The 55,310-nt window shown below is 68.5% G+C and carries 54 protein-coding genes (2 of these 54 cut by a window edge); 32 read left to right on the forward strand and 22 right to left on the reverse strand.

Annotation, left to right across the window (positions count from 1 at the left end; translation table 11 throughout):
- The 6 genes from ybiB to QTI51_RS32825 form a co-directional block, all read left to right on the forward strand.
- A protein-coding gene (ybiB, locus tag QTI51_RS32800; protein ID WP_116913054.1) for a DNA-binding protein YbiB crosses the window boundary here: on the forward strand, positions 1-401 show its 3' end. 505 nt of this gene lie to the left of the window's left edge; 401 of the gene's 906 nt are visible here — the last part of the coding sequence; its start codon lies beyond the left edge, outside the window; it ends in the stop codon at positions 399-401.
- A complete protein-coding gene (gene cobA / locus QTI51_RS32805) occupies positions 398-1,216 on the forward strand; it encodes a uroporphyrinogen-III C-methyltransferase (RefSeq protein WP_116913053.1) in 819 nt (272 codons plus the stop codon). The genes ybiB and cobA overlap by 4 nt, the downstream gene beginning before the upstream one ends.
- Positions 1,217-1,372: 156 nt before the next feature.
- Positions 1,373-2,491, forward strand: a complete 1,119-nt coding sequence (locus QTI51_RS32810) for an ABC transporter ATP-binding protein (RefSeq protein ID WP_116913052.1) — start codon at positions 1,373-1,375, stop codon at positions 2,489-2,491.
- Between the two features lie 74 nt (positions 2,492-2,565).
- Positions 2,566-3,834 carry an ABC transporter substrate-binding protein gene (locus QTI51_RS32815; protein ID WP_116913051.1) on the forward strand — a complete coding sequence of 423 codons (1,269 nt, stop codon included), beginning with the start codon at positions 2,566-2,568 and terminating at the stop codon, positions 3,832-3,834.
- 28 nt (positions 3,835-3,862) lie between these two features.
- A complete protein-coding gene (locus QTI51_RS32820; RefSeq protein ID WP_116913050.1) occupies positions 3,863-4,780 on the forward strand; it encodes an ABC transporter permease in 918 nt (305 codons plus the stop codon).
- A gap of 2 nt (positions 4,781-4,782) precedes the next feature.
- On the forward strand, positions 4,783-5,673 hold the full coding sequence (locus QTI51_RS32825) for an ABC transporter permease (protein WP_116913049.1): 891 nt from the start codon (positions 4,783-4,785) through the stop codon (positions 5,671-5,673).
- On the opposite strand, the gene QTI51_RS32830 is transcribed toward QTI51_RS32825, so the two are convergent.
- The 4 genes from QTI51_RS32830 to QTI51_RS32845 all read right to left on the reverse strand — a co-directional run bounded on the left by QTI51_RS32830 (position 5,670) and on the right by QTI51_RS32845 (position 8,848).
- Positions 5,670-6,350, reverse strand: a complete 681-nt coding sequence (locus QTI51_RS32830) for an aspartate/glutamate racemase family protein (RefSeq protein WP_116913099.1) — start codon at positions 6,348-6,350, stop codon at positions 5,670-5,672. The two genes, QTI51_RS32825 and QTI51_RS32830, sit on opposite strands and share 4 nt — an antisense overlap.
- Before the next feature lie 67 nt (positions 6,351-6,417).
- A complete protein-coding gene (locus tag QTI51_RS32835; RefSeq protein WP_116913048.1) occupies positions 6,418-7,191 on the reverse strand; it encodes an amino acid ABC transporter ATP-binding protein in 774 nt (257 codons plus the stop codon).
- Position 7,192: 1 nt separating this feature from the next.
- Positions 7,193-7,990 carry an amino acid ABC transporter permease gene (locus tag QTI51_RS32840; RefSeq protein WP_116913047.1) on the reverse strand — a complete coding sequence of 266 codons (798 nt, stop codon included), beginning with the start codon at positions 7,988-7,990 and terminating at the stop codon, positions 7,193-7,195.
- Between the two features lie 9 nt (positions 7,991-7,999).
- On the reverse strand, positions 8,000-8,848 hold the full coding sequence (locus tag QTI51_RS32845; RefSeq protein WP_116913098.1) for a transporter substrate-binding domain-containing protein: 849 nt from the start codon (positions 8,846-8,848) through the stop codon (positions 8,000-8,002).
- 175 nt (positions 8,849-9,023) lie between these two features.
- Between QTI51_RS32845 and QTI51_RS32850 the strand changes: the two genes are divergently transcribed.
- The 6 genes from QTI51_RS32850 (at position 9,024) to QTI51_RS32875 (ending at position 13,593) form a co-directional block, all read left to right on the forward strand.
- Positions 9,024-10,154: a sterol desaturase family protein gene (locus tag QTI51_RS32850; RefSeq protein ID WP_116913046.1), complete on the forward strand. Its 1,131-nt coding sequence runs from the start codon at positions 9,024-9,026 to the stop codon at positions 10,152-10,154.
- Complete coding sequence (locus tag QTI51_RS32855; RefSeq protein WP_116913045.1) at positions 10,154-10,942, forward strand: YaeF family permuted papain-like enzyme; 789 nt, start codon at positions 10,154-10,156, stop codon at positions 10,940-10,942. The genes QTI51_RS32850 and QTI51_RS32855 overlap by 1 nt, the downstream gene beginning before the upstream one ends.
- 77 nt (positions 10,943-11,019) lie before the next feature.
- Positions 11,020-12,228 carry a BaiN/RdsA family NAD(P)/FAD-dependent oxidoreductase gene (locus QTI51_RS32860; RefSeq protein WP_116913097.1) on the forward strand — a complete coding sequence of 403 codons (1,209 nt, stop codon included), beginning with the start codon at positions 11,020-11,022 and terminating at the stop codon, positions 12,226-12,228.
- A 110-nt stretch (positions 12,229-12,338) separates the two neighbouring features.
- Entirely contained in the window at positions 12,339-12,551 is a 213-nt protein-coding gene (rpsU, locus tag QTI51_RS32865; RefSeq protein WP_007833691.1) for a 30S ribosomal protein S21, read from the forward strand.
- 110 nt (positions 12,552-12,661) lie between these two features.
- A complete protein-coding gene (locus tag QTI51_RS32870; RefSeq protein ID WP_116913044.1) occupies positions 12,662-13,111 on the forward strand; it encodes a GatB/YqeY domain-containing protein in 450 nt (149 codons plus the stop codon).
- Between the two features lie 2 nt (positions 13,112-13,113).
- Positions 13,114-13,593, forward strand: coding sequence for an NUDIX domain-containing protein (locus tag QTI51_RS32875; RefSeq protein WP_116913043.1), 480 nt, complete (start codon positions 13,114-13,116; stop codon positions 13,591-13,593).
- 22 nt (positions 13,594-13,615) lie between these two features.
- Here QTI51_RS32875 and QTI51_RS32880 read toward each other — a convergent pair whose 3' ends face one another.
- Positions 13,616-14,371: a sulfite exporter TauE/SafE family protein gene (locus QTI51_RS32880; protein WP_286517418.1), complete on the reverse strand. Its 756-nt coding sequence runs from the start codon at positions 14,369-14,371 to the stop codon at positions 13,616-13,618.
- A gap of 111 nt (positions 14,372-14,482) precedes the next feature.
- Between QTI51_RS32880 and QTI51_RS32885 the strand changes: the two genes are divergently transcribed.
- Positions 14,483-15,388: a LysR substrate-binding domain-containing protein gene (locus tag QTI51_RS32885; protein WP_116913041.1), complete on the forward strand. Its 906-nt coding sequence runs from the start codon at positions 14,483-14,485 to the stop codon at positions 15,386-15,388.
- Between the two features lie 258 nt (positions 15,389-15,646).
- Positions 15,647-17,401 (forward strand): M4 family metallopeptidase, encoded by a 1,755-nt coding sequence (locus tag QTI51_RS32890; RefSeq protein ID WP_116913040.1) that lies wholly within the window; start codon positions 15,647-15,649, stop codon positions 17,399-17,401.
- 82 nt (positions 17,402-17,483) lie between these two features.
- Here QTI51_RS32890 and pmbA read toward each other — a convergent pair whose 3' ends face one another.
- Positions 17,484-18,854, reverse strand: coding sequence for a metalloprotease PmbA (gene pmbA / locus QTI51_RS32895; protein WP_116913039.1), 1,371 nt, complete (start codon positions 18,852-18,854; stop codon positions 17,484-17,486).
- 116 nt (positions 18,855-18,970) lie between these two features.
- Between pmbA and yjgA the strand changes: the two genes are divergently transcribed.
- From yjgA to QTI51_RS32910, 3 genes are all read left to right on the forward strand, one after another.
- A complete protein-coding gene (yjgA, locus tag QTI51_RS32900) occupies positions 18,971-19,627 on the forward strand; it encodes a ribosome biogenesis factor YjgA (RefSeq protein ID WP_116913038.1) in 657 nt (218 codons plus the stop codon).
- 186 nt (positions 19,628-19,813) lie between these two features.
- Positions 19,814-20,404, forward strand: coding sequence for a molybdopterin adenylyltransferase (gene mog / locus QTI51_RS32905; protein ID WP_116913037.1), 591 nt, complete (start codon positions 19,814-19,816; stop codon positions 20,402-20,404).
- A gap of 14 nt (positions 20,405-20,418) precedes the next feature.
- On the forward strand, positions 20,419-21,561 hold the full coding sequence (locus tag QTI51_RS32910; protein WP_116913036.1) for a hypothetical protein: 1,143 nt from the start codon (positions 20,419-20,421) through the stop codon (positions 21,559-21,561).
- Positions 21,562-21,617: 56 nt separating this feature from the next.
- Here the strand turns inward: QTI51_RS32910 and QTI51_RS32915 are convergent, their stop codons facing one another.
- The 4 genes from QTI51_RS32915 to czcI form a co-directional block, all read right to left on the reverse strand.
- The gene (locus QTI51_RS32915) at positions 21,618-24,839 is read right to left on the reverse strand and encodes an efflux RND transporter permease subunit (protein WP_132749024.1); all 3,222 of its coding nucleotides are present in this window, start codon (positions 24,837-24,839) and stop codon (positions 21,618-21,620) included.
- Between the two features lie 9 nt (positions 24,840-24,848).
- Positions 24,849-26,276: an efflux RND transporter periplasmic adaptor subunit gene (locus QTI51_RS32920; protein WP_286517419.1), complete on the reverse strand. Its 1,428-nt coding sequence runs from the start codon at positions 26,274-26,276 to the stop codon at positions 24,849-24,851.
- A 20-nt stretch (positions 26,277-26,296) separates the two neighbouring features.
- Positions 26,297-27,721 carry a TolC family protein gene (locus QTI51_RS32925; protein ID WP_116913034.1) on the reverse strand — a complete coding sequence of 475 codons (1,425 nt, stop codon included), beginning with the start codon at positions 27,719-27,721 and terminating at the stop codon, positions 26,297-26,299.
- A gap of 98 nt (positions 27,722-27,819) precedes the next feature.
- Positions 27,820-28,194, reverse strand: coding sequence for a cation efflux protein, CzcI family (czcI, locus tag QTI51_RS32930; protein ID WP_116913033.1), 375 nt, complete (start codon positions 28,192-28,194; stop codon positions 27,820-27,822).
- Positions 28,195-28,356: 162 nt separating this feature from the next.
- Here czcI and QTI51_RS32935 point away from each other — a divergent pair, with 162 nt between their 5' ends.
- Positions 28,357-29,034, forward strand: a complete 678-nt coding sequence (locus QTI51_RS32935) for a heavy metal response regulator transcription factor (protein ID WP_116913032.1) — start codon at positions 28,357-28,359, stop codon at positions 29,032-29,034.
- Positions 29,031-30,422 (forward strand): heavy metal sensor histidine kinase, encoded by a 1,392-nt coding sequence (locus tag QTI51_RS32940; protein WP_286517420.1) that lies wholly within the window; start codon positions 29,031-29,033, stop codon positions 30,420-30,422. Before QTI51_RS32935 ends, QTI51_RS32940 begins: the two co-directional genes overlap by 4 nt.
- A 60-nt stretch (positions 30,423-30,482) precedes the next feature.
- On the opposite strand, the gene QTI51_RS32945 is transcribed toward QTI51_RS32940, so the two are convergent.
- Both QTI51_RS32945 and QTI51_RS32950 read right to left on the reverse strand, forming a co-directional pair.
- On the reverse strand, positions 30,483-31,748 hold the full coding sequence (locus QTI51_RS32945) for a cation:proton antiporter (protein WP_116913030.1): 1,266 nt from the start codon (positions 31,746-31,748) through the stop codon (positions 30,483-30,485).
- Between the two features lie 83 nt (positions 31,749-31,831).
- Positions 31,832-34,186: a heavy metal translocating P-type ATPase gene (locus QTI51_RS32950; RefSeq protein ID WP_116913029.1), complete on the reverse strand. Its 2,355-nt coding sequence runs from the start codon at positions 34,184-34,186 to the stop codon at positions 31,832-31,834.
- Between the two features lie 70 nt (positions 34,187-34,256).
- Between QTI51_RS32950 and cadR the strand changes: the two genes are divergently transcribed.
- Entirely contained in the window at positions 34,257-34,730 is a 474-nt protein-coding gene (gene cadR, locus QTI51_RS32955; protein ID WP_116913028.1) for a Cd(II)/Pb(II)-responsive transcriptional regulator, read from the forward strand.
- A gap of 48 nt (positions 34,731-34,778) precedes the next feature.
- Here cadR and cysE read toward each other — a convergent pair whose 3' ends face one another.
- Both cysE and QTI51_RS32965 read right to left on the reverse strand, forming a co-directional pair.
- Positions 34,779-35,558: a serine O-acetyltransferase gene (cysE, locus tag QTI51_RS32960; RefSeq protein WP_116913027.1), complete on the reverse strand. Its 780-nt coding sequence runs from the start codon at positions 35,556-35,558 to the stop codon at positions 34,779-34,781.
- A 79-nt stretch (positions 35,559-35,637) separates the two neighbouring features.
- Positions 35,638-36,426, reverse strand: a complete 789-nt coding sequence (locus QTI51_RS32965) for an RNA methyltransferase (RefSeq protein ID WP_116913026.1) — start codon at positions 36,424-36,426, stop codon at positions 35,638-35,640.
- Between the two features lie 131 nt (positions 36,427-36,557).
- On the opposite strand from QTI51_RS32965, the gene QTI51_RS32970 reads away from it, so the two are divergent.
- Genes QTI51_RS32970 through QTI51_RS32985 form a run of 4 tightly spaced genes read left to right on the forward strand, consistent with a single transcriptional unit; the run spans position 36,558 to position 41,410 of the window.
- Positions 36,558-37,613: an inositol monophosphatase family protein gene (locus QTI51_RS32970; RefSeq protein WP_116913025.1), complete on the forward strand. Its 1,056-nt coding sequence runs from the start codon at positions 36,558-36,560 to the stop codon at positions 37,611-37,613.
- A complete protein-coding gene (locus tag QTI51_RS32975; protein WP_116913024.1) occupies positions 37,613-39,874 on the forward strand; it encodes an FUSC family protein in 2,262 nt (753 codons plus the stop codon). Before QTI51_RS32970 ends, QTI51_RS32975 begins: the two co-directional genes overlap by 1 nt.
- Positions 39,874-40,965 carry a mechanosensitive ion channel family protein gene (locus tag QTI51_RS32980; RefSeq protein ID WP_116913023.1) on the forward strand — a complete coding sequence of 364 codons (1,092 nt, stop codon included), beginning with the start codon at positions 39,874-39,876 and terminating at the stop codon, positions 40,963-40,965. Before QTI51_RS32975 ends, QTI51_RS32980 begins: the two co-directional genes overlap by 1 nt.
- Before the next feature lie 34 nt (positions 40,966-40,999).
- Positions 41,000-41,410 (forward strand): YbaN family protein, encoded by a 411-nt coding sequence (locus tag QTI51_RS32985; RefSeq protein WP_116913022.1) that lies wholly within the window; start codon positions 41,000-41,002, stop codon positions 41,408-41,410.
- Positions 41,411-41,474: 64 nt separating this feature from the next.
- Here the strand turns inward: QTI51_RS32985 and QTI51_RS32990 are convergent, their stop codons facing one another.
- Positions 41,475-42,758, reverse strand: a complete 1,284-nt coding sequence (locus QTI51_RS32990) for a DUF418 domain-containing protein (protein WP_116913021.1) — start codon at positions 42,756-42,758, stop codon at positions 41,475-41,477.
- Positions 42,759-42,978: 220 nt separating this feature from the next.
- Between QTI51_RS32990 and QTI51_RS32995 the strand changes: the two genes are divergently transcribed.
- On the forward strand, positions 42,979-43,743 hold the full coding sequence (locus QTI51_RS32995; RefSeq protein ID WP_207786818.1) for a hypothetical protein: 765 nt from the start codon (positions 42,979-42,981) through the stop codon (positions 43,741-43,743).
- 30 nt (positions 43,744-43,773) lie between these two features.
- Here QTI51_RS32995 and QTI51_RS33000 read toward each other — a convergent pair whose 3' ends face one another.
- Positions 43,774-44,730 carry a LysR substrate-binding domain-containing protein gene (locus QTI51_RS33000; RefSeq protein ID WP_116913020.1) on the reverse strand — a complete coding sequence of 319 codons (957 nt, stop codon included), beginning with the start codon at positions 44,728-44,730 and terminating at the stop codon, positions 43,774-43,776.
- A 148-nt stretch (positions 44,731-44,878) separates the two neighbouring features.
- Here QTI51_RS33000 and QTI51_RS33005 point away from each other — a divergent pair, with 148 nt between their 5' ends.
- The 3 genes from QTI51_RS33005 to QTI51_RS33015 all read left to right on the forward strand — a co-directional run bounded on the left by QTI51_RS33005 (position 44,879) and on the right by QTI51_RS33015 (position 48,407).
- Positions 44,879-45,898 carry a tripartite tricarboxylate transporter substrate binding protein gene (locus QTI51_RS33005; RefSeq protein ID WP_116913019.1) on the forward strand — a complete coding sequence of 340 codons (1,020 nt, stop codon included), beginning with the start codon at positions 44,879-44,881 and terminating at the stop codon, positions 45,896-45,898.
- Positions 45,899-46,081: 183 nt separating this feature from the next.
- A complete protein-coding gene (locus QTI51_RS33010; protein ID WP_116913018.1) occupies positions 46,082-47,050 on the forward strand; it encodes a Bug family tripartite tricarboxylate transporter substrate binding protein in 969 nt (322 codons plus the stop codon).
- Between the two features lie 25 nt (positions 47,051-47,075).
- Complete coding sequence (locus tag QTI51_RS33015; RefSeq protein ID WP_116913017.1) at positions 47,076-48,407, forward strand: sulfatase family protein; 1,332 nt, start codon at positions 47,076-47,078, stop codon at positions 48,405-48,407.
- 31 nt (positions 48,408-48,438) lie between these two features.
- Here the strand turns inward: QTI51_RS33015 and QTI51_RS33020 are convergent, their stop codons facing one another.
- Positions 48,439-49,335: an NAD(P)-dependent oxidoreductase gene (locus QTI51_RS33020; RefSeq protein ID WP_116913016.1), complete on the reverse strand. Its 897-nt coding sequence runs from the start codon at positions 49,333-49,335 to the stop codon at positions 48,439-48,441.
- A gap of 105 nt (positions 49,336-49,440) precedes the next feature.
- On the opposite strand from QTI51_RS33020, the gene QTI51_RS33025 reads away from it, so the two are divergent.
- Positions 49,441-50,298 carry a LysR family transcriptional regulator gene (locus tag QTI51_RS33025; RefSeq protein ID WP_116913015.1) on the forward strand — a complete coding sequence of 286 codons (858 nt, stop codon included), beginning with the start codon at positions 49,441-49,443 and terminating at the stop codon, positions 50,296-50,298.
- Between the two features lie 29 nt (positions 50,299-50,327).
- Here the strand turns inward: QTI51_RS33025 and QTI51_RS33030 are convergent, their stop codons facing one another.
- From QTI51_RS33030 to QTI51_RS33045, 4 genes are all read right to left on the reverse strand, one after another.
- Entirely contained in the window at positions 50,328-51,245 is a 918-nt protein-coding gene (locus QTI51_RS33030; RefSeq protein ID WP_116913014.1) for a protein NO VEIN domain-containing protein, read from the reverse strand.
- Between the two features lie 51 nt (positions 51,246-51,296).
- On the reverse strand, positions 51,297-52,040 hold the full coding sequence (locus QTI51_RS33035) for a hypothetical protein (protein WP_116913013.1): 744 nt from the start codon (positions 52,038-52,040) through the stop codon (positions 51,297-51,299).
- Positions 52,041-52,112: 72 nt separating this feature from the next.
- A complete protein-coding gene (locus tag QTI51_RS33040) occupies positions 52,113-52,634 on the reverse strand; it encodes an RICIN domain-containing protein (protein WP_165840483.1) in 522 nt (173 codons plus the stop codon).
- Positions 52,635-52,700: 66 nt separating this feature from the next.
- The gene (locus QTI51_RS33045; protein ID WP_116913011.1) at positions 52,701-53,720 is read right to left on the reverse strand and encodes a patatin-like phospholipase family protein; all 1,020 of its coding nucleotides are present in this window, start codon (positions 53,718-53,720) and stop codon (positions 52,701-52,703) included.
- Between the two features lie 179 nt (positions 53,721-53,899).
- Here QTI51_RS33045 and QTI51_RS33050 point away from each other — a divergent pair, with 179 nt between their 5' ends.
- Genes QTI51_RS33050 through QTI51_RS33060 form a run of 3 tightly spaced genes read left to right on the forward strand, consistent with a single transcriptional unit; the run spans position 53,900 to position 55,122 of the window.
- On the forward strand, positions 53,900-54,331 hold the full coding sequence (locus QTI51_RS33050; RefSeq protein WP_165840482.1) for a ribonuclease E inhibitor RraB: 432 nt from the start codon (positions 53,900-53,902) through the stop codon (positions 54,329-54,331).
- A gap of 42 nt (positions 54,332-54,373) precedes the next feature.
- Positions 54,374-54,775 carry an ester cyclase gene (locus QTI51_RS33055; RefSeq protein ID WP_116913096.1) on the forward strand — a complete coding sequence of 134 codons (402 nt, stop codon included), beginning with the start codon at positions 54,374-54,376 and terminating at the stop codon, positions 54,773-54,775.
- Complete coding sequence (locus QTI51_RS33060; RefSeq protein ID WP_132749022.1) at positions 54,772-55,122, forward strand: hypothetical protein; 351 nt, start codon at positions 54,772-54,774, stop codon at positions 55,120-55,122. The genes QTI51_RS33055 and QTI51_RS33060 overlap by 4 nt, the downstream gene beginning before the upstream one ends.
- Positions 55,123-55,128: 6 nt before the next feature.
- On the opposite strand, the gene QTI51_RS33065 is transcribed toward QTI51_RS33060, so the two are convergent.
- A protein-coding gene (locus tag QTI51_RS33065) for a Rid family hydrolase (protein ID WP_116913008.1) crosses the window boundary here: on the reverse strand, positions 55,129-55,310 show its end. The gene runs 223 nt beyond the window's last position; the window shows 182 of its 405 coding nt (coding positions 224-405); its start codon lies off the right edge, out of view; the stop codon is at positions 55,129-55,131.

Here is a 55,310-nt window from a genome sequence, read left to right on the forward strand (position 1 = left end):
TCGGCCTGCGCAACCCGGGCCACAGCGTGGTCAAGCTCATGCAGCCCGGCGCCGGCGCCTGCGTGGTGGTCGCGAGCTACACGCACCCCGAATACGCCCGCACCATGGGCGAGACCTTCGAGCTCACGGGGCAGACCGCCCTGCTCTCGCGCGGCCTCGAAGGCGAAGTGGTGTCCGACCCGCGCCGCACCGCGCAGATCGACGGCTTCGTGCGCGGCGCGCGCACCGAGCTGCAGGCCCAGCAGCCCGGCACCACCAGCGAGGTGCCGGGGCTCCCGAAGGAAATCGACGTGGCCACCACGGCCGACTACACGCGCCGCGTGCTGGCCGGCGAGCTTCCGGTGCCCGAGGCCATCGCGACGCAGGTCAGGCACATCACGCAACTGGCATCCCACGCATGAACCACGACGACCACCACAACCCCTCCGCCCCCCTCGTCACCGGCCGCTGCACCCTGGTCGGCGCCGGCCCGGGCGACCCGGAGCTACTGACGGTCAAGGCCGTGAAGGCGATCCAGGCCGCCACGGTGCTGCTGGTGGACGACCTGGTGAACGACGAGATCCTGGCCTACGCCCGGCCCGGCGCGCGCATCGTGCACGTGGGCAAGCGCGGCGGCTGCAAGAGCACGCCGCAGGCCTTCATCGAGCGGCTGATGATCACCGCGGTGCGCGAAGGCGAGACCGTGGTGCGGCTGAAGGGCGGCGACCCGTTCATCTTCGGGCGCGGCGGCGAAGAGGTGGCGCACCTGCGCGAGGCCGGCATCGAGTGCGCGGTGGTCAACGGCATCACCGCCGGGCTGGCGGCCGTCACCTCGCTGGGCGTGCCGCTCACGCACCGCGACCATGCGCAGGGCGTGGTGTTCGTCACCGGCCATGCCAAGACCGGCGCCGGCGCGGCCGAAGACCCGACCGACTGGCGCGCGCTGGCCGCCATGGCCTGCAACGCGCGCCTCACGCTGGTGATCTACATGGGCGTGGCGGGCGCCGGGCACATCGAGCGCGAGCTGCTGCACGGCCTGCCGGGCGACACGCCAGTGGCCGTCATCCAGCATGCGAGCCTGCCGCAGCAGCGGCACATCGCGACCACGCTCGACAAGCTGCACAGCGGCATCGCCGAGGCCGGCCTCGCCAGCCCGGCGGTGATCGTGGTGGGCGACGTGCTGCGCGGACTGGCCGCGGCGCAGCTGCCGGTGGACGCGGGCAAGTTCGGCACCTGATCGCGCGGCGGTAGCGCCCCAAGGCTGGGCCACCGCGCAGCCCGTCTTACCGCGACCGGCACGCGCCGGTCTGTACGCCTTTCGGCCCCCCGCCCTCCCCCCGGTCCGCACCCCGCTTTGGTGCGGCGTGGCATGGATCCTGCTGAGCTTTCGGCAATGAATGCCGTCGCCACGCCAGTTCCCGCCGCCGTCGAGATCGTCGCGCTCACCAAGCGCTACGCCCCCGGCACGCCGGCCGCCGTCGACCAGATCGACCTGCGCATCGCCAGCGGCAGCTACTGCTGCCTGCTGGGCCCCTCGGGCTGCGGCAAGAGCACCACGCTGCGCATGGTCGCGGGGCACGAATCGGTCACCAGCGGCGACATCCTGCTGGACAACCGCAACATCACCAACCTGCCCGCCGCCGCGCGCGGCACGGCCATGATGTTCCAGAGCTTCGCGCTGTTCCCGCACCTCTCGGCCACCGACAACGTGGCCTTCAGCCTGAAGATGAAGGGCGTGGGCAAGGCCGAGCGCCAGAAGCGCGCGCACGACCTGCTCGACCGCGTGGCCATGGGCCACCTGGCCGAGCGCAAGCCCGGCGAACTTTCCGGCGGCCAGCAGCAGCGCGTGGCGCTGGCGCGGGCGCTCATCACCGAGCCGCGCGTGCTGCTGCTCGACGAGCCGCTGTCGGCGCTCGACCCGTTCCTGCGCATCCAGATGCGCGCCGAGCTGCGGCGCTGGCAGAAGGAACTGGGCCTGACCTTCGTGCACGTCACGCACTCGCAGGAAGAAGCCATGGCGCTGGCCGACACCATGGTGGTCATGAACCACGGCGTGATCGAGCAGGTCGGTGCGCCGCACGCCATCTACAACCACCCGGCCAGCGAGTTCGTGGCGCGCTTCATGGGCGGGCACAACGTGTTCGACACGCCCGCCGGCCCCATCGCCGTGCGCAACGACCACATGCGCATCGCCGCGGTGGACGGTGCCGCCACGCATGGCCTGGCCGCCAAGGTGACCGACGTCGAGTACCAGGGCACCTACGTGCTGCTGGGCCTGGCGCTGGACGCCGCCGCGCCGGGCCGCCAGAGCGTGTCGGTGCTGCTCGGCGAGGCCGCCTTTCTTGCCAGCCCCTACAGCCCGGGTGACAGCGTGCGCCTGTCGTGGGCCGAGGCCGACGCCCGCACCCTGGGCCCCGGCGTGAAGCCGCCGGGCCAGCGCTCGGCCGCCACCGCCACCACCCCCGCCGGCGCGCTGCGCGACGACACCGCCGCGATCGCCATGACGCTTTGAGCGCGCGGCGCCTTCCGTTTTTTGTGCCCCTTCCCCTCCCGCTTTCCAGCGACTTTTTCCACGGAGACTTTGCAATGACCGAACCCATCGACTCGTCCACCGGCGTCAAGCGCCGCACGCTGCTGCAAGGCACCGCCGGTATCCTGGCCACGGGCATCGCGCCCTTCGTGCATGCGCAGGAAAAGATCGTGCTGCGCTACCTGGGCACCGCCGTGAACCAGGACAAGGCCATCGCCGAGAAGTTCAAGGCCGACACCGGCATCGAGATCCAGTACGTGGCCGTCACCACCGACGACGTGACCAAGCGCGCCGTGACCGCGCCCAACAGCTTCGACCTGATCGACACCGAGTTCTTCTCGCTGAAGAAGATCGTGCCCACCGGCAACCTGAAGGGCATCGACACCAAGCGCGTGAAGAACGCCGACAAGATCACCTCGCTGTTCACCAAGGGCGAAGTCGCCGGCAAGAAGGTGGGCGACCAGGGTACGGCGCCGGTGAAGGTGATCTACCTCGAGGGCGAGAAGAGCAAGGTCTTCGCCAAGTCGGCCACGCAGTTCATGTCGCTCATTCCGACCACCTACAACGCCGACACGCTGGGCATTCGCCCCGACCTCATCAAGCGCCCCATTACCTCGTGGGCCGAGCTGCTGAACCCCGAGTTCAAGGGCAAGGCCGCGATCCTGAACATTCCGTCGATCGGCATCATGGACGCCGCGATGGTGGTGGAGGCCAAGGGCATCCACAAGTACGCCGACAAGGGCAACATGACCAAGGCCGAGATCGACCTGACGATCAAGGCGCTCATCGAGGCCAAGAAGGCCGGCCAGTTCCGCGCGCTGTGGAAGGACTTCAACGAGTCGGTCAACCTCATGGCCTCGGGCGAAGTGGTGATCCAGTCGATGTGGTCGCCGGCCGTGACGGCCGTGCGCGGCAAGGGCATCGACTGCACCTTCCAGCCGCTGAAGGAAGGCTATCGCGCCTGGGCCTCGGGCTTCGGGCTGCCGGCCACGCTGTCGGGCAAGAAGCTCGACGGCGCGTACGAGTTCATCAACTGGTTCCTCGACGGCTGGGCCGGCGCGTACCTCAACCGCCAGGGCTACTACAGCGCCGTGCTGGACACCGCCAAGACCAAGATGGAAGGCTACGAGTGGGCCTACTGGATGGAAGGCAAGCCCGCCGCGCAGGACATCAAGAGCCCGCAGGGCGACGTGATCGCCAAGGCCGGTTCGGTGCGCGACGGCGGCAGCTACGAGCAGCGCATGGGCGGCATCGCCTGCTGGAACGCGGTGATGGACGAGAACGAATACATGGTTCGCAAGTGGAACGAATTCGTCGCGGCCTGAGCGCGCGACCCCGCAGGACACCATCGACATGAGCGCACCCGCCGCGTCCGGCCACGCCGCCACCATGCCCACGCACACCGTGAAAGCCTGGTGGCAGGCGGCGCCGTTCGCGCTGGTGTTCCTGCTGTTCTTCCTGATTCCGCTGGCGCTGGTCGCGATGGTCAGCCTGTGGAACTTCAACGAGTACGAGCTGATCCCGGCCGTCACGCTGCGCAACTACCTGAGCCTGTTCGACGGGTGCTCGCGCCTCACGGACAACGGCGACCTGTGCGTCACGCTGAACACCTACCTCAGCACCTTCAAGTTCTGCCTGCTGGTGTGGGGCATCACGCTGCTCATCGGGTTTTCGGTGGCCTACTTCCTGGCGTTCCATGTGCGCTCGTCGACCATGCAGACAGTGCTGTTCGTGCTGTGCACGGTGCCGTTCTGGACGTCGAACGTGATCCGCATGATTTCGTGGGTACCTCTCCTGGGGCGCAACGGGCTGGTCAACCAGGCGTTGATGGGCACGGGCCTGGTGAACCAGCCGGTCGAGTGGCTGCTGTTCTCCGACTTCTCGGTGGTGCTGGCCTTCGTGCACCTGTACACGATGTTCATGATTGTGCCCATCTTCAACAGCATGATGCGCATCGACCGTTCGCTGCTCGAGGCGGCGAGCGACGCGGGCGCCTCGGGCTGGCAGACGCTGTGGAACGTGGTGGTGCCGCTGTCGCGCACGGGCATCCTGATCGGCTCGATCTTCGTGATCACCATCGTCATGGGCGACTTCGTGACCATCGGCGTGATGGGTGGCCAGCAGATCGCCTCCATCGGCAAGATCATCCAGGTGCAGACCTCGTACCTGCAGTTTCCCCTGGCCGCGGCCAACGCGATGATTCTTCTGGCGGTGGTGCTGATGATCATCTGGGGCCTGACGCGGCTGGTCGACATTCGCAAGGAGCTCTGAGCATGCAGACGCCCATCAGCGCGCAGCGCGCCCCCGGCTTCTGGCCCCTCGCCACGGTCTTCGCCCTCTTCGTGCTGTTTCTCTACGGCCCGATGATCACGATCTTCGTGCTGAGCTTCCAGGGCCCCGAAGGCGGCCTGACCTTTCCGTTGCGCGGCGTTTCGCTGCACTGGTTCTACAAGCTGGCCGAAGGGCTGGGCACGGTCGACATCGGCGCGGCGTTCAGGCGCTCGCTGGCGCTGGGCGCGGTGGTGATGGCCTTCACCGTGGTGCTGTCGGTGCTCGCGGGCCTGGCCTTTCGCAAGAAGCTCAAAGGCAGCAACGCGCTGTTCTTCGTGACGGTGGCCAGCCTGATCATGCCGTCGATCATCATTTCGCTGGGCATCGGGCTGCAGTTCCGGCTGCTGGACACGGGCATCAAGGGCCTGCTGACGGCCGTGGACGCGACCTCGCTGCTCGAAGGCTATGGCACGGCGCTGGGCCTGTTCAGCTCCGCGCTCGGGGCGCACCTGACGTGGACGCTGCCCTTCGGCCTGCTCATCATGTTCGCGGTGTTCAACCGCTTCAACCCGGCCTACGAAGAAGCCGCGCGCGACCTGGGTGCCACGCCCTGGCAAACCTTCCGCTTCGTGGTGCTGCCGCTGATCGGCCCGTCGATCGTGGGCATCGGCATGTTCGGCTTCACGCTGTCGTGGGACGAAATTGCGCGCACCTCGCAAGCCATCGGCGACGTCAACACGCTGCCGCTGGAACTGCAGGGGCTGACCTCGACGGTGACCACGCCTTCGATCTATGCACTGGGCACGGTGACCACCGTGGTGTCGCTGCTGGTCATGGCCGTGGCGCTGGGCTCGGCCGCGCTGCTGCGCAGGCGCGCGACCCGCAAGCGCTAGCCAGCAACAGCAGCCGCTGCAGCGCGCCAGCGGGCGACGAGCAGCGTCTCGATGTCGTGCACGCGCCGGCCCGTGGCGCGCGCGACAGCCTCCCGGTAAGGCGGCATGTTGGTGCACTCCAGCACGATGTCTTCCACCGCAGGGTGAAGCGCCACCAGCCGGCGCGCGGCATCGACCACGTTGCGCTCGGCTTCCGCCAGATCGAGCTGTGCCTCGTTGTTCAAGATGCGCCGATGGAACTCGCAGCCCGGCTGCACGCCCTGCACCGGCGTGCCGGCCGGCACATCGGCAGCGTCGAGGATGGGCTGGCGCATCGACGCCGCGTCGAAGGTCAAGATGCCGGGCCGCGCGAACTCGCGGCATTGCAGCAGGCTCGAGGTGAGCACGGGCACGTTGACCGCATGGGACAGCACCTGCTGGTACGCCGCGAGAAAGCCGCAGCTGGTGGTGAGCACGGCAGCGCCCTCTTCAACGAGCCGCAGCGCGCCGTCGACGAAGGGCTGCAGCAGCGAAGCGTCGGCCTCCTTCACGATGCGCTCGGGCGACGCGCCCTCGATGGTGAGCAGGCGCACCGCGATGCCGTGACGCTCGAAGGTCTTGGGGTTGCCCACGTCGCCGGGCGGCCGCGGAAAGCGGGTGTCGAGCATCAGCACGCCCAAGAACGGTTTGGAGGGCATGGAGGGCGTAGAGGGCATGGCGGGCGTGGCGCTGCGCCTCAAGCCAGGCACGACCGCGGACACCACGTCACTGCGCCGCCACGCCCTTGAAGCGGCCCAGGAAAGCCTGCGTCGACGCCTCCTGCGGGTTGTCGATCACGCTCTCCGGCGGGCCGCTTTCCGCCACCACGCCGTCGCGCATGAAGACGACCTGGTCGGCCACCTCGCGCGCGAAGCCGATCTCGTGCGTGACCAGGATCATGGTCATGCCGTCCTTGGCCAGGCCCTTGATGACGCCGAGCACTTCGCCCACCAGCTCCGGGTCGAGCGCGGAGGTGGCCTCGTCGAACAGCATCACGGTCGGCTTCATGGCCAGCGCGCGCGCAATGGCCACGCGCTGCTTCTGGCCACCGGAGAGCTTGTCGGGAAAGTAGTCGGCGCGCTCCAGCAGGCCCACCTTGGCGAGCAGCGCGCGCGCCTCGGCCTCGGCCTGCGCCTTGGGCGTCTTCAGCACGGTGACGGGCCCTTCCATCACGTTGCGCAGCACCGTCATGTGCGGGAACAGGTTGAAGTGCTGGAACACCATGCCCGTCGATGCGCGAAAGCGCGCCAGCGCGCGCTCGTTGGGCAGCGTGGTATGCACGCCGTTGAACTCGATGGTCTGCTCGCCCACGGTGATGCGTCCGCCCTGGGGCACCGACAGCAGGTTGATGCAGCGCAGCAGCGTCGACTTGCCCGAGCCCGAGGGCCCGATGATGGCGACCACCTGGCCGCGCTCGACCTGCAGCGAAATGTCCTTCAGCACCACGTTCTGCCCGAAGGCCTTCTTGAGCTTGCTGATGTCGATCAGGGGTGCGGCCATTTCAGCTTTCTTCCTTCGGCCCGGCGCCGAATTCCATGCGCTTGGCCCAGACGGTGACGGGCAGCAGCACCGCGAAGTACGCGACCGCGATGAAGGTGTAGAGCTCCAGCGGGCGGTAGGTTTCGTGCGCGATCACCTGGCCCTGGTAGAGCAGGTCGGGCACGGCCAGCACCGACAGCAGCGAGGTGTTCTTCAGCTGCATGATCGACTGGCTCATCAGCGGCGGCACCATGCGTTTGAAGGCCTGCGGCAGCACCACCCGGCGCATGAGCTGCAGGCGGGTCATGCCGAGCGCGCGGCCGGCCTCGACCTGGCCGTTGTCGATGGAAATGATGCCGCCGCGCACGATCTCCGAATAGAACGCGCCGCCGTACAGCGACAGGCACAGCGTGGCCGCGACCACGGCCGATATCTCCAGCCCGGTGAGCACCGGCAGCGCGTAATAGAACCACACCAGCTGCACCAGCACCGGCGTGCAGCGGAACACCTCGATGTAGGCACGGATCGGCCCCGACACCCAGGGGTTGCGCGACAGCCGCCCCAGCCCGGTCGCCAGGCCGACGAGCAGCCCCAGCACCACGCACACGACGGTGAAGACCAACGTGTAGGCCAGGCCGATGAGCAGCAGCCGGCGGTAGCTCCAGAGCACGCTGAAGTCCCAGTCGTAGGCCGTGCCCGAGGCGCCGCCCGAGAAGTGGCGCACAGCGGCCCACACGCCGGCCAGCCCGCATGCGAGCAGCAAGGCCGTGCCGAGCCGTGAGCGGCCGGTGGGCCCGCTCGCGGGATCGTGGAGGTCCATGGCGCCCCCTTAGAACTTGATTTCGGGCGGGAAGGCGCTGGCCGGCACGCCGGCGAGCTTTTCCATGTTCTTCAGGATGACGCTGCGCACTTCGCCGTTGGTGCGCTCCTGCGCGAGCCAGGCGTTGACGGCCTTCTGCAGGCCGGGGTCGGTGTCCTTGCGCAGGCCGATGCTCACGGGCGCGGTGTAGACCGGCTGCGGGATGTACATGGTGCCCAGGCCCGGGCGCTTGGCCAGCAGCGGCTCGGCCAGCAGGATCACCAGCACCTGGCAGTCGGCGCGGCCGGCCTGCAGCTGCATGGTGGCGGCGCCGGAGTTTTCCAGCCGGGTCACTTCGGCCTTGGGCAGCACGCGCTGGGCCAGCTGGTCGTGGCTGGAGCCGATGTCCACCACGATCTTGGTGTCGGGCGTGTTCAGCTGCTCCCAGCTCTTTTGCGGCACGCCCTTCTTGCAGACCACTGTGTAGGTGTTCTCGAACAGGGTGTCGGCAAAGTTGACCATGGCCGCGCGCTGCGGCGACGGGGCCAGGCCGAACATGGCGTCGATCTTGTTGGACTGCAGGTCGAGCACCGCGTTGCCCCAGGTGGTCTCGACGTATTCGACCTTGGCGCCCAGGCTCTTGGCCAGGCTCTCGCCGAAGTCGGGGCCGAAGCCTTCCCACTTGCCGGTGCCCGGGTCCTTGGCGAAGTACGGAATGGCGCCGGCAATGGCCCCCACGCGCAGCACATGGGTGCGCTGCACGCGAGCGAGCGAGCTTTCCTGGGCTTGCGCCTGGGCAAAGGCCGGCACGAGGGTGCAGGCGGCCACGGCAGCTGCGGCAGCCACGAGGGCGCGAATGAAATTTCGTTTGATGGTCACGGCCACTCCAAGCAATTAGTTTGCCAATATACAAAGGTGGACGATTGTGTTCCAAGGCCTGCATTTCGCCTGTTGCGCCCGTGACGACGCCCGAAGCGGCGCAAGGCGCCCGAAAAGGGCCGCGCGACCTAAAATCCGCCGCACAACAACCACAACGCAACCCCGAGGGGGCTCCATGCTCGACATCGACAAACTGAACGATTTCACCCAGAACCACGGCGAACTGCGCCGCGGCCAGGGCCTGGTCACCGGCACCATCGCACTGAGCCTGGCCATCCTGTGCTTCCTGGGCGTGCTGGCGTTCCACTTTCCGCAGTACCTCACCACGCCCGAGCTGCGCAAGAGCTACAACGTCGACGTGATGCGCTTCATCTTGCTGGCGGCCCTGGTCATCTCGGGCGGGCTGTCGCTGGTGAACATCATCTTCAACCGCTCGCGCTGGCTGTCGTCGGCCGCGTTCCTGTTGGTGGCCGCCTCGGCGCTGCTGGGCGGGCACAAGGTGCCGGTGCACGACTTCGCGGACAACACGCCGTACATCGGGCTGGACTGGTTCATCCTCGACCTGCTGGGCTCGTCGCTGATCTTCATCTTCATCGAGAAGCTGTTCGCGCTGCGCAAGGACCAGCCGGTGTTCCGCGAAGAGTGGCAAACCGACTTCCACCACTTCGTGGTGAACCACATGATCGTGGGCTTCGTGCTGCTGGCCACCAACCTGATGGTGCACAAGCTCTTCGGCTGGGCGGCCAACGACGGCATTCGCGGCTGGGTGGGCAACCTGCCGTTCTGGGCGGGCATCCTGCTGATCATCCTGGTGGCCGACCTGGTGCAGTACTGGACCCACCGCGCGTACCACGAGGTGCCCGTGCTGTGGCGCCTGCACGCGGTGCACCACAGCGTGAAGAGCATGGACTGGATGGCGGGCTCGCGCCAGCACATCCTCGAGCTGCTGATCACGCGCACGCTGGTGCTGGCCCCCATCTACGTGCTGGGCTTCAGCAAGGAAGTGATCGACGCGTACATCGTGGTGGTCGGCTTCCAGGCGGTGTTCAACCACTGCAACGTGAGCGTGCGGCTGGGGCCGCTGCGCTACATCATCGTGACGCCCAACTTCCACCACTGGCACCACAGCCAGGACATCGAGGCGCTCGACAAGAACTACGCGGCCCACTACGCCTTTCTCGACTACCTCTTCGGCACGGCCGTGAAGAGCACCAAGCTCTGGCCCGAAAAGTACGGCGTGCTGGGCGACTACGTGCCCAACGGCTTCTTCAAGCAGCTGAAGTTTCCGTTCGTCTGGAAGGGCTGATGCGCTCCCACCTCAAGACCTTCGCGGCCCTGGCTGCCGCGGGCGCCGCCCTGCTGCTCGGCGCCTGCGCCACCCGGCTCGATATGCCCTCCAAGGACAACGGCCTGCGCCTGCGGGTGCAAAGCTCGGTCATCGCGCCGGGCAACGGCGGCGAGCTCATCGCGGCCGACGCGCTGGAGCCCGGCGACATCCTGCTGACCTCCATTGCCACGGTGAACTCCTTCGGCATCCGCCTGGGCACCTTCGCGCCGGTGAGCCACGCGGTGCTGTACCTGGGCGACGGGCAGATCGCCGAGGCCGTGGGCACCGGCGTGCGCGCCCGGCCGCTGGCCGAAGTGGTCGACGAGGAACAGATGGTGGTGGCGTTTCGCGTGCCGGGCGTGGACGAAGCCGGCGCCGGGCGCATGCGCGCCTGGGCGCTGTCGAAGGTGGGCGTGCAATACAACACCGTGGGCGTGCTGCTGAACGCGCCCTTCGTGCTCAACCGCCGCCTGTGCGAGCTGCCGCTGGTGCCCAGCGCCGTCAGCAGCTACTGCATGAGCGGCATGGCGATGGTGCAGCTGGGCGCGAGCCGCAATGACCAGTTCTTCTGCTCGCAGTTCGTGCTGGAGGCCTACAAGCAGGCCGGCCTGCCGATCACCAGCGCCGACCCGCGCTGGGTGAGCCCGGCCGACCTGCTGCACATGCGCGAGGGCGACGTGCCCTCCATTGCCGCCACGCAGCCGCTGCGCTACGTGGGCCACCTGAAGTACAACCCGCCGCCGCTGCTGGCGGCCGACGGCCCTTGACTGCCGGATCGAACGCCGAATTGACCGCCGAATCGAACGCGGGATCGAGCTCGCCAGACGTGTCCCACCGCTTCGACGTGGTCGTGATCGGCGCCGGCGCCGCTGGCCTGTTCTGCGCCGGCGTGGCCGGCCAGCGCGGGCTGAAAGTGCTGGTGGTGGACCACAGCGAGAAGGTGGGCGAGAAGATCCGCATCTCCGGCGGCGGGCGCGCCAACTTCACCAACCGCGACCTCGACGTGCGCGCGCCGCAGCGCCACTTCATCGGCGACAACCCGAACTTCTGCCGCTCGGCGCTGTCGCGCTACGCGCCGCAGCAGTTCGTCGAGTTGGTGCAGAAGCACGGCATCGCCTTTCACGAAAAGCACAAGGGGCAGCTGTTTTGCGACGGCTCCTCGCAACAGATCGTCGACATGCTGCTGGCGGAATGCGCGGCGGGTGGGGTCGCGCGCTGGCAGCCGTGCAAGGTGGGGAAGATCACGTCTTTTGCCGAATCTGCTGATGGCGTCGACGTTTCTCGCTACCAAATCGAGAGCAGCCGCGGCGTCATCGAGACGGCGAAGATTGTGGTCGCGACCGGCGGGCTGTCGATTCCGCAGATCGGCGCGAGCGACTTCGGCTACCGCATCGCCGAGCAGTTCGGCCTGCGCCTGGTCTCGCCACGCCCGGCGCTGGTGCCGCTGACCTTCGGCGGCGATGCCTGGGCGCCCTATGCCGAACTGGCCGGGCTGGCGCTGCCGGTGCGCATCGAAACGGGAGCGAAAAAAGACAAGATGGCCTTCCTCGAAGACCTGCTGTTCACCCACCGCGGCCTGTCGGGCCCGGCGGTGCTGCAGATTTCGAGCTACTGGAAGCCCGGCACCCCGCTCACGCTGGACTTCGCGCCCGGCGTGGACGTGGCCGCGTCGCTGGGCGAAGCCAAGCTGCGCTCCAAGAAGCGCATTGCCAACGAGCTGGCCACGCTGGTGCCCTCCCGCCTGGCGGACGCCTGGGTCGGGCAGGACCCGGGCCTGCAGCGGCCGGTGAACGAGGCCGCCGACAAGGCGCTGGCGGCGCTGTCGGAGCGCATCGCCCGCTGGCAGATCACGCCCAGCGGCACCGAGGGCTACAAGAAGGCCGAGGTCACAGCGGGTGGGGTCGACACGCGCGATTTGTCTTCGCAGACCATGGAATCGAAGCAGCCGGGCCTGTATTTCATCGGCGAAGTGGTCGATGTGACCGGTTGGTTGGGTGGATACAACTTCCAATGGGCGTGGGCGAGCGCCCATGCGTGCGCAACCGCGCTATAATCGCGGGCTAACTCTGGCCTCCCCTCAACGGCCGCAAAAAGTTTTCAGTTGAGGAACCCCGGCTTTGGGCCTCGATCTCCCCGAGCCAACTTCATTTCAACGATTCATCAATGACCACCATCCGCGTTAAAGAAAACGAGCCCTTCGACGTCGCCCTGCGCCGCTTCAAGCGCACCATCGAAAAGCTCGGCCTGCTGACCGACCTGCGCGCCCGCGAGTTCTACGAAAAGCCGACCGCCGAGCGCAAGCGCAAGAAGGCCGCTGCAGTCAAGCGCCACTACAAGCGCGTGCGCAGCATGCAGCTCCCCAAGAAGCTGTACTAAGCAACGCCCAGGGCAGCTGGCGCTCGACGAAAGTCTCCGCCAGCACCCCGTTGCCCAAGCCGCGCCAGGGAAACCTGCCGCGGCTTTTGTTTTTTGCCAAAGGTTCCCGAATGACACTCAAAGAACAGATCACCGAAGACATGAAGACGGCCATGCGCGCCAAGGACTCCGAGCGCCTGGGCACCATCCGCCTGCTGCTCGCAGCCCTGAAGCAGAAGGAAGTCGACGAGCGCGTGGAGCTCGACGACGCCATGGTGGTGGCCATCGTCGACAAGATGGTCAAGCAGCGCAAGGACTCGATCGCCGCGTTCACCACCGGCGGCCGCGCCGACCTGGCCGACAAGGAAGCCGCCGAGATCAAGGTGCTGGAGGTGTACCTGCCCCAGCGCATGAGCGCCGAAGAAACCACCGCCGCCGTGAAAGCCATCGTGGCCGAGCTGGGCGCCAGCGGCCCCGGCGACATGGGCAAGGTCATGGGCGTGGTCAAGACCCGCCTGGCCGGCAAGGCCGACATGGGCCAGGTCAGCGCCGCGGTCAAGGCCGCGTTGACGGGCGCCTGAAGATGAACGCCGGCAGCCCCTGCGCGCCCGACGCCCCGGTCCTCAAGGCCTGCGCCTGCCTGGTCGACGCGCGGGACCGGCTGCTGGTGTTCCGCCACCCCGCGGACGGCAACATGCAGCTCCCCAAGGGCACCATCGAGCCTGGGGAGTCGCCTGAAATCGCCGTGCGGCGCGAGCTGCTCGAAGAATCGGGCATCGATTACGCCGGCGCGCTGCAATCTCTGGGCACGCTGGACCGCGAATGCGAAGCCGGCGTCGAAGGCAACACGCACCGCCATCCGCAGCTGTGGCACCTGTTCCTGATGCGCGCCGAGGGCACGCTGCCCGAGAGCTTCCCGCACACGGCGACCGGCAGCCCCGAAGAAGAAGGCCTGGTGTTCGTGTTCAGCTGGCTCGAAGCCGGCGACAGCATCGACGACTTCGCCCTGCCCTACCGCCAGACCATCGAGCGCGTGCGCGCGGCCCTGCTGCTGTCGGCCTGAACCGCCCGAACAGGATTCGCGCTCACGCCACGGCCCGCGTGGCCATGTACAGGCCCAGCAGCGCCAGCCCGATCAGAAAACAGCGCCTGAACACCGCCACCGGCAGCCGCTTGCGCAGCCAGGTGCCCAGCACCATGCCGCCGACGGCCGGCACCAGCATCGCGAGCGATGCGCCCATCGCCGACATCGGATAACCCCCGTTCCCCGCCAGCCCGATGGCCAGCACCACGGTGGACGTGGTGAACGAAATGCCCATCGCCTGGATCAGCGAATCGCGCTGGAAACCCAGCGCCTGCAGGTACGGCACGGCCGGCACCGCGAACACGCCAGTTACCGCCGTCACCAGCCCCGTGACGATGCCCACCAGCGGCCCCAGCCAGCGCGAGCGCGCGTCGCTCACATGCGGCTGGCGACCGGTCAGGCTCCAGCCCGCGTAGACGATCAGCGCCACGCCCAGCGCCACCGAGGCCCACGCCCCCGCCGGCACCCCCAGCCACAGCGCCCCGCCCAGCGTGCCGACGACCACGCCCACCTGCATGCCACCGATGCGCCGCAGCACCGGCATGAAGCTGGCGCGCGGCCCGGTCTGCCAGATGTTGGTGACCAGCGACGGCACGATCAGCAGCGCCGCCGCCTGCACCGGCGGCATCCACAGCGCCAGCACCGCCATCGACACCGTGGGCAGGCCCAGGCCGATCACGCCCTTGATCACCCCGGCCAGCAGGAACACGGCCGTGGCTGCGGCCCAGAAACTCGCCGTGTCGTTCGCATGTGTCATCGCGGCGGAGTCTGCCGGGCAACGCCGTGGCTGGAAATGCGGGGTTCGCAGAGCCGGCCTCAGGCTGCGGCTGAGGCCCGTGGCGCTTCCTGATGCACACTGCGCCGAACCATGCGATTCGACCTCACCGACCTGCGGCTCTTCCTGAACGTCGTCGAAGCCGGCAGCCTCACCGGCGGCGCCGCGCGCTCGCACATGACCCTGGCCTCCGCGAGCCAGCGCGTGCGCGGCATGGAGGACGCGCTGGGCTCCGCGCTGCTCACGCGCCATGCGCAGGGCGTGCGCCCCACCGAGGCCGGCCGCACGCTGCTGCATCACGCGCGTGTCGTGCTGCAGCAGATGGAGCGGCTGCGCGGCGAGCTCGGCGAGTACGGCCAGGGCCTGAAGGGCCATGTGCGTTTTCTGTGCGGCACCGCGGCGCTGACCGAGCACCTGCCCGAGGTGCTGGCGCGCTTCCTGGCGCAGCACCCGCGCGTGTCCATCGACCTCGAGGAACGCGCGAGCCCCGACACCGTCGAGGCCCTGCGCGCGGGCCTGTGCGACATCGGCATCGTCTCGGACGCCATCGACACGCAGGGCCTCGAATGCCACCCCTTCCGGCGCGACGACCTCGTGCTGGTGATGCCGCGCGGCCATGCGCTGGCCACGCGTCGGCGCGTGATGCTGTCCGACGTGGTCGACGACGAATTCGTCGGCCTGCCCGCGGACAGCGCGCTGCAGCAGCTGGTGACCTCGCATGCGCGCACGCTGGCGCGGCACTTGTCCTACCGTGTGCGTGTGCGCAACTTCGAGGCCGTGTGCCGCCTGGTCGAGCAGGGCATCGGCGTGGCCATCGTGCCGCAGACCGCGGCGGCGCGTTGCGCCCGCACGATGAAGATTGCGCGCGCCTCGCTGGGGGACGCGTGGGCCGAGCGCACGTTGATGGCATGCGTGCGAACCTCGGAAGAGCTGCCGCTCAATGCGCGGCGGATGCTCGAGTTCCTGATCGCGCCCCAGCAGGACGTTGCGAAGAAGTGACCTAGCGTCCGGGCAACCGCATAGGGTTTGTCCGGTGCGTCTTCCGTTCATCGCGCCTGTACCTCCTTCGTGTCGATAACGACACGAAGGTGTGTAGGCCGTGCGCATTCACGCTGAAAACCTGCGGTATCGACTACTTCCAGCGTATCGACGCTCCATGGCATCCCGGCTGTAATGCACCCGCCCAATGAGCGCTGCCACAAGCGGCGGTCGGGTCGGTATGTGTCTACCCCTTACATCACCTTTTGTGGAACGCGTATGAAAACCAGGCTCAGAATTCTCGTGGTCGCAGTGCTGACCGTGGCGGGGCATTCAGCCTTCGCCGCCGAGGCGGACCGACAGGCGGCGATCGACCGCGCACTGGCGTTGATCCAGACCAACCCGTCGAACTTCAACGTTGCGCCGCCCCCTGCCGCCTCACCCTCCCCTTCCCCCTCACACTCGCCTGCACCCTCGGGCCGGTCGATGGCATCCAGCGCCGCCGCCCCGCCGGCACTGCCCGGCAGCGGCGATCAGTTCAAGGCGCGCGACGTGATCGTGGACAAGGACGGCACCGAGCACGTGCGCTTCGACCGCTATCACGACGGCCTGCGCGTGATCGGCGGCGACGTGGTCGTGCATTCGAGCCAGGGCCGGCTGCTGCCGCCCGACCTGACGCAAAAGAGCGCCATCCGCCTGCCCGAAACGCTGGGCAAGGTCGGCGGGCGCACCGTGATCCAGAACGCGCCCGACATCGGCGCCGAGCGCGCGAAAAGCATTGCCGCGCAGAGCTTCGCCAGCGCGGTGCTGCGTTACGGCACGCCCGAGCTCGTCGTGTTCGCGCGCGACGAGACACCGGTGCTCGCCTATGCGGTGCGCGTGTACGGCAGGGCCACCGCGGCGCACGGAAGCGCCGTCGTGTACTACGTGGATGCGCGCGACGGCAAGCTGCTGGACGCCGAAGACCTGGTGCACACCGCGGCCACCACGGGCACCGGCAAGTCGCTGTACTACGGCGACCTGCAGATCGCCACCGACCAGACCGGCAACAACGCCTATCGCATGGTCGACCCGACGCGCGGCGGCGGCGAGGTGATCGACGGGCGCGACTCGGTGGCCAGCGACCTTGGAGACTCGCCCGACCTGGTGCCGTTCACCAGTCCCGACAACAAGTGGGGCAACGGCGCCACCACGGACCGCAAGACCGTCGCGGTCGACATCAACTACGGCCTGGCCAAGACCTGGGACTACTACAAGGACACGCACGGCCGCAACGGCATCTTCAACGACGGCAAGGGCGTGCAGAGCTACGCGCACGTGCAGTTCCTCAACCCGGACGGTTCCACCACGGGCGCGAATGCCGCATGGCTGAGCGAAGGCCGCATGATGGCTTACGGCGACGGCGAGGCGGGCACCTCGCTGCCGAAGCCGGTGGTCTCCATCGACGTCGCCGGGCACGAGATGAGCCACGGCGTGAACCAGGCCACCGCGAACCTGGCCTACTCGCGCGACGCCGGCGGCCTGAACGAGGCGAACTCCGACATCTTCGGCACCCTCGTCAAGTTCTATGCGAACAACGTGAACGATCCCGGCAACTACGTCATCGGCGCAAGGATCCTGCCCGGCGGCCTGCGCAAGATGTACAAGCAGGACGTCGACGGGCGCTCGTCCGTCTGCTATCCGCAGGGCGGCTTCAAGAGCACGCAGACGAATCCCCGGCACGACCCGCACCTCTCGTCCGGCGTGGGCAACCGCTTCTTCTACCTGCTGGCCGAAGGCGCGGTGGTGCCCGCGGGCGAAAGCAGGCTGACGAAGAGCGACCTGGTGTGCAACGGCGACACCGGCCTTGCAGGCATCGGCCGCGACAAGGCCGGCAGGATCTGGTACCGCACGTTGACCGTGTACCTGAACTCCAGCTCGACGTACCCGAATGCCCGCGCGGCATCGATCCGTGCGGCCACCGACCTGTACGGCGCCAACTCGGCGGAACAGGCGGCGGTTACCCGCGCCTGGAGCGCGGTGTCGGTGCAATGACCTGTTGATGTGATGCGGTGAGGCAGAAGACGGCGCGGCGCCGTCTTCTGCCTCAAGCGTATTTCCATGCGACGCTGCAGCCTCAGCTGCCCGCGACCTTCATCCGGTTCACCAGGATCGACCCCGTCGTCTTGGCGCCGAAGGTATAGGCATCCGCGCCGATGGCCTGGATGCCCATCAGCATGTCCTTCAGGTTGCCGGCGATGGTGATTTCTTCCACCGGGAAGGCGATGCGGCCCTTCTCGACCCAGAAGCCGCTGGCGCCGCGCGAGTAGTCGCCGGTCACGTAGTTCACGCCCTGGCCCATCAGCTCGATGACGAACAGGCCGGTGCCCAGCTTGGCGAGCATGGCGTCCAGGTCGTCGCTGTGCTTCGTCAGGCGCGAGCTCAGCGTCAGGTTGTGCGAGCCGCCGGCGTTGCCGGTGGTCTTCATGCCCAGCTTGCGGGCCGAATACGTCGAGAGAAAGTAGCCTTCGAGGCGGCCGGCATCGACCACCTTGCGCGCCCGGGTGATCACGCCTTCGTCGTCGAAGGGCGAGCTGCCCTTGCCGCGCATCACGTGCGGGTCTTCGGCAATGTCGATGTGCTTGGGCAGCACGGGCTTGCCCAGCGAGTCGAGCAGGAAGGTGCTCTTGCGGTACAGCGCACCGCCGCTCACGGCCTGCACCAGCCCGCCGAGCAGGCCCACGGCCAGCGGCGATTCGAACAGCACCGGGCATTCGGTGGTCTTGATCTTGCGCGACTTCAACCGGCTGAGCGCGCGCTCGGCAGCGTAGCGGCCCACGGCCTGCGGGCTGGCCAGTTCGTCGGCCGCGCGCATGGAGCTGTACCAAGCGTCGCGCTGCATGTTGTCGCCCTTGCCGGCGATGGGCGCCACCGAAATCGAGTGCCGCGAGCTGGCATAGCCGCCGCGAAAGCCGTGTGTGTGGGCGCTGAAGAAGTGGCTCTGCTGGGCCGAGACGCCCGCGCCTTCGCTGTTGGTGATGCGCTTGTCGGTCGACAGCGCCGCCTCTTCGCACTCCAGGGCCAGCTTGGCGGCCTGCTCGCTCGTCACGTCCCAGGGGTGGAACAGGTCGAGCTCGGGGTGTTCCTTGGCGATGTCGGCCTCGTCGGGCAGGCCGCTCACCGGGTCTTCGGCCGTGAAGCGGGCAATGTCGTAGGCCGCCTGCACGGTCTGGGCGATGGCTGCTTCGGAGAAGTCGGAGGTGCTGGCGTTGCCTCGGCGGTGGCCCACGTACACCGTGACACCCAGCGACTTGTCGCGGTTGCGTTCGACGTTTTCCAGCTCGCCCTTGCGCACCGAGACGCTCAGGCCGCAGCCCTCGGAGGCCTCGGCCCCGGCGTCGGTGGCACCGAGCTTCTTGGCGTGCGCCAAGGCCGTGTCGACCAGGTTTTCGAAGAAGGAGCGGCTGTAGGCGAAGCCGGAATCGGCGCGCGAGGAGGATGTCGTCATGTGGTGGCTATGATACTTGCGCCCCCTGTTTCACGTTTACCCCCCCAGCTTCCCACTGCACATTGCACGCATTGCATGCGTTGCAACACCGCACGGTGCGGCCCAGAATCCATTCCATGTCCCGCAAACCCAAAAAAGGCTATTTCGTCCGTGGCCAGTTCGTCGCCGAAGGCAGCGAGCTCGACCTGGAGCTCAAGCGCGAGCTCAAGGGCACCGACGACGCCAGCCGCACCGACCTCAAGCGCGAAAGCGACGAGCTGCAAAAGCTGGGCACCGAGCTGCTCGGCCTGCGCGCCGCCCTGTTCGACGCCCTGCCCCTGGGCGAGAAGCTGGTCGACGCCGTCGCCGAGGCCAAGCGCATCACCAATTTCGAGGGCAAGCGCCGCCAGATGCAGTTCATCGGCAAGCTGATGCGCAAGCTCGACGAACCCACGCTGGAGGCCGTGAAGCTCGCCCTCACCGAGCAGAACACCGTGCCGGCCGCCGAGGCCGCCGCCCTGCACGAAGCCGAACGCTGGCGCGACCGGCTGATTGCCGACGACGACGCCCTGGGCGGCTGGATAGAAACCCACCCCGCCACCGACTCCCAGCAACTGCGAGCCCTGGTGCGCCAGGCCCGCAAGGACATGAAGACCGGCCCGGCCGGCGAGGCGCCGCGCCAGGGCAAGGCGTACCGCGAGATCTTCCAGCTGGTGCGCGCGCAGCTGGCGGTGCATGGCGGCGACGACCATGCGGCGGCGGCGGCGGCGCAGGATCGCGAAGAGGACGCGTGACGGCTTGCCCGGACTTACCCCCCTCTCCCGCCTGCGGGAGTACCCCCCTCTCTCGCCTGCGGGAGAGGGTCGGGGTGAGGGCCGAGGGCCTGTCCACCCACGCGCCTTTTCCATCGCCCGCAACCCTCACCCCAGCCCTCTCCCGCAAGCGGGAGAGGGAGCAAGAGCCACGAGGCCAATGACGCAATGAGCACCTTCGACCCCGTCCGCATCGGCATCGTCTCCATCAGCGACCGCGCCTCCAGCGGCACCTACGAAGACAAGGGCCTGCCCTCCCTCAAGGAATGGCTCGGCCGGGCGCTGAAGAACCCGCTCGAGTTCGAGCCCCGCCTCATCCCCGACGAGGCCGAGCGCATCAGCGCCACGCTCATCGAGCTGGTCGACGCCGGCTGCTCGCTGGTGCTGACCACCGGCGGCACCGGCCCCGCCCTGCGCGACGTGACGCCCGAAGCCACCCTGGCCGTCGCCGACAAGGAAATGCCCGGCTTCGGCGAGCAGATGCGCCAGATCAGCCTGCGCTTCGTGCCCACCGCGATCCTCTCGCGCCAGGTGGCGGTGATTCGCGCGCAGAGCCTGATCATCAACCTGCCCGGCCAGCCCAAGTCCATCGCGGAGACGCTCGAAGGCCTGAAGGATGCCGACGGCGCACAGGTGGTGCCCGGCATCTTCGCGGCCGTGCCCTATTGCATCGACCTGATCGGCGGCCCGTATCTCGAGACCGACGACGCGGTCTGCAAGGCCTTCCGGCCCAAGTCGGCCATTCGCCCGGCGCGCTGAAGGCCGGCAGAACGATGCTGGCGCGCCCCTTCAGCACCTACGCCGATAGCGCCAACGCCGCTCGCCTGCTGGCCGACTGCACCGCGCAGGCCGCGACGTGGCGCTGGGCCACCGAATCGATGGGCGAGCCGACGCCCTTCATGCAGGAGCACTACGGCGGCCCCAAGCCCCGGTGGCTGGCCGACGACAAGGCCGACCCCGAGCGCCACATGCACCACGGCTTCGACGCCGAAGGCCGCCTGGTGCTGCAGCGCCAGAGCCGCGGCCGCGCCACGGCCTGGCTCCACGAGGCCGATGGCCGCACCGGCGTGGACCTGCAGGTGTACGAGGGCGAGCCCTCCGTCAGCACCGTCACCCGGTACCGCCATGCGGACGGCCTGCTGGTGGCGCAGCACATCAGCCACGGCCACAAGGGCCTCGACACGCGCTACGAATGGCAAGACGGCCAGCTGCAGCGCGCCGTCACCTCCAACTGGGCCGACGACCGGAAGACCTGGGGGTGCCAGGACGTCTACCGCTACGACGAGGCCGGCCGGCTGGACACCATCACGCTCGAATACCTCGACGACGACGGCACGCCCAGCGGCGAGACCCGCCTGAGCTACCGCCGCCCGCGAAAGGGCGAGACGCTGGCGAGCGTGGCCGCCAGGGTCGAGGCCCTGCTCGTCGATGCGATCACGCACGCGCTCGCACAGGTTCCCCGCGACGAGAAGATCTACGCCCTGTTCATCTGCTACACGCAGGAAGACTTCGGCGCCGCGTGGCCGCCCTTTCTGGTGTGGGGCCGCGAGCCCTACCGCCGCGCGATCGTGGAAGCCGGCGAAGAAGTGCGCTATTACCTCTGGGCGCCCGACGAAATTCGCGCGGTGCAGGGCGATGCGCACGAACGCTGGTTCGACGACGCGGCGCTGAAGGAGGCCTGCCTGCTGCACGCGCAGTTCATGGACCTCGCGCAAAGCACGGCCTCGGCGATGCGGGTGCTGAAAAACCTGGCGGCGCATTTCAACGCGCCCGCGTCGCAAGCCGTGCTGAACACGACCGACGACTTCGTCGTCGCCCACGCGGACAACACGGGCGAGATCGACCCGCTGAAGGCCATGAAGGCCGCGCTCGCGCCCGAGCGCTGGGCCTTGCTGAAGGCGCGCGGCCTGGTCTGAGCGCGCTTTGCTTTCCCCTGCCAGCGCCATGCGAATGGCCACAGGCAAGGGATCGGTCAGGCGCCGGTCGACCCTTGCGTTGCAGGCACCAGCGGCGCACCGTGCTGGCTGTCGCCGTTCGCCTGCGCCACTTCGTCCTCGTCGCGCCGGTGCGCGATGCGGTACAGCAGCGGCAGCACCAGCAAGGTCAGCGCCGTCGACGACAGGATGCCGCCGATCACCACCGTCGCCAGCGGCCGCTGCACCTCGGCCCCGGTGCCGGTCGCGATGGCCATCGGCACGAAGCCCAATGACGCGACCAGCGCCGTCATCAGCACCGGCCGCAGCCGCGTGAGCGCGCCTTCGCGGATGGCCGCGTCCAGCGGCACGCCGTTCTCGCGCAGGTTGCGAATGAACGAGATCATCACCAGCCCGTTGAGCACCGCCACGCCCGACAGCGCAATGAAGCCCACGGCCGCCGAGATGGACAGCGGAATGTCGCGCAGCCACAGCGCCACGATGCCGCCGGTGAGCGCGAAGGGAATGCCGGTGAACACCAGCAGCCCGTCCTTCAAATTGCCGAACATGGCGAACAGCAGCACGAACACCAGCGCCAGCGACACCGGCACCACCACCTGCAGCCGCTCGGTGGCCGAGGCCAGGTTCTCGTACTGGCCGCCCCACACGGTCCAGTAGCCGGCGGGAATCTTCACGCCGCGCAGGGCCTCTTCGGCCTCGGCCACGAAGGAGCCGAGGTCGCGCCCGCGCACGTTGGCGCTCACCACGATGCGGCGCTTGCCGTCTTCGCGGCTCACCTGGTTGGGGCCCGGCGCAATGTCGAGCGTGGCCACCTCGCCCAGCGGAATGAAGCTGGTGCGCGCGCCATCGGCCCCCGCGCCCTTGGGCAAGGCCACGGGCAACCGCTTGATGGCCTCCAGGTCGGTGCGCAGGTGCTCGGGCAGCCGCACGATGATGTCGAAGCGCCGGTCGCCGTCGAACAGCGTGCCCGCCTCGCGCCCGCCCACGGCGATGGAAATCGTGTCCTGCACGTCGCCCACGTTCAGGCCGTAGCGCGCGGTCTTCTGGCGATCGATGTTCACCGTGAGCATCGGCAGGCCGGTGGTCTGCTCGACCTTCACCTCGGCCGCGCCGGGGATCTTGCCCAGCGCCTGCGACACCTCGGCCGCGGTCTTGTCCAGCACAGCCATGTCGTCGCCGAAGATCTTCACCGCCACGTCGCTGCGCACGCCCGAGATCAGTTCGTTGAAGCGCAGCTGGATGGGCTGCGAGAACTCGTAGTTGTTGCCCGGCAGCTTCTCCACCTCTTCCTGCACGGCCGCCAGCAGCTCGGCGCGCGTGCGCCGCGCGCCGCCCTCGGCCACGGGCCATTCGCGCTCGGGCTTGAGCATGATGTAGCCGTCGGAGATGTTCGGCGGCATCGGGTCGGACGCGATCTCGGCCGTGCCGGTGCGCGCGAACACGCGCTCTATTTCCGGAAACTTCGCCGTCAGCGTGCGCTCGAGCTGCTTCTGCATGTCCACCGACTGCGTGAGGCTGGTGCCCGGAATGCGCAGCGCCTGGATGGCGAAGTCGCCCTCGCTCAGGCTGGGCACGAACTCCGTGCCCAGCCGCGTGGCCAGCAGGCCCGACAGCAGCACCGCCACCACCGCGGTGGTGATGACCAGCGGCTTGGCGTTCATCACGCGCGCCAGCAGCGGCGAGTAGCCGCGCTTGGCCCACAGCATGAGGCGGTTCTCCTTCTCGCCGACCTTGTTGCCGATGAACAGCGCCACGGCCGCGGGAATGAAGGTGATCGACAAGATCATCGCGCCCAGCAGCGCGATCACCACCGTGAACGCCATCGGGTGGAACAGCTTGCCCTCCACGCCCGTGAGCGCAAAGATCGGCAGGTACACGATCATGATGATCAGCTGGCCGAACAGCAGCGGGCGCCTGGCCTCCTGCGAGGCCGCGAACACCTCGTGGAAGCGCTCGCTGCGCGTCAGCGGCCGCCCGAGCCTGGCCTGCGCATGGGCCAGCCGCCGCACGCAGTTCTCCACGATCACCACCGCCCCGTCGACGATGATGCCGAAGTCCAGCGCGCCCAGGCTCATGAGGTTGGCGCTGACCTTCTGGTTCACCATGCCGGTGAAGGTGAAGAGCATCGACAGCGGAATCACCAGCGCCGTGATGAGCGCCGCGCGGATGTTGCCTAGGAACAGGAACAGCACCGCGATGACCAGCACGGCGCCCTCGAACAGGTTCTTCTTCACCGTGGCGATGGCCTTGTCGACCAGCACCGTGCGGTCGTACACCGTGACGGCCTTCACGCCCGCGGGCAGCGTGCGGTTGACCTCCTGCATCTTCCTGTCGACGGCCTGCGACACGGTGCGGCTGTTTTCGCCGATGAGCATGAACACCGTGCCCAGCACCACCTCGCGGCCGTTGTCGGTGGCGGCGCCCGTGCGCAGCTCCTGGCCGATGCCGACCTCGGCCACGTCCTGCACGCGCAACGGAACCCCGCCGGCATTGCCCAAAATGACGTTGCCGATGTCTTGCGCCGACTTCACCTGTCCCGGCGCGCGAATGAGGTACTGCTCGCCGCGCTTCTCGATGTAGCCCGCGCCCACGTTGGCGTTGTTGCGCTCCAGCGCGGTGACCAGGTCGGTCATGGTCAGGCCGTGGGCCAGCAGCTTGGCCGGGTCGGGCGCGATCTGGAATTCCTTGGCGTAGCCGCCGATGGAGTTGATCTCGGTCACGCCCGCCACGTTGCGCAGCTGCGGCTTGATGATCCAGTCCTGGATCTCGCGCAGGTCCGTGGGCGAGTAGGGCTTGCCGTCGGGCTTTCTCGCGCCGTCTTCGGCCTCCACGGTCCAGAGGTAGATCTCGCCCAGCCCGGTCGAAATGGGCCCGATCACCGGCGAGATGCCGCCGGGCATGCTCTCGCGCGCCGACTGGATGCGCTCGTTGACCAGCTGCCGCGCAAAGTAGATGTCGGTGCCGTCCTTGAAGATCACCGTCACCTGCGACAGGCCGTAGCGCGAGAGCGAGCGCGTCTGCTGCAGCCCGGGCAGGCCGGCCATGACGGTCTCTATGGGGTACGTCACGCGCTGTTCTGTTTCCAGCGGGGAGTAGCCGGGCGTGGCGGTGTTGATCTGCACCTGCACGTTGGTGATGTCGGGCACGGCGTCGATGGGCAGCTTCTGGTAGCTGTAGATGCCCAGGGCCGCCATGCCGAGCACGGCGAGCAGCACGAGCCAGCGCTGCGCGATGGAAAAACCGATGATGCGTTCGAACATGCGGCGTCCTCAGTGCGTGTGCGTGGCCGAGCTCTTGCCCTGCTGCGACTTCACGACGAAGCTGCCGTTGGCGGCATGGCTGGCGCCAGGCGCCAGGCCGCCGACGATCTCCACGCGCCGGCCGTCGCTGCGCCCCGTCTGCACGTGCTGCGGCATGAAGCCGCCGGGCACGCGCAGGAACACGGTGGGCTTGCCTTCCACCGTCTGTATCGCCTCGGCGGACACCGTCACGGGCGCGTCGGTCTCGGAAGCCACCAGCTCGACGTTCACGAACAGCCCCGGGCGCCAGATGCGCTGCGGGTTGGTCAGCGTGACGCGGGCGGTGGCGGTGCGCGTCTGCGCGCCGATGAGCGAGCCCACGTAAGACACCTTGCCGCTGGCCGTCTGCTCGAAGGCGCTGGAGCGGATGGTCACCGGCTCGCCGATGCGCACCAGGTTCAGCTGGTTGGCGGCCACGCTGATCTCCGCCCACACGCTCGACAGGTCGGAAATGGTGAACACGTTGACGTCTTCCTTCACCGACTCGCCCAGCGAGATGTGCTTTTCGACCACCATGCCGTCGAAGGGCGCGCGCAGCTCGTAGCGCCCGAGCGCGGCCGAGCCCGGCGTGGCGCCCAGCGCCAGCAGCTTCTGGTTGGCGTTGGCCACTTCGATGCGCGCCTCCTGCATGGCCTGCTCGGCCTGCAGGTAGTCCTGCTGCGGGGAAATCTTTTCTTCCCACAGCTTCTTCTCGCGCTCGTAGGTGGTGCGGGCCAGCGCGAGCCGGCGCTGCGCCGACTGCAGGGCGCTGCGCTGCTCCGACAACGACGGGCTCGACAGCACGGCCAGTACCTGGCCGCGCTTGACCTCCTGTCCCAGGTTGGCCGACACGCTGTCGACCACGCCTGCCACGCGCGGCACCACGTGGGCGGTGCGGTCTTCGTTGAACCTGATCTCGCCGGGCAGCTGCAGCGCGTTCCTGATGCGGGCCGGGCCGGCGCCTTCGATGGTGATGTCGGCGGCCTTGAGTTGCGCGTCGGTGAAGGGGATCTTTTCTTCGCCTTCGCTGTGTTCCTTGTGTTCCCTGGGCTCATTGCTGCCGGCGGAGGCGGCGGCGGTCTTGCCCTCTGCCTCGGCCTTTGGCTTGCCTTCTTCGTGATGCTCCTTGTCGCCGTGGCCGGCCGCCTCTTCATGACCGTGGCTGTGGTCGTGGTCCTTGGTTTCTTGCTTGGCCGCTGTCGGCTTGGCGGCCTCATTGCCGTGGGCGTCCCCTTCTTCGTGGTGCTCGCCGTCCCCATGGCCCGCGGCCTCGGAATGGCCGCTCGCCGCGGGCTTGGAAGGCGAGGTCCGCAGGATCAGCGCGCCCGCGCCGATGCCCAATGCGAGGACCACCGCGATAGCGATCCACTGCTTCTTGCCGACGCGCTCGGCCACGGTGTTGCGTTCTTGTGCGTTCATGGTGTGTGGAGTTCGTTGGGTCAGCGCGCGACGGGCGACGCGGGCAAGGTGGCGGACGGAGTGGCAGCCGAGGTGCCGTGAGGCGCGGCGAGCGCGACGTCATCGCCCTCGCGCCCCAGCAGCCGGTCGAGTTCGCCGGCAGCGCGGTGCGCGTCGGCCAGCGCCAGCAGGTACTGCGCACGCACCTGGAACAGCGTGCGTTGCGCGTCCAGCGCCTCCAGGAAGCTGAACTTGCCCAGCTCGAAGCCCTTGGTCGCGGCCTTGTAGGCAGTCTCGGCGCCGGGCAGCGCGTCGCGCTGCAGCGTCTGGGCGGTGGCTCGCGCGGAGCGCAGGCGCTCGGTGGCCTGGGCCACGTCGGCGCCCAGCTGCAGCTCGGCGGCGGCGAGCTCGTCGCGCGCCTTCTCTTCGCGGCTCAAGGCCTCGGCCACGTTGCCGCGGTTGCTGTCGAAGATCGGCAGCGGAATCGACAGGCCCACCACCACCTGGTTGCGCCGGCCGCCGCCGGTCTCGCCCTCGGACGAAGGCACGCGCTTGGCGCCCAGCGACACCGTCACGTCAGGAATGCGCCTGGCCTGCTCCAGGTCGGACAGCGCACGGCGCCGCTCGACTTCGAGCCTGGCCTGCCGCACGACGGGCGCATCCGCAAGCCGGCCCAGGAGGTCGCCATCCGATGCCATGCCGGGCAGCTGGTCGACCGCGCCGTCCACCCGCGTGAAGCGCGGCGCCGGGTTGCCCCACAGCGCGGCGAGCTGCTGGCGCGCCGAACGCAGCGTGCCTTCGGCCTGCAGCAGCTCGACGCGAATGCCCGCCTCGGCCACGCGCGCGCGGGTTTCCTCCAGCGGCGAGACCTTGCCAGCGGCCACGCGGTTCTCCGCGGCGCGCGTGCCCGCTTGCGCGAGCCCCACCGAATCCTGCGCGAGGCGCAGGCGCTCCTGCGCGGTCAGCACCTCGAAGAAGGCGGTGACGGTGGCGGCGCGAATGTCGGCGCGGCGCGCGGCCAGTGCCGAAGCCGCCTGGTCGCGCGCGCGCTCGGCCGCCGTGACACGTGCGGCGCGCTTGCCGCCCAGCTCGATGGGCTGGCTCAGTTGCAGCGTGGTGGTGCGGTTGTCGCGGCGCAGGTCTTCCACCTGCGCGTCGAGCGTGGGGTTGGGCCAGGCGCCGGCCTGCACGATGGCGGCTTCGGTGGCGTCCTGCTCGCGCGACGCGGCGCGCAGGCCGGGGTTGGCCTGCAGCGCCAGGGCGAGCGCGGCCTGCAGGTTCAGCGCGCCGGCGGGCTCCAGCGTGCGAACAGGCGAGGGAGGCGGCGAGGAAGACGGCGATGAGGACGCCGAGGATGACAAGTGGGTGCCGGCGGCAGTGTCGCCCTGTGCGAACTGCGTGGTCTGTGAAAAAGCCGGGGGCGCCGCCATGGCCAATGCGGCCAGCGGCACGAAGAGCGTGCGCATCGAATTCTCCTGGGTTGCAAAACAACGGACGGACGAATTCGGCGAGAAAAGCTCAGCTGACGATGAAGATCAGAAGGTGCGTGGGTTCTCTCGCCGAATCAACGGGCGAGAGACCAGTCGGGCCGCACGGGCACGTCGGCGATGTGCGAGGCGAAGCGTTCCTGCGCTGCCACGCGAAGGGCCTGCGCCGTGCGCGCGACCGCCGGGGCCGGCGCGGTGGAGGCATCGGCGTGCTGCGCCCAGCCCGCGTGGCAGACCGCGCAGTCGCCGACCACGGCGTTGGGCTGGGTGCTGGAATTTTTCTGCGCACCCTCGCCGCTGTGGCTGCGGTCGGTGCCGCGGCCTTCGTTCTCGTGGTGGCCCCAGTGCTCGGGCTGGGTGTCCCGCTCGTGCTGGCAATACGCCGATGCCGCGGCCCAGCTGAGCTGGAGCGGCAGGAGGGCGAGCAGGAAGATGAGGAGCCAGCGGCGCATGGAGGCAAAAAGTATATCGAGCGCCTTCGGCGCGGCCGTCGGGCAAAAGCCCTGCCACTGGCAGGCCCAGCGCAATGTATGACGCCGTGCCGGGCTTTTGTCCGTCAATAGGATTACTAATTCGTAACCGCCGTAGTAAAAGCGCTTCGATACCATCTATCAATGCGAATTCTTGTGATTGAAGATGAGCCCAAACTCGGTGATTACCTCAAAAAGGGACTCGAAGAGAACGGTTACGTGGTGGATATCGCCCGCGACGGCATCGAAGGAAAGTACCTGGCGACAGAGGGCGACTACGCGCTGGTGCTGCTCGACGTGATGCTCCCGGGCATCGACGGCTTTTCGGTGTTGCAGGCCATTCGCCGGACCAAGAACGTGCCGGTGCTGGTGCTGACCGCGCGCGACAAGGTCGAAGACCGCGTGCAGGGGCTGCAGCAGGGGGCGGACGACTACCTGGTCAAGCCCTTCTCCTTTTCCGAACTGCTGGCGCGTGTGCAGGCGCTGCTGCGCCGTGGCAAGCCGCAGGAGTCGACCCAGCTGCGCCTGGCCGACCTGGAGGTCGACCTCATCAGCCGCAAGTGCATGCGCAACCGCACGCGGCTCGACCTCACGGCCAAGGAGTTCACGCTGCTGGTGGTGCTGCTGCGAAGGCGCGGGCAGATCCTGTCGCGCACCACGCTCGCCGAGCAGGTGTGGGACATGAACTTCGACAGCGACACCAACGTGGTCGAGGTGGCCATCCGCCGCCTGCGCAGCAAGATCGACGACCCCTTCGACGTGAAGCTGCTGCACACGGTGCGCGGCATGGGCTACGTGCTGGAGGACCGGTCCTGGGCATGACCGTGGCAGGCGCGCCGGCACAAGCCCAGGCAGGCAAGCGCACGAGCACGGGCACGGCGCGCGCGCATTCGCTGCAGCGCCGCCTCTCGCTGTGGTTCGCCGTGCAGACGCTGTTCGGCCTGAGCGTGGTGTGCCTGGCGGTGTACCTGGTCACGGCCTGGAGCTTCGGCCAGAAGCAGGAAGACGAGCTCGACCAGAAGGCCGTGCTGGTGCGCCACCTGCTGCAGGAGGCCGAGAAAGGCGGCGACCTGGTCTTCTTGCGGCACAAGCTGGATGACTTCTTCTCCATGCAGGACGAGGTGTCGCTGCGAATTTCGCATGCCGGGCGCGAGCTGTTCCGCTCGGCCGCCGCGCCCGACGGCCACTGGATGCGCCGCGACCTCGAGGTGCCATGGACGCAGGGCGGCACGACCACGCCGCTGTCGGTGCAGCTGGGCGTGAACATGGCGCAGGAGGCGCGGCTGCTGCAGCGCCTGGCGTGGACGCTGCTGGGCGCCGTGGTGCTGGGCACCGCGCTGGTCTCGCTCACGGGCATGTGGCTGGTGCGGCGCGGCCTGCGCCCGCTGAGGGCGCTGGCCGACCGCACCGCCGCCATGGCGCCTGATAAAGACAACCCGCCCATCGACGCCATGGCCTTCGCCGAAGAGCTGCGCCCGTGGATCACGCAGTTCAACGCCCTGCTGCTGCGGGTGCAGCGCGCCTACGTGCAACTGGAGGCCTTCAATGCCGACGTGGCGCACGAGCTGCGCACGCCGCTGGCCAACCTGCGCGGCTCCACCGAGCTGGCGCTCACGCGGCCGCGCAGCAACGAGGAGCTGCAGACGGTGCTCGCGTCGAACATGGAAGAGATCGGGCGGCTGTCGGGCATCGTCACCGACATGCTGTTTTTGTCGCAGGCCGAGCGTGGCGTGCCGGTGCGCACGCGCGCCGCCGCCAGCCTGGCGGTGCAGGCGGCCGATGTCATCGACTTCTACGACGCGATGCTCGAAGAGGCCGGGCTGCGCGCCGAAGTGCAGGGCGACGCCACCGCCGACGTGGACGCCGCGCTGATTCGGCGCGCGCTGTTCAACCTGCTGGGCAATGCGATCCGCTTCGCGGCGCCGGCATCGACGCTGCGCATCGAGATCGGCGAGCAGTCAGCTCAAGACGGCGCGGGCGAATTCGCCGTGACCGTGGTCAACCAGGGCGAGCCCATCGACCCGGCCGCCCTGCCCCGCCTGTTCGAGCGCTTCTACCGCGCCGCGCACGCGCGCGACGGCTCCACGCGGCACCACGGCCTGGGGCTGTCCATCGTGGAGGCCATTGCGCGCATGCATGGCGGGCGCGTGTTCGCGGCGAGCCAGGGCGGCGAGACGCGCATCGGCTTCACGGTGCGGCGCGGCGCTTGAGCCTCGTTTGGGCGGCGGCCCGCAGCGCCGCTGCTCAGACCCGTGGCTGTTCAGGACTGTTCAGGACTTCGCAGGCGCGCCGACTTCTGCAGCGCTTGCAGCCACCGCCGGCTTGCGCCCGATGAACAGGTTGATGAGCGGCCCCGTCATCGCGGTGGTCACCAGCGCCATCACCAGCAGCATGGTGAAGAGCTCGGGGCCGATCAGCCCGGCGTCCAGCCCGATCTTCATGACGATGAGCTCCATGAGCCCGCGCGCGTTCATCAGCGAGCCCGTGGCCAGGCTGTCGCGCCAGCCGTAGCCGGCCATGCGCGCGCCGATGGCGCCGCCGGCGATCTTGCCGAAGGCGGCCACCGCCAGGATGAGCATCATGGCGCCGAAGCCCGCGCCCGAGAAAGCGTTCGACGTGGTGCCCAGCCCCGCCAGCGCGAAGAACAGCGGCATCAGCACCACGATGGAAATAGGCTCGATGCGCTCGGTGAGCGACTTCAGCAGCCGGTCGTCGCGCGGCAGGCAGGCGCCGAACAGGAAGGCGCCGAACACCGCGTGCAGGTGCAGCCACTCGGTGACCAGCGCAGTGGCAAGCAGGCCGATCATCAGCGCGGCCATCAGCGTGATCGACGGCTCGCCCTCGGGCGCCTTGGTGCGCAGCAGCCAGGCAAAGGCCGGCTTCACGCCCAGGAAGAGCACGCACAGCACCACCACCATGCCCAGCGTGGTCTTGAGCAGCCCGTGAAAGCCTTCGCCTGCACCGACCATCGCGACCACGAAGGCCAGCAGGATCCAGGCGAACACGTCGACCACCGCGGCCGCGCCCAGCGACAGCTGGCCGAAGGAGGTGCGCGTCATGCCGCGGTCTTTCAGGATGCGCGCCATCACCGGGAACGCGGTGATCGACAGCGCCGCCGCGATGAACAGCGCGAACGGCCAGAAGCCCACGCCGGCCGGCGCCAGCGAGGGGTGCAGCGCGGGCGCGATGGCAATGCCCAGCGCGGCAGGCACCACCGTGCTCAGCACGCCCACGTAGCCGGCGGAACGCAGCTGCTCGCGCACGCCCTTGGCAGCGCGAAGCTCCAGCCCGACCACGAACATGAACAGCACCAGCCCCAGCGTGGACAGCGACGAGAGCCCCTGCAGCGACGCCTTGGAGAACAGCTGCGCGTGCAGCTCGGGAAAGAGCGCGCCCATCACCACCGGCCCCAGCATGAGCCCCGCCGCCATCTCGCCCACGACGCTGGGCTGGCCCGCATAGCGAAGCACCCAGCCGCAGACGCGCGCGGTGGTGAGGATGACGATGAGTTGCAGCAGCAGCGAGGTGGCGGACATGGAGCGGATCGCTTCGTTGACAAAAGTGTCCGCAATGTTAGTTGCAACCCGCCCCGCGACGCCAGCGCGGCGGCGCAGGGGCTTCAGCGGCTCGCGCGCATCAGCCGCAGCCCGTTCGCCACCACCAGCAGGCTCGCGCCCATGTCAGCGAACACGGCCATCCACATGGTCGCGCTGCCGAACACCGCCAGCACGAAGAACACCGCCTTGATGCCCAGCGCCAGCGAAATGTTCTGCCACAGCACCGCGTGCGCCCGGCGCGACAGGCGGATGGTCTCGGGAATGCGGCGCAGGTCGTCGTTCATGATGACCACGTCGGCCGCTTCCATGGCGGTGTCGGTGCCGGCGCCGCCCATGGCGAAACCGATGTCGGCCTGCGCGAGCGCGGGGGCGTCGTTGATGCCGTCGCCGGTCATGGCCACCGCGCCGTAGCGCTGCTGCAGGGCCTTGACGGCGGCCAGCTTGTCCTCGGGCAGCAGGTTGCCGCGCACGTCCTCGATGCCGGCGTGCGTGCCGATGCTCTTCGCGGTGGCGGCGTTGTCGCCGGTGAGCATCACCGGCACCACGCCCAGCGCACGCAGCTCGGCCACCGCGGCCTGCGACGACAGCTTGATGGTGTCGGCCACGGCGAACAGCGCGAGCACGGCCGTGTTCGACGCCAGCAGCGTGACGGTGCGCCCGGCTTCCTCGTGCCCCTTGAGCTCGGCTTCGAGCGCCGGGGTGCACAGCCCGCGCTCCTCGACCAGGCGGTGGTTGCCCAGCACATAGGCCTGCCCGCCGACCGTGGCCTGCACGCCGCGCCCGGCCAGCGCCGTGAACCCGTCCGCCTCCCCGGCTTCTTCGCGCGCACCCTTCAGCCCCTCTGCGATGGCCTTGGACACCGGGTGGTCGGAGCGGCCCGCGATGCTCGCGGCAATGGCGAACACCGCCGCCTCGTTGCCCGAGGCGTCGAGCAGCGACGAGGCCACCAGCTTCGGCTTGCCTTCGGTGATGGTGCCGGTCTTGTCGAGCGCGATTGCCTTGAGCTTGCGTGCTTCTTCGAGGTAGGTGCCGCCCTTGATCAGGATGCCGCGCCGCGCCGCCGCGGCCAGCGCGCTCACCACCGTGACGGGCGTGGAGATGACCAGCGCGCACGGGCAGGCGATGACCAGCAGCACCAGCGCCTTGTAAAGCGCCTGCAGCCAGGTCCAGTCCATGAACAGCGGCGTGAGCACCGCCACGGCCAGCGCCAGCACGAACACCGTGGGCGTGTAGATGGCGGCGAAGCGGTCGACAAAGCGCTGCGTGGGCGCGCGCGAGCCCTGCGCTTCCTCGACCGCGTGGATGATGCGCGCCAGCGTGGTGTTGGCGGCCACCGCCGTCACGCGAAACTCGAGCGCGGCGGTCTGGTTGATGGTGCCGGCGAACACCGGGTCGCCCACGGTCTTGTCGACCGGAATGCTCTCGCCCGTGACCGGCGCCTGGTCGATGGCGCTGCTGCCCGCGGTGACGACGCCGTCCAGCGGCACGCGCTCGCCGGGGCGAATGCGCGCAACGGCGTCCAGCGCCACGGCGTTGGCCATCACGGTGCGCCAGCTGCCGTCGGGCTGCTTCACCTCGGCCTGCTCAGGTGCGAGCGCCAGCAGGCTCTGGATGGCGTTGCGCGCGCGGTCCACCGCGCGGGCCTCGATGAGTTCGGCAATCGCGTACAGCGCCATCACCATCGCGGCCTCGGGCCACTGCCCGATGACGAACGCGCCGGTCACGGCCACCGCCATCAGCGCGTTGATGTTCAGCCGCCCGCGCACCAGCGCGGCGAAGCCCTTCTTGTAGGTGTCCAGCCCGGCCAGGCCGATGGCGCCCAGCGCCAGCACCATTTCCGCGGCCATGAAGCCCTTGCTTTCGAAGCCCATGAACGAGATCGACTCAGCCGCGATGGCCAGCACCAGCGCCGCCACCAGGCGGGCGAGCCCCACGCTCATGCCCGCGATCTGCGCGGGCGCGGCCGCGGCCTGCGTGCCGGATGCGGGGCCGCCCGCGGGGTTCAGCGGCTCGGGCTTGAAGCCGGCCTTGCGAATGGCCGCCAGCGCCTCGGGCAGCGCGCCTTCGTCGGTGGTGATGGCCATGGTGCGTTCGCCGAGCCGGAAGCGCAGCGCCTTCACGCCCGCCACGGGTTCGAGCGCGCGGCGGATTTCGGACTCTTCCACCGCGCAGTCCATGGTGGCGATGCGGAACAGCTGCGCGCCCTTGGGCACGTCGCCCGCGTCAGGTGACAGCGGAATCGATCCGTGGCTGCTCGCGCCGCCGCAGCAGGCGTCGGCCGCGTGGGCGTGCGGCTTCGCGTGGGGATCGGCGTGCGAGTCGGCGTGGCCGTGGCCGTGGTCATGACCATGGTCGTCGCCATGCGAATGGGTGTGCGCGTGCGGCGCGGGCTGCTTCAGGGCGTTCTCGTTCGTCATGCAATCGATTGGAAACCCTGAAGCAGGTGTAGAGTCAAACGCTCTTTTCCACTCGCTGATTTGCCGCATCATGAAAATCGGAGAACTGGCCAAGGTCGCGAACACACCGGTCGAAACCATCCGGTACTACGAGCGCGAGCGGCTCCTGCCCGAGCCCGCGCGCACCGACGGCAACTACCGCATCTACGACGAAGACCATGCCCAGCGCCTGGGCTTCATCCGCCGTTGCCGCTCGCTGGACATGACGCTGGACGAGATCCGCAGCCTGCTGAAATTCCGCGACGCGCCGCAGGAAGACTGCGGCCAGGTCAACCAGCTGCTGGACGACCACATCGGCCACGTGGCCGCGCGCATCGCGGAGCTGAAGACACTGGAAAAGCAGCTGAAGGCCTTGCGCCTGCAATGCGGCGGGCCGGAGTCGGCGAATGCCTGCGGCATCCTGCAGGAGCTGGACACTGCGGCGCTCGCGCCCGAGGGCTTCGGGCAGCACGCGGGGCATGTGCATGGGTCGCTGCACAGCGCGACGGCGAAGCGGTCGGCTTAGAGGTCGGCTTAGGGCTTTCGCCTCGCCCCGAACACCGACCCGAGGGCGTTACTTGCCCACCAGCTGCGTCAGCTTCTCCGCCTCGAAGCTCTCGCCGAGCGCCGCCTCGCGCGGCACGCAGTCCTTGGTGCCGGGCTGGGCCGACAGCTTCTCGATCGCCTTCCACAGCAGCGCGATCTGGTGTTCCTGGCTCGACGCGTTGTCGATCAACCCGCGCATCGCCTGGCTCAGCGGGTCGTCTTCCTGCGTGATGCCGTAGGCCGAGAACTTCTGCGGCGGCGCCACGTCGGCGCTCTCGCCGGCCACCGAGCTCTTCGCCGGAATGATGCGCGCCGGAATGCCCACCGCTGTCGCCCCCGCCGGCACCGGCTTGATGACCACCGCGTTGCTGCCGATCTTCGCGCCGTCGCCCACCACGAACCCGCCGAGCACCTTCGCGCCCGCGCTCACCACCACGTTGCGGCCCAGCGTCGGATGCCGCTTGGCGCCCTTGTAGAGCGAGGTGCCGCCCAGCGTCACCCCCTGGTAGATGGTGCAGCCGTCGCCGATCTCGGCCGTCTCGCCCACCACCACGCCCATCGCGTGGTCGAAGAACACCTGCTGGCCGATCTTGGCCGCCGGATGAATCTCGATGCCCGTCAGCCCGCGCGCGCAATGCGCGATGAAACGCGCCGACCACTTGAAGCCATGGTTCCAGCACGCGTGGGCCCAGCGGTGCAGCACCAGGGCATGCAGCCCCGGGTACAGCGTGAGCACCTCCCAGGCGCTGCGCGCGGCCGGGTCGCGTTCGAGAATGCACCGGATGTCGGCGCGCAGTCGAGAGAACATCGCTGCCTTTGTTGTCGTTATATCGATAGGGGGCGCGCAGTCTATAACCCGCCGTCATCGCGTACGGGCAATGGGGGTTTTACTCGCCCGAACCTTCACCCGAACCCTCAGCCGAGCGGTCACCGGAGGCGGGAGCCTGGCGAGCCTGCCGCGGGGGGCGCGTCGCGTCGCTCATGGCCTTGGCGATGCCGCGCAGGATGTGGATTTCTTCCGGCGTCGGCTGCGCCCGGTTGAACAGCTGCTGCAGGCGCGGCATCAGCTTCTTCGGCGCCTCGGGGTCCAGGAAGCCGACCTCCACCAGCGAGCGCTCCCAGTGATCGAGCATGCCGGCCACGGCCTGCGCGTCGGCCGCCTGCACCGGCTCGGCCTCGCGCACCCCGTAGCCGCCCAGCGCCAGGCGCCATTCATAAGCCACCACCTGGATGGCCGCGCCCAGGTTCAGCGAGCCGAATTTCGGGTCGGTCGGAATGCTCAGCGCCACGTTGCAGCGGTAGACGTCTTCGTTTCGCATGCCGAAACGCTCGGAGCCGAACAGGAAGGCCACGTGCTGGTCGCCCTGCTTGCCCAGCGGCTCCAGGTGCTCGCGCGGCGTGCGCGTGGGCGGGCCGAAGTCGCGCGGGATCATGGCGGTGGCGCACAGGTGGGTGACGCCGTCGAGCGCTTCGTCGAGGGTTTCGACGATGCGGGCGTTGGTCAGCACGTCGAGCGCGCCGCTCGCGCGCTGGATGGTTTCCTCGCGCCGCAGCACGTTGGCCCAGCGCGGCGCCACCAGCACGAGGTCGTCGAAACCCATGGTCTTCATGGCGCGGGCGGCGGCGCCCACATTGCCGGCGTGGCTGGTCTGGATCAGGATGAAACGGGTGCGCATGGCGGGTTGGAGAGGCACAGGGGAGACACGAACGGGCGGACCCGGTAAAATCCTGCGATTCTCGCCGCCCGCATCGCCGGGTCGCTTCCAGGGGTTCCCAGAGGCCCCTTCCCTGTTCTTCTCACAATCCAATGTCGTCCCCCAACCTGCATCCCATGCTCAATGTGGCCGTCAAGGCCGCACGCGCCGCCGGCGCGATCATCAACCGCGCTGCGCTCGACGTCGAGGCCGTGCGCATCTCCCAGAAGCAGGTCAACGACTTCGTCACCGAAGTCGATCACGCCAGCGAGAAGGTGATCATCGAAACGCTGCTTGGCGCATACCCGGGGCACGGCATCCTGGCCGAGGAATCGGGCACCGAGCATGGTGCGCAAGACTCCGACTACGTGTGGATCATCGATCCGCTGGACGGCACCACCAACTTCATCCACGGCTTTCCGGTGTACTGCGTGTCCATCGCGCTGTCGGTGCGCGGCAAGATCGAACAGGCCGTCATCTACGACCCGAGCCGCAACGACCTGTTCACCGCCACCAAGGGCCGCGGCGCCTACCTGAACGAGCGCCGCATCCGCGTATCCAAGCGCGTGAAGCTCAGCGAGTGCCTGATTTCCACCGGCTTCCCGTTCCGCACCGGCGACAACTTCAAGCAGTACTTGGCCATCATGGCCGACATGATGCCCCGCATGGCCGGCCTGCGCCGCCCTGGCGCCGCCGCGCTCGACCTGGCCTACGTGGCCGCGGGCTTCACCGACGGCTTCTTCGAAACCGGCCTGAACCCCTGGGACGTGGCCGCGGGTTCGCTGCTGGTGACCGAGGCCGGCGGCCTGATCGGCAACTTCACCGGCGAGCCCGAGTTCCTGGAGCAGCGCGAATGCCTGGCCGGCGCCCCGCGCGTGTACGGCCAGCTGGTGCCGCTGCTCGCCAAGTACTCCAAGTTCGCCAACGTGGACGACAAGTTGCGCGCCAGCGACCGCGTGCGCGCGGTGTCGGCCTCGACCAAGTCGAACCCCGAAGAAGCCTCGGCCGACCTGTACGCCCGCAGCACCGTGGTCGACTTTGCCGACGAATCGGCCGAAGGCAGCGCACCCGCGGTGGCCGCGCCGCCCGCCCCCCGCAAGCTCACGCGCATTCGCCGTGACGCACCCGCCGCCGGTGGCCCCGCAGAGGGCGACAACGCCGCCAAGTGATGGCGGGGCCCCACGCCGCGAGCGCCGAGAGCCGAGTCCGCGCCGCGCTGCGCATTGCACTGAGCCACTACGTCGCGAGCGGGCTCACCGTGGCGCTGGGGCTGCTGTTCATTTCGGGCGGCATTCATTTCTGGCTGGGCACGCTCGCGGCCTCGGCCGCCGCCACCGGCGTGATCGTGACCGCGCCGCCCGACCTGCCCGGCCCGCGCCGCGGCAAGTTCCTGCAGATGCTGCCGGCACCGCTCATCGGGCTGCCGCTGTTCTTCGCGGTGCAGATGCTGCACACCGCCCCCATCCGCCTCGGGCTGCTGCTGGTGCCCGCCACCTTCATGGCCTTCCTGCTGATGGCCTGGGGCAAGCGGGGCATTCCCATTGCCATCGCGGTGATGTTCTCGATGATCTTCTCCATGGCCACGCCCACCCCCTCGGGCATGGCCGACGCGCTGGAGCGCACCTGGCACTTCGGCATGGGTGCGGGGCTGTACGTGGTGTGGGCCACGCTCGCCAACCTGGTGCTCAACGGGCGCTTTCGCACGCAGTCGGTGGCCGACGTGCTGTATTCGCTGGCCGCGCTGATGCGCACCGAGGCCAGCCAGTTCCTGCCGCAGGACGAGACCCGCGACGTGCGCGACACCCCCGCCCCGCTGCTGGGCCAGCTGCTGCGCGAGCAGGCCGCGCTGGCCGACCAGCTGCAGGCCACGCGCGACATCGTGCTGGAGTCTCCGCGCACGCCGCGCCGCCAGCGGCTGGCCGCGATGCTGGTGATCGTGCTCGAGATGCGCGACCAGCTGCTGGCCAGCGAGCTCGACCTGGACACCCTGCGCGCCCACCCCTCGCACGCCGAGGCGCTCATCGAGATGCGTACCGTGCTCGAGGAGCTGGCCGCCGAAACCACCGCGCTGGCCGACGCCCTGCTCATGCGCCGCCACCCCGAGGCCGTGGCCGACCGCCGCCCGCGGCTGGCGGCCATCCATGTCTCGGCGGACGACAGCGCCAGCAACCGCCTCGGCGGTGGCCACATCGGACCCACGGCCGCCATGCTCGCGCGCGGCCTGGCCAGCCGCATCGGCCACATCAACGACGAGGTGCTGCGCCTGTCGGCCATGGCGCGCGGCGACGTGGAGCCCAACCTGGCCGTGGTGCGCGCCAACTGGCAGATGTTCGTGAGCCCGACCGACTGGTCGCTGCGCCCCTTCTTCACGCTGTGGCGATGGGACCAGCCGCCGCTGCGCCACGCCATTCGCGCCGCGCTGGCCATCGCCGCGGGGTACGCCATCGCGGTGTCGATGCCGTGGGGCTCGCACGACTATTGGATCTTGCTGACCATCGTGGTGGTGCTGCGCGGCAGCCTCTCGCAGACGCTGGAGCGCCGCAACGCGCGGGTGGCCGGCACGCTGCTGGGCTGCGTGCTCGCGGTGGGGCTGTTGTCCGCGCATCCGTCGGCGCTGATGCTGCTGGTGTTCGTGACCGTGGCGCAGGCCATTGCGCACAGCTTCGCGGTGCGGCGCTACCTGGTCACCGCCGTGGCCGCCACCGTGCTGGGCCTGGTGCAGGCCCACATGCTGAACGTGGGCGTGGCGCCCATCTTCGCGCTGTTCGAGCGCATTGCCGACACGCTCATCGGCGCCACGCTGGCCTGGGGCTTCTGCTACGTGCTGCCCTCGTGGGAGCGCACGCAGATTCCGGCGCTGGTGGCGCGCGTGCTCACCGCGCAGGCCCGCCATGCGCGCCTGGCGCTCGGCCTGGGCCAGCTGCAGGCCGTCGACAGCAGCCCCGAGCTCGAATGGCGCCTGGCGCGCCGCGAGGCCTACGACAGCCTCTCGGCGCTGGTGCAGGCGACGCAGCGCTCGCTCTCCGAACCGCGTGCGGTGCAGCCGCCGCTGGAGCCGCTGGAGCACCTGCAGGCCCACAGCTACCAGCTGCTCGCGCAGCTGAGCGCGGTGAAGTCGATGCTGGTGCTGCGGCGCGACCGCCTCACGCCGGCGGACATCGAGGGGCCCATCAGCCGCACCTCGCAACGCATCGAAGCCGCCATCGGAACTCTGCCCACCACCGGGCCCTCTCACCCCGAGAGCGCCGGTTCCACCGCCGTGGGCGGCCCCATTCCGCTGCCCGACCCGTTCGACAACGACATCAGCCCCTGGCTGCTGCGCCGGCTCGACCAGGCCACGGCGCTTTCCACGCAGCTGCGCGACGACGCGGCGCGCATTCTTCAACCTCTGAACGAGACAACGGAACAAGCAAAGACGACCCCCGCCTGATGACCAAAGAGATACTCGCCCACCCGTGGTTCGGCACCTGGGTTGCCGCACTCATCGCAGTTCCCCTGGCCCTCCTGGCCCACCGCATCGGCGGCCTCGTGTTGAGGCGGATCACCCGCCCGGCCCCGACCATCCACACGATGGTGGTCAACTGCAACGCCGCGGCGCGGCTGGTGCTGCCGCTGGTGGCGCTCAACGTGGTCTGGCAGGGCGCGCCCGACGACCTGCGCTTCATCGGCAACGTGCGCCACTTCACCGGGCTGCTGCTCATCGCGTCGAGCACCTGGCTCGCGGTGAAGGCCATCAGCGGCTTCGCCGACGGCGTGCTGGCGCAGAACCCCTCCGACGTTTCCGACAACCTGCAGGCGCGGCGCGTGCTCACGCAGACCCGCGTGCTCGCGCGCACCGCCGCCACCGTGGTGCTGGTGGCCGGCGGCGCCATGATGCTCATGACCTTTCCGGGCGCGCGCCAGGTGGGTGCCAGCCTGCTGGCCTCGGCCGGCGTGATCGGCATCGTGGCCGGCCTGGCGGCCAAGCCGGTGTTCAGCAACCTCATCGCGGGCCTGCAGATTGCGCTGGCGCAGCCCATTCGCATCGACGACGTGCTGGTGGTCGAGGGCGAATGGGGCCGCGTCGAGGAAATCACCGGCACCTTCGTCGTCATCAAGATCTGGGACGAGCGCCGGCTGATCCTGCCGCTGACCTACTTCATCGAGAAGCCGTTCCAGAACTGGACGCGGCACTCGGCGCAGCTGCTGGGCGCGGTGTTCATCTACGCCGACTACGGCATGCCGCTGACGCCGCTGCGCGAAGAGGTGGAACGCATCGTGAAGGCCGCGCCCGAGTGGGACGGCCGCTTTTTCAACCTGCGCGTGACCGACGCCACCGAGCGCACCATGCAGATCCGCGTGCTGTGCACCGCGGCCACCTCGGGGCTGGCCTTCGACCTGCGCTGCAGCGTGCGCGAAGCGCTCATCGACTTCATGCAGCGCGAGTACCCGCAGTTCCTGCCCAAGATGCGCATCGAGAGCGACGGGCCGCAGGAGCGGGAGCAGCCGAGGCAGATGGCGGCCGCGCCCGGCGTGGCCTGATTCGCATCGAAGGCGACACGGTGAGACTGCTGCGTTGAAGCCCGACCCCGAACGCAATTCGCCGCTCACGCGGTTCCTGCTGTACGCCTTTGCCGTGCTGTGCCTGGTGCTGGGCCTCATCGGCGTGGTGCTGCCGGGCATGCCGACCACCGTGTTCATCCTGATGGCGGCGTGGGCCGCCGCGCGCAGCTCGCCGCGCCTGCACGCCTGGCTGCTGAACCACCGCCTGTTCGGCCCGCTGCTGCACAACTGGGAAAACGGCCGCACCGTGAGCCGCCGCGCCAAGTGGAGCGCCACCATCACCATGGCGGTGTGCGCGGTGATCGTGTCGTTCACCGCGCACCGCGCATGGCTCGCCGTGCTGGCCATCGCGTGCATGGCGACCGTGCTGGCGTGGTTGTGGTCGCGGCCTGTGCCGCCTGTGCCTCCTTCACCTCCCGCTTGACGACGCCCGGGGCCGCCGGCCTGGCGGCGGCCAACGCTCCGCTCGCACCCGCGCTCGCCGTCCCTCAGCTTTCAATGCCGCTCCCGCGCTGACCACCAGCCACCCTTCGCCGCATCGGCGGCACCTCGAGGTTGGTGAACGCCCGCAGCACCCACTCCACCGGCCCATACGCAAAGCGGCGCATCCACCAGCGGCTCAGCACCAGCTGACACCCGAAGATCGCGAAGGCGATGGCCGTGGCCGCGAGCGGGCCCATGGTGCCGATCCATCGCAGCCCGTAGGCCAGGAAGAGCCACGCGCACACCGTCGACTGCAGCAGGTAGTTCGACAGCGCCATGCGCCCCGCGGGCGCGAGCCAGCCTTCGAGCACGCGGCCGCGCGGGGTCAGCATCCACAGCACCAGCGCGCTCGCGTAGGCGGCTGACAGGAGCGGCGCGGTCAGCAGCGTGGCGGAAAGGCCGTAGATCTCGCGGATCGTGTTGTCCAGCCGCGCCGAAGGCCACGCGTACACCGCGGCCCCCGGCAAGCCAATGACCAGCCCCCAGAACACCACCCGCCGGAACAGGCCGCGGTGCGCCTCGGCATTGGCGAAGAGCCCACGCCGGCCGGCGTTGAAGCCGACGAAGAACATCGCCAGCGCGGTCGGCGCCTGCACCAGCCCCGTGATCCACCAGATCTGCATCAGCTCGCGCACATGCTGCGCGATCACCGTGAGGGGCGTGCCTCGGTAGGCGGCCAACGCCCGGCCCGCCTCGGCATAGGCACCGCGCATGTCCGACAGGCCGCCGCCCAGCGTCAGCAGGTAACCGATGCCAGCCCACAGCAACGAAGTCGCCAGCACCAGCCCGACGGCGGCACGCATCAAGAAGGCATCGCCGCGCCGCCGCACCATCAGCAGCACCATGCCGATCACCGCGTAGGTGGTGAGGATGTCGCCGTGGTACAGCAGCACGGCATGCAGCAGGCCGAGCAACCACAGCCCGAGCAACCGACGCGCCATGCGCGGCGCAAAGCGCTTGCCGTCGCGCTGCGCGGACTGCATCTGCAAGCTGAAGCTGTAGCCGAACAGGAACGAGAACAGCAGGTAGAACTTGGTCTCGAACACGAAGGTGCGCACGAACGAAGCGCAGCGCTCCACCAGCGACACGGCCATCGGGTCGGGCACGCCCGCGCCGTAGTAGGTCGACGAAAAGGTGGCGATGTTGACGACCAGGATGCCCAGCAGCGCGAAGCCGCGCAGCGCGTCGACGAGGGACTCGCGCTGCGGCGCGATCTGGCCGTCGTGGACGTCGTGGACGTCGTGGACGTCGTGGCCACTATGGCCGGTGCAGGGCGGCGACGGCGCCATCAGCCGGCCGGCCGCGTGTCGAAGCGATCGTTGATTTTTTGCATCTTGCGAGTTCTTTGTAAAAGCAAAGTATGTGATTGACCGCGAATCGCAAACTCTAAACGCGCGCACGACAAGCAGATGTGAAAAGACCGTGGCCCGCGCCAAGAAACGACCGCCGTTTCACCGATACTTCGCCCCTTCAAAAAAACGCCGCACCCGCGGCAAGAGGGAGAAGCAAATGATTTTTGTCTGGTCGGGCCTTGGTTTTCTGGTGGTGCCCATCGTGTTCGTTACCTCGATGGCAGTCACGCTGCTGCTCGAGCGCCTGCTCGGCGCCATCGGGCACAGCGAGTGGTTGACGGCGGCCATTGCGCTGGGCATTTTTTCTGGCGCGGCGGCCAACTGGTTCATCGGCCGCAAGCTCAACAGCAAGCCGCCGCGCGAGCTGGTCGACACCAAGACCCAGGAGACGGTGTTGCTCTACAAGCGCCACAAGTTCTTCTGGGTGCCGATGCAGTACTGGTCGTTTCCTGTGGCGGTGATCGGCCTGTTCGTGCTGTTCGCGCAATCGACCCAGGCCGCGCCGGCGGACGGCGGCAAGGCGCTGCCGCCGCTGCAGGCGCTGGTCGAATGCAAGGGCACGGCCAGCGGCATCGCCGCCTATGCCGACAAGCTCGAAGCAGGCACGCTCGCCGGCTGGACCCAGAGCCCCGAGCTCAGTGCCTTCATGTCGACCGTGTGGCGCATGCCCAAGCCGATCACCGTGGCGGGTTTTCAGGTGCAGGACGTGCGCTTCGGCAGCTACGAACTGGGCAACTACGCAGTGCACGCCGTGACCGACAGCACCGACATCGATGCGGTCGCCCCCCAGCTGGGGCTGCGCGGCGTCGAGGGCCGGGGCCTGGCGCGCGAGGCCAGCAAGGGAGCCTGGATCGTGGCAGGCAAGCTCAAGGGCCGCGTCGAAGTGGGTTGCGAGTACCCGAACCCCAAGCTCGCCGGCTGAGCACGCACTCTCACCAGTCGCGGAGCGGCATCAGGCCTTGCGCTTGCGCACGATGCCGCGAATTTCCTCGATCAACAGGCGCGCGCCCTCGGTCAATTCGCCCAACTCGCCGCCTTCACCCGCATCGACGGTGCGCCGCACCGTGAGCCCCACCGGCCCCTCGGTGCTGGTGGTGTCGATGGCCACGCGCTGGAGCTCGCCGCGCGCGAGCAACCCTTCCACCGCGCCCTGCGGTGCGAACCACACGGCGTCCGAGCGCTGCAGCAGGCCGACCACGAAGCTGGTGTCGGTCGCCTCCACCAACTGGTTCGGCAGCGCCATGCCCTGGGCGATGAGAAAGGCGTCCGCCGTGTGCCGGATCAGCGTGCCCGACACGGGCAGCACCAGCGGGCAGTCGGCCAACGCGTCCAGCGTCGGCTTGCGTAGCGACGCCAGCGGATGCCCCGGGCGCACCACCAGCCGCAAGGGCTCGCTGTAGAGGTGCTCGAAGGCCAGGTCGGCCATGGCCGAGGCCTGCGCGAGCCGGCCCAGCACCAGGTCGATTTCGCCCTGGCGCAGCTGCGTCATCAGCTGCGCGTTGGTGCCGCTCACCACGCGCACGCGCAGCGCCGGGTGCGCGGCGTGCAGCTGCGCCACGGCCTGCGGCAGCAGCTCGCCCGCCATGTTGGGCAGTGCGCCGACGGCCACGCGCAGCTGGTCGGCCTCGGGCTGGTCCATGGCCAGGCCCAGGCCTTCGCGCAGGCCGCGCAAGGCCGAGACGGCGTGGCGCACCAGCACCTCGGCCGCGGGCGTCAGCTCCACGCCCCGGCGGCGGCGCAGCAGCAACTGGCGCCCGACGATCTCTTCCAGCTCGGCCACGGTCTTGGACACCGCCGGCTGCGTGAGCGACAGCGCCTTGGCCGCGCGCACCAGGTTGCGCTCTTGCGCCACCATCACCAGGCACTGCAGGTGGCGCATCTTCAAGCGCCCAAAGTTCATGGCTGACATGGGGTTTTCTTCTGGAGCGGCATCGCTGAAATATAACGAGCCGGAATACCTGGCGGATGAGCTTTCAGTTGTGAAGCGCCCGGCGCCCTTCTAGAGTTGCCTTCAATACCGCGGTCGCCACAGGCCGGCACACAACGAAGAGAGACACATGACCCACCGCCTTTTGAACGCCTTCGGCGGCACGCGCCGCCGCCTTGCCATCACCACACTCGCCAAATTCGCCACGTTCGCTACCTGCGCCGCGCTCTGCGCGGGCAACGCCGCGGCGGCCGACGCGCCCTACCCCACCAAGGCGGTGAAGCTGCTCACCAACTTCCCCGCGGGCGGCCCCATCGACATCCTTGCCCGCGCGCTGGCCGACGCGCTGCAAAAGGACCTGAAGCAGCCCTTCATCGTCGACAACCGCCCCGGCGCGGGCGGCAACATCGGCGCCGACCTGGTCGCCAAGAGCCCGGCCGACGGCTACACCGTGCTGCTGGGCATCGACACCACCTTCACCATCAACCCGCACCTGTACGCGTCGATGCCCTTCGCCGCTAAAGACCTGAAGCCGCTGATGATCTTCAGCTCGTCGGGGCTGAGCTTCGGCGTGGCGTCGAACGTGAAGGCGAAGACGCTGCCCGAGTTCATCGCGCAGGCCAAGGCCGAGCCGGCCACCTTCAGCTCGGCCGGCAACGGCAGCCCGGGCCACATCGCTGCTGAAATTTTCGCGAGCGAAACAGGCGCGAAGATCACGCACGTGCCCTACAAGGGCAACGCGCCGGCGGTGCTGGCGCTCATGGGCAACGAGGTGCAGGCCGGCATCCTGGCCACGCCGGGCCTGCTGCCGCAGGTGCAGTCGGGCAAGCTGCGCGCGCTGGCCGTCACCGGCAAGCAGCGCTCGCCGCTGCTGCCGCAGGTGCCCACGGTGGGCGAGCTGGGCCTGAAGGACCTGGAGTTCGAGGTGCTCTACATCGCCATGGTGCCCGCCGCCACGCCCGAGCCGGTGATGCAGACGCTGCGCCAGTCGCTGCAGAAGGCCATGGCGCTGCCCGAGCTCAAGTCGCGCCTGGCCTCGCTCGACATGGTGCCGCTGGGCGAGACCGGCGCCGCCGCCAGCGAGCACCTGGCCGCGAGCCAGGCGCGCTACGGCCGCATCGTGAAAGCAACAGGCATGAAGGTGGATTGAGACCTTCGGGTTAACACGGGCAATGGTTGATTTGAACAATCAGATGCCGCGTCTTCAGAATCGTCCGCAACCGCGGACCTCGCGGTCACACACACCGGCCACCGCCTGAACGACGACTAGGACCTGCCCATCATGCTGACGAACACCCCCTCCACCCAACGCCGCGACGGCCCCGCTCGCTGCATGAGCCGCCGTGTCGCCGGCCTGCTGGCCATCGCCGCCGCCACGATGGCTTTCGCCGGCGGCGCGGCCGCGCAGGCCAAGCTCGACAGCCCCCTGCACATCGTGGTGGGCTACGCGCCCGGCGGCGCCACCGACCGCGTGGCGCGCATCGTGGGCGACAAGCTCGGCACCAAGCTGGGCGTGGCGGTGGTGGTCGACAACAAGCCCGGCGCGGGCGGACGGCTGGCGGCGCAGCAGGTGAAGATCACGCCCGCCAACCAGAACGTGCTCATGCTCGCCAACCCCGCCGTGATGGTGGTGGCGCCGCTGGTGTTCAAGGACAACAACTACGACGCCGAGCGCGACTTCGTGCCCGTGTCGCACGTGAACGACTACGACTTCGCGCTGGCCGTGTCGCCCACCCTGCCCGTGCGCGAACTGAACCACCTGCTGGCGTGGATGCGCGCCAACCCCGGGCAGGCCAACGTGGGCGTGCCCGCCACCGGCAGCCTGCCGCACTTCTTCGGCCTGATGGTGGGCGAGAAGGCCAAGGTGCAGACCCAGGTCATCGGCTACCGCGGCTCCGCGCCGCTGCTGAACGACCTCATCGGCGGGCAGGTGCCCATCGCGGTGGACACCGAAGACGTCGTGCTGCCGCAGCATGCCGCGGGCAAGCTGCGCATCCTGGCGCTGTCGGGGGCCAAGCGCTCGCCTTTCGCGCCGGACATTCCCACCTTCAAGGAAGCCGGGCTCGATCTGTCCGCCACCGGCTGGAACACCTTCTTCGCCCCCACCAGCATGCCCAAGACCAAGGTCGAGCAGCTGGCCGCGGCCATCCGCGAAGTCATGCAGGACCCGGACACCCAACGCAAGTTCAAGGACTCCGGCATGACGCCGGTGGTCAGCACGCAGGCGCAGACCGCCGCGATGCTGAAGGCCTACAAGACGCAGTGGGCGCCGGTCGTGCAGAAGTCGGGCTACCAGCCCTGAGCCGTCCCAAGAAACCTGTAGAGACATGACCCGACCCAACATCATCTTCATCGTGGCCGACGACCTCGGCTATGCCGACCTGGGCTGCTACGGCGGGCGCGACGCCGCCTTCGGCCCCGTGTCGCCCGTGCTCGACGGCCTGGCGGCCAACGGCCTGAAGCTCACGCAGGGCTACGCCAACTCGCCCGTGTGCTCGCCCACGCGCTTCGGCATGATCACCGCGCGCTACCAATACCGCCTGCGCGGCGCGGCCGAAGAGCCCATCAACAGCAAGAGCCGCGGCAGCACCACGCTCGGCCTGCCCACCGACCACCCCACGCTGCCGTCGCTGCTGAAGGCCGGCGGCTACCAGACCGCGCTCATCGGCAAATGGCACCTGGGCTACCCGCCCACCTTCGGGCCGCTGCGCTCGGGCTACGACGAGTTCTTCGGGCCCATGTCGGGCGGTGTCGACTACTTCACCCACTGCGACTCCACCGGCCGCCACGACCTGTGGTTCGGCGAGGAAGACAGGCAGGAAGAGGGCTACCTCACCGACATCCTGTCGAAGCGCGCGGTCGACTATGTCGAGCGCATGGCCGAACACCAGAAGCACGAACAGGACGCGCCCTTCTTCCTGAGCCTGCACTACACCGCCCCGCACTGGCCGTGGGAGACGCGCGACGACGCCGCGAAAGCGCCGCTGGTGAAGGACAACCTGTTCGACCTGGCCGGCGGCAACATCCACGTGTACCGCCGCATGATCCATCACATGGACGAAGGCATCGGCTGGATCATGGCCGCGCTCGAGAAGCACGGCCTGGCCGACAACACGCTGGTGGTGTTTACCAGCGACAACGGCGGCGAGCGCTTCTCGGACAACTGGCCGCTGGTGGGCGGCAAGATGGACCTGACCGAAGGCGGCATCCGCGTGCCATGGATCGCGCACTGGCCCGCCGTGATCGCCAAGGGCGGCGAGAGCACGCAGCTGTGCATGACGATGGACTGGTCCGCCACCATGCTCGACGCCGCGGGCGTGGCGGCCGACCCGGCCTATCCGCTGGACGGCTTGTCGCTGATGCCCGTGCTGAAAGACGCGACCCAAAGCTTCCGCCGGCCCTTGCACTGGCGCATGAACCACCGCGGCCAGGAAGCCCTGCGCGACGGCGACTGGAAGTACCTGAAGGTCGACGGCAACGAATACCTCTTCAACATTCCCGCGGACGAACGCGAACGGGCGAACCTGGGCAAGAAGGAGCCGGAGCGCCTGGCAGCGATGCGTGCGGACTGGGCAGCGTGGAACGCGACGATGCCTGCGATTCCGGAGGATGCGACGGTGAGCCTGGGGTATTCGGTGAAGGACATGCCGCAGCGCTGAGGGCGCGGCTCGGCACCTGCGGCTTCCCGGATCAGGGCCCGTCACCCATCGCTGCGGGCTCCCCCTCCCGCAGCACCTTGATCACCCCGATCACGTCCTCGTCCCCCTGCCCCCGCCGCATCGCCTGTGCGAACACCACGCGGTTGGTGCGCGCGGCGGGCAGCCACAGGCCGAGCGCCTGCGCCTCGTCGCAGACGAAACCGATGTCCTTGAACGCCTGGCTGATGGCGGCCTGCCGCTCGAAGTCGTCGGCCAGCAGCTTGGGCGCCTTCATGCGCAGCACGTCGTTGGCCAGCGGGCCGGCCTGCGCCATCTCCAGGAACTGCCGCACATCGAGGCCGATGGCGCCCGCGAAGTGCACGGCCTCGGTGATGGCCTCGAAGCTCGCGATCAGCAGCAGGTTGTTCGCGAGCTTCATGCGCATGGCGCCCGGCACGGCGCCGCAGCGCACGGTGCGCTTGCCGATCGCATCGAAGGCGGGCTGCAGCGCGTCGATCTGCGCGGCATCGGCCGCTGCGGCCAGCACCACCAGCTGGCCGGTCTGCGCCGGCGTCTTCGAGCCCGACACCGGCGCCTCGACATAGCGCCCGCCCGCCTCCCCCACGGCGCGCTCCAGTGCCTGCGAGTACGCGGGCGCCACCGTGGCCATGAGCACCAGCGTCTTCCCCTCGACGGGAATGCCGATGCGCCCGCCGGCATCGCGCGCGAGCACGGCGTCGATGTCGCCGTGGCCCGGCAGCATCAGCACGGTGGCGTCGCTGGCCGCGATGGCCTGCGCCGCGCTCGCGGCCACGTCGATGCCCGCCTCGCGCAAGGGTTCGCAGCTTTCGGGGCGGCGGCTGTACACGGTCACGTGCAGCCCGGCCTTCTTCAGGTTGCGCGCAATGGGGTCGCCCATCACGCCGATTCCGATCACGCCTATCTTCATGGTTTCCTTTCAGGGGAAGGCCAATCTAGGGCATCGGATCGTTCTCATAAAATGAATTATTCAGAACGAATTCTTCGTCTCTGACGAACACAAAAGGTCAACGCCATGGAACTCTCCGATCTGCAGGTCTTCAAGGCGGTGGTGCAGACGGGCGGCATCGTGCGGGCGGCCGAGTCGCTGCACCGGGCGCAGTCGAGCGTCACGGCGCGCATCCAGGCGCTGGAAGAAAAGCTGGCCGCGCCGCTGTTCATTCGCGAAGGCCGGCGCCTGCAGCTGGCGCCGGCCGGCCGGGTGCTGCTGCAGTACGCCGACCGGCTGCTCGACCTGGCCAAGGAAGCGAGCGAGGCGGTCAAGCTCGACCAGCCCTCGGGCGTGCTGCGGCTGGGCGCCATGGAAAGCACGGCGGCGGTGCGGCTACCGAAGCCGCTGGGCGAGTTCCACGACGCGCACCCTGAAGTGGCCCTGGAGCTGTATATCGGCGACCCGACCGATCACACGCGGCAGGTGCTCAACGGCGAGCTCGACGCGGCCCTGGTCGCCATTCCGGCATCGGACAAGCGGCTGGCGTCGGTGCCGGTCTACGAGGAAGAGATGGTGCTCATCTCCGAAGCGAAGCACCGGCCCATCGCGTCACCGCGCGACATCGAGGCGAAGGCGCTGCTGGCCTTTCACCCCGGATGCCCGCACCGCAAGCGCTTCGAAGACTGGTTCGCGCGTGCGCGCGTGTCGCCGCAGCAGATGGTGGAAATGGGCTCGTACCACGCCATCCTGGGTTGCGTGGCCATCGGCATGGGCGTGGCGCTGGTGCCCGCGAGCGTGCTGCCGACCTACGCCCAGCGCGACCGGCTCGGCGTGCACAGGCTGAGCCCCAAGTTCCGCCATGCGCAAACCCGGTTGATCTGGCGCCGGGATGCGCCGCAGGCCAAGATCGCGGCGCTCCGGCAGGTGCTGGGGCGCACTTGATCGCGCCTTGATTGCCTTGATCGCCGGGGTCAGCCCAGCGGGTCGTAGCCGGGTGCCGAGCTGATCTCGGTGGCCTTGAAGATCTTGTGCTGCGCTGTCGGCCCGATGGCGTCCAGCACTACCAGCAGGCGCCACAGCGGCTCGCGCGCGGAGCTGGTGCGCTCCTCGGGCGTGAGCTGGAAGGTCGACACGCCCGAGCCGATGCCCTTGGCCACCACCCGCAGCAGCGTGGCGCCCTTCGAGTTCGAGATTTCCAGGTCGTAGCCCAGGTTCTGCTCGGTCACGTTCTCGGCCTTGTAGCCGTAGCCGGTGAAGTGGCGCGTCACGTAGGCGAGCGCCGCGGCCTGTATTTCTTCCTGCGAGGCTTGGCTGGCGACCACGGGTGCAAGGTCGGCCGGCTCGGGCACGTTGCTGCGCGCCTTGGCGGCCTTGATTTCTTCTTCGCTCGGCTCCCAGCCGCGCGGGCCGCGAACCAGCACGGCGAGCTTGCTGTCGAGTTCCCAGCTCGCCACGTGCCATTCGTCGTCGTCGCGCACGCGGGTGGACACCTTGGCGTCCTTGTTGCTCTCGACCTCGGAAATGGCGATGCGGTTGGTCTGCACCACGGCGCGGAAACCCTGGCCTGCGTCCCAGGTGCGCTTGAGCAGGGCCAGGCGGTCCTTGGCGCGCTGCACCTGGTGGGCGCTGCGGGCGCCGCCGTCGGCACGGCGCTGCACGTCGAGCGATTCGAGGCAGAACCAGCGTCCGCCGGCGCCTACGCTCACCCACTCGGCCCAGATGGTGGCGATGACGTTGTCGCCCGTTGCCAGCCAGGCATGGTCGAACGGCTTCTCGCGGGCGTCGAACACGCCCATCTTGGCCACGATTTCGACCGGCGTGAGCCGTGGTCCGGACAGTCGCTTTTCATTGATGACAGCGAGTACCTGGGAGTCGACTTCGTTTTCCATTCAGCGCGTTTCTGGCAAGTTGTTGTGGGGGCTGGAAGTATGCCGCATCCGTCATTCGGCCCTGCGCCACCGGCCCGAACCGGGGCACGGCTCCACCAGCTCGCCGTTCAGCCGCACCTGCTCCGCGTCCAGCTGCGATGCGGCGGTGGCGGGGTCGATGTCGAACGACAGACCCAGCAGGCGCGCCACCTCGGCCTGCTCGATGGGCAGCTCCCAAGTCAGGAACACCAGCGTGTCGTCACCGCCCGCCGGGAAATCAGCCGCGTCGAAGCCGGCACTGCCGCGCCGCACGACGGCATGCGGCTGGCAGGTGTCGAAGATCACCGCGGTGCCGCGCGCCAGCGGCATGCGCACGCCGGCACCGGGGAAATGCACGTCGAGCCCCTTGTCCTCGCTGAGGAACAGGTTGCAGAAGGCGGCGCTGCCGTACTGCGCGCCATCGTGGTGGTAATGGGCGCCGCGGCAGGCCATGAGGGCGACATCGCTGGCCGCCAGCACGTCGGCCAGGCCCAGGGTGCGCGTCCAGTCGGACACCGCCTGCACGCAATGCTTGTAGTCGGGCCAGCGCGTGCGCGCCCGCGCCAGCGGCAAGGGCTCGACATCGCCGGGCTCCAGCGCCAGGCGCTGCACGATGTCGCGCGCCCAGTCGGCGACCAGGCGCTCGGGCGGCGCCGGCACGTCGAGGGTGGTGCTCGGCACGGTGCGGCTCACGCTGCGGCTGCGGATGACGTCGCCGCTCCAGAAATAGGAGGCCAGGAGGTCTGGCGCGCCATGCGGCCGGGCGGGTGAGTTCATCCGGCGCAGTGTAGTGAGGGCTCCTGACGGCGGCGCCAGGGAACGGAAGGGAACGACAGGGAACGACAGAGATCAGGGCTTGAACAGCGGCGCGAACGCCCATGCCTGTCCCTTGAACGCCGCGTAGTCCAGCGTGACGCTCACCGCGTTCGGCGGCGTACCGCCCGAGGTGCCGCCCGAGATGCCGATGACCTTCGGGTCCAGCGCATTGCTGACCACGCTCTTGCTCTGCACGGTCCAGTAGCCCGGCATCATCGTCGGCGACAGGCACCACAGCTGGTCGTCGCGCTCGTCTTCGGCCGGCCTGGACACGACGATGCTGCCGCTGGCCGCCAGCGTCAGCACAAAGCCCGTGCCCATCTTCGTGCGCAGGTACCACCATCCCGGCGCGCCGGCCGGCACGAACTCCCATTGCTGGTTGAGCCCTTCGTTCAGCGGGTACGCAATGACCTGCTGGTTGTCGGCCTTGTTGTTCTGGAACACGTCCAGCACCAGCCCCTTGGGCTCCAGCAGCCGGATGTAGAACACGTCCTGAACGCCGTGCGTGCTCTTCGACCCAATGGGGGCAACCGCCCTCTTCTCGGTGATCGTCATCATTTCTCCTTTGCGCAGTTCGTCGCGCGGTTCATGGCGCAGTTCGTAGCACGGTGGCGTGCGCGGTCAGGTCTCGATGGGCATCACCGACCGGCGCCAGTGCAGTTCGACGAGCTCCAGCGCGTGGTCGATGTTTTCGCGGTTGCCGCTGTCCTGCAACAGCGCAAGGGCCTGCGGGCTGGTCGAGTTCTCGGGAATGAAGCACGGCAGGCGCGGGTTGATGTTGGCGTAGCGCTTGCCGAGCAGCAGCCGCGCCATCGTCGGCATGACTTGCGCCGACGTGCCGTTCAGGCACATGTCGAGCATGGGCGACGGCCGGGCCTGGTTCATGAGAAACGGCGGCGTGTTGTCGAAGGGGTTGGCCACGCCGTTCATCCACTGGTCGGCGCCCCAGTCGTGCGTGTCCTCGGCGACCCAGTCGGGCATCAGCCCGGTGCCGATGGTGATCGCCGTGATGTCTTCCAGCGCATGGCCCTTGTGCACCGCCAGCGCGATGGCCGCGACCGTGGGGTCGTGGTTGAAGTAGGTGCCGTCGACGTTGCCGTCGAACGAGCCCAGCTGCCCCGGCATCGCGCCGCTGGATGTCGCTGCCTTGGCGATGGCGTAGCCGCCGTGGCCGTCCAGGCCCTGCAGCCGGTCGGCCTCGTCGAGCATGTTGGTGTACATGCGCGGCTCCCACGGCCGGGGCACCACGATGCCGTCCACCACGTCGAGGCCCCCGACATTGAACGACACGAAGAGCGCCTTCCTGTCCTTGAGCCCGTTGACGGGTGCATCACCGTGCAGCAAGTACTGCGAGGCGTAGGCCTTGTCGATGTCATAGGCGGGCTTGCGCGGGTCGGCGCTCATGTGGTCGTAGAACTTGATCTCGCCGTGGGTGAACAGCTTGATGAGCTCAGGCGGCGTCTTCCCCGCCAGGATCTCGCTGGTGATGATCGACCCCGTGGAGCAACCCGCAATCAGGTCCGTCGTGTCGAGCATCCAGGGGTGGTTTTCCCATAGCCGGTTCAGGATCGTCGAAGACATCAGCCCGCGTATGCCCCCACCCACGAACGCGAGGATGGTGAATTTCCTTTTAGTCGCCACTGCCAACTCCTTTGAAGAAAAGATATGACTTCAGACCCCGGGGCAGCGAGTCTCGGCGTTGCGGCGGTGCATCGTCTACGAGTGGAATCCCGTTCAGGAGAACGACGTAATTCACGAGGGTGCGGTAGCCAATGCAGCGCGGCTGTTCGAAACAGAATGCGGTGCAAAAGAGCACAGGCATGTCTATTCGCAACGCACCCTCCGGCTTCTGCACGGCGTTCGCGCTCGTCGCGACAGCAGCACCCACGCCGGCGCAAGCCGCAGGTGAAATTCAACTCTCTCAATTGCAGGGCATGTTTGCGGACATGCGCGCAAAGACGACGTGGAACCTCGACGGGCCCATGCTCTGGGGCTACTTCTTCTTCGACCCGGAGCCGAAGAAACTGGAGCTCGCGGCAAGCGAATTGCGCACGCTCGGCTATCGCTTCGTCAACCTGCAACAGGTTGCTGGAAGACAGACGTTTCGGTTGCACGTCGAACGCGTCGAGGTTCATTCACCTGAATCCCTGAACGCTCGCAACAACGAGTTCTACGCATTGGCCAAGAAGTATTCGCTTGCGTCATACGACGGCATGGACGTAGGGCCCGCCGCCGCTTCGCCTGCAAAATGAATGCTCGGCACTTCGACCATTGACAAACCGAAAGCACCCGACATGACCGACACCGATCTGCGCGTCATCTATCGCGACTACATCGCCTGCCTCAACGCTCGCGACTTGGCGAACCTCGATAAATTCGTTCACCCGCAGGCGCGCCACAACGGACGGCAATTCGGTGTGTCCGGCTACAGGGACATGCTGGAGAACGACTGCCGAGAGATTCCCGATCTCTTCTTCGATGTCGATCTGCTGGTCTGCGAGCCCCCGCACGTCGCGAGCCGCATTCGCTTCGACTGCGCACCGAAGGGCGAATTTCTCGGGTTGCCTGTGAACGGCCGGCAAATCTCTTTCACCGAGAACGTGTTCTATGAATTTAGCGACGGAAAAATTTTGAACGTGTGGTCGGTCATCGACAAGGCGGCCATTGAAGCGCAGCTTGCACCGGTGAAGTCTTGAGCCTCGAAATTCAATCGACCTCCCCGACCGGGCGCTATCAGCTCCAGGTCGATCCCTGGGAAGCCAGAAATTCCCATTGGGTGCTGTCCCCGCAAATCGCCGACGGCGAGAGCGGAAGAATTCTTTTCAGGCTTTCTGCATCCGCATGGTCGGCCGAAAACTCCGCGTGGGAAAACGACGAAGTGGTACGCATCGACCTGCGCAAATACCCCGGCGACCAGCCTCGCCCGTGCCTGGTCGTCCGCTTGAATTGCGCGCAGGAAACGGGTGGCCTCGAAGACGATCACGCCGTTCCGTTCGCGGCGCTCGAAGCCTTGCTCGAAGAAGCGCTTTTCAGCGCGTCTTGAGGCCGCTCAACCGCCCGCCGCCTCGGGCAGCTTCGCGATCACCTTGATCTCGAACTTGAAGCCGTAGAGCCAGGTCACGCCGATGCCTGTCAGCGTCGGGTGCGGCGCCTCGCCCCAGAACTCGGGCACCAGCTTCCAGATGGTCTCGAAGTTCGCTTCGGGGTCGACGACGAACACGGTCACGTCGA

The organism is Variovorax sp. J22G73 (genome assembly GCF_030317035.1).
In the GTDB taxonomy this organism is placed as follows: domain Bacteria; phylum Pseudomonadota; class Gammaproteobacteria; order Burkholderiales; family Burkholderiaceae_C; genus Variovorax.

Excerpts from the sequence above, each read along its gene's own strand:
- cobA (WP_116913053.1), top strand. The coding sequence starts at position 398 with ATGAACCACGACGACCACCACAACCCCTCCGCCCCCCTCGTCACCGGC.
- QTI51_RS32810 (WP_116913052.1), top strand. The coding sequence starts at position 1,373 with ATGAATGCCGTCGCCACGCCAGTTCCCGCCGCCGTCGAGATCGTCGCG.
- QTI51_RS32815 (WP_116913051.1), top strand. The coding sequence starts at position 2,566 with ATGACCGAACCCATCGACTCGTCCACCGGCGTCAAGCGCCGCACGCTG.
- QTI51_RS32820 (WP_116913050.1), top strand. The coding sequence starts at position 3,863 with ATGAGCGCACCCGCCGCGTCCGGCCACGCCGCCACCATGCCCACGCAC.
- QTI51_RS32825 (WP_116913049.1), top strand. The coding sequence starts at position 4,783 with ATGCAGACGCCCATCAGCGCGCAGCGCGCCCCCGGCTTCTGGCCCCTC.
- QTI51_RS32830 (WP_116913099.1), bottom strand. The coding sequence starts at position 6,350 with ATGCCCTCCAAACCGTTCTTGGGCGTGCTGATGCTCGACACCCGCTTT.
- QTI51_RS32835 (WP_116913048.1), bottom strand. The coding sequence starts at position 7,191 with ATGGCCGCACCCCTGATCGACATCAGCAAGCTCAAGAAGGCCTTCGGG.
- QTI51_RS32840 (WP_116913047.1), bottom strand. The coding sequence starts at position 7,990 with ATGGACCTCCACGATCCCGCGAGCGGGCCCACCGGCCGCTCACGGCTC.
- QTI51_RS32850 (WP_116913046.1), top strand. The coding sequence starts at position 9,024 with ATGCTCGACATCGACAAACTGAACGATTTCACCCAGAACCACGGCGAA.
- QTI51_RS32855 (WP_116913045.1), top strand. The coding sequence starts at position 10,154 with ATGCGCTCCCACCTCAAGACCTTCGCGGCCCTGGCTGCCGCGGGCGCC.
- rpsU (WP_007833691.1), top strand. The coding sequence starts at position 12,339 with ATGACCACCATCCGCGTTAAAGAAAACGAGCCCTTCGACGTCGCCCTG.
- QTI51_RS32870 (WP_116913044.1), top strand. The coding sequence starts at position 12,662 with ATGACACTCAAAGAACAGATCACCGAAGACATGAAGACGGCCATGCGC.
- QTI51_RS32875 (WP_116913043.1), top strand. The coding sequence starts at position 13,114 with ATGAACGCCGGCAGCCCCTGCGCGCCCGACGCCCCGGTCCTCAAGGCC.
- QTI51_RS32880 (WP_286517418.1), bottom strand. The coding sequence starts at position 14,371 with ATGACACATGCGAACGACACGGCGAGTTTCTGGGCCGCAGCCACGGCC.
- QTI51_RS32885 (WP_116913041.1), top strand. The coding sequence starts at position 14,483 with ATGCGATTCGACCTCACCGACCTGCGGCTCTTCCTGAACGTCGTCGAA.
- QTI51_RS32890 (WP_116913040.1), top strand. The coding sequence starts at position 15,647 with ATGAAAACCAGGCTCAGAATTCTCGTGGTCGCAGTGCTGACCGTGGCG.
- pmbA (WP_116913039.1), bottom strand. The coding sequence starts at position 18,854 with ATGACGACATCCTCCTCGCGCGCCGATTCCGGCTTCGCCTACAGCCGC.
- yjgA (WP_116913038.1), top strand. The coding sequence starts at position 18,971 with ATGTCCCGCAAACCCAAAAAAGGCTATTTCGTCCGTGGCCAGTTCGTC.
- mog (WP_116913037.1), top strand. The coding sequence starts at position 19,814 with ATGAGCACCTTCGACCCCGTCCGCATCGGCATCGTCTCCATCAGCGAC.
- QTI51_RS32910 (WP_116913036.1), top strand. The coding sequence starts at position 20,419 with ATGCTGGCGCGCCCCTTCAGCACCTACGCCGATAGCGCCAACGCCGCT.
- QTI51_RS32915 (WP_132749024.1), bottom strand. The coding sequence starts at position 24,839 with ATGTTCGAACGCATCATCGGTTTTTCCATCGCGCAGCGCTGGCTCGTG.
- QTI51_RS32920 (WP_286517419.1), bottom strand. The coding sequence starts at position 26,276 with ATGAACGCACAAGAACGCAACACCGTGGCCGAGCGCGTCGGCAAGAAG.
- QTI51_RS32925 (WP_116913034.1), bottom strand. The coding sequence starts at position 27,721 with ATGCGCACGCTCTTCGTGCCGCTGGCCGCATTGGCCATGGCGGCGCCC.
- czcI (WP_116913033.1), bottom strand. The coding sequence starts at position 28,194 with ATGCGCCGCTGGCTCCTCATCTTCCTGCTCGCCCTCCTGCCGCTCCAG.
- QTI51_RS32935 (WP_116913032.1), top strand. The coding sequence starts at position 28,357 with ATGCGAATTCTTGTGATTGAAGATGAGCCCAAACTCGGTGATTACCTC.
- QTI51_RS32940 (WP_286517420.1), top strand. The coding sequence starts at position 29,031 with ATGACCGTGGCAGGCGCGCCGGCACAAGCCCAGGCAGGCAAGCGCACG.
- QTI51_RS32945 (WP_116913030.1), bottom strand. The coding sequence starts at position 31,748 with ATGTCCGCCACCTCGCTGCTGCTGCAACTCATCGTCATCCTCACCACC.
- QTI51_RS32950 (WP_116913029.1), bottom strand. The coding sequence starts at position 34,186 with ATGACGAACGAGAACGCCCTGAAGCAGCCCGCGCCGCACGCGCACACC.
- cadR (WP_116913028.1), top strand. The coding sequence starts at position 34,257 with ATGAAAATCGGAGAACTGGCCAAGGTCGCGAACACACCGGTCGAAACC.
- cysE (WP_116913027.1), bottom strand. The coding sequence starts at position 35,558 with ATGTTCTCTCGACTGCGCGCCGACATCCGGTGCATTCTCGAACGCGAC.
- QTI51_RS32965 (WP_116913026.1), bottom strand. The coding sequence starts at position 36,426 with ATGCGCACCCGTTTCATCCTGATCCAGACCAGCCACGCCGGCAATGTG.
- QTI51_RS32970 (WP_116913025.1), top strand. The coding sequence starts at position 36,558 with ATGTCGTCCCCCAACCTGCATCCCATGCTCAATGTGGCCGTCAAGGCC.
- QTI51_RS32975 (WP_116913024.1), top strand. The coding sequence starts at position 37,613 with ATGGCGGGGCCCCACGCCGCGAGCGCCGAGAGCCGAGTCCGCGCCGCG.
- QTI51_RS32980 (WP_116913023.1), top strand. The coding sequence starts at position 39,874 with ATGACCAAAGAGATACTCGCCCACCCGTGGTTCGGCACCTGGGTTGCC.
- QTI51_RS32990 (WP_116913021.1), bottom strand. The coding sequence starts at position 42,758 with ATGGCGCCGTCGCCGCCCTGCACCGGCCATAGTGGCCACGACGTCCAC.
- QTI51_RS32995 (WP_207786818.1), top strand. The coding sequence starts at position 42,979 with ATGATTTTTGTCTGGTCGGGCCTTGGTTTTCTGGTGGTGCCCATCGTG.
- QTI51_RS33000 (WP_116913020.1), bottom strand. The coding sequence starts at position 44,730 with ATGTCAGCCATGAACTTTGGGCGCTTGAAGATGCGCCACCTGCAGTGC.
- QTI51_RS33005 (WP_116913019.1), top strand. The coding sequence starts at position 44,879 with ATGACCCACCGCCTTTTGAACGCCTTCGGCGGCACGCGCCGCCGCCTT.
- QTI51_RS33010 (WP_116913018.1), top strand. The coding sequence starts at position 46,082 with ATGAGCCGCCGTGTCGCCGGCCTGCTGGCCATCGCCGCCGCCACGATG.
- QTI51_RS33015 (WP_116913017.1), top strand. The coding sequence starts at position 47,076 with ATGACCCGACCCAACATCATCTTCATCGTGGCCGACGACCTCGGCTAT.
- QTI51_RS33020 (WP_116913016.1), bottom strand. The coding sequence starts at position 49,335 with ATGAAGATAGGCGTGATCGGAATCGGCGTGATGGGCGACCCCATTGCG.
- QTI51_RS33025 (WP_116913015.1), top strand. The coding sequence starts at position 49,441 with ATGGAACTCTCCGATCTGCAGGTCTTCAAGGCGGTGGTGCAGACGGGC.
- QTI51_RS33030 (WP_116913014.1), bottom strand. The coding sequence starts at position 51,245 with ATGGAAAACGAAGTCGACTCCCAGGTACTCGCTGTCATCAATGAAAAG.
- QTI51_RS33035 (WP_116913013.1), bottom strand. The coding sequence starts at position 52,040 with ATGAACTCACCCGCCCGGCCGCATGGCGCGCCAGACCTCCTGGCCTCC.
- QTI51_RS33040 (WP_165840483.1), bottom strand. The coding sequence starts at position 52,634 with ATGACGATCACCGAGAAGAGGGCGGTTGCCCCCATTGGGTCGAAGAGC.
- QTI51_RS33050 (WP_165840482.1), top strand. The coding sequence starts at position 53,900 with ATGTCTATTCGCAACGCACCCTCCGGCTTCTGCACGGCGTTCGCGCTC.
- QTI51_RS33055 (WP_116913096.1), top strand. The coding sequence starts at position 54,374 with ATGACCGACACCGATCTGCGCGTCATCTATCGCGACTACATCGCCTGC.